This window comes from Pseudomonas sp. ICMP 8385 (genome assembly GCF_002699915.1).
GTDB lineage: Bacteria > Pseudomonadota > Gammaproteobacteria > Pseudomonadales > Pseudomonadaceae > Aquipseudomonas > Aquipseudomonas gessardii.
In genome coordinates this window covers 454749-510943 of record NZ_LKBY01000001.1, presented here as the reverse complement: position 1 = coordinate 510943, position 56195 = coordinate 454749, and the positions used below count along the sequence as shown (strand labels likewise).

Genomic DNA, 56195 nt, shown 5'->3' with positions numbered 1-56195 from the left:
CAAAGCCACGGTCAACCAGCTCAAGGCGTCCCTGGCCAAGAAACACATCGTCGCGCCGTTCAGCGGCACCATCGGCATCCGTCAGGTGGATGTGGGCGACTACCTGGCCAGCGGCACGGTGATCGCCACCTTGCAGGACCTGAGCAGCCTGTACGTGGACTTCTATGTGCCCGAGCAATCGGTGCCCAAGCTGGCCATCGGCCAGGAGGTACAGGTTCACGTCTCGGCCTACCCCAAACAGACCTTCCCCGGCACCCTTAGCGCCATCAACCCCAAAGTCGAGAGCAGCACCCGTAACGTGCTGGTGCGGGCCACCCTGGCCAACCCGGACACTAAACTGCTACCGGGCATGTTCAGCAGCCTGCAAGTGCTGTTGCCCGATCCGCAAGCCCAGGTGGTGATACCGGAAAGTGCGATTACCTACACCCTCTACGGCAATTCGGCCTATGTGGTGGCGCAGAAAAAGGCCGCGGACGGCAGCCTTGAAAAAGATGCCAGCGGCCAACCGATCCTGATCGCCGAACGGCGCTTTATCGAGACCGGCGAACGGCGCGACGGCCTGGTGCTGGTCACCCAGGGCCTGAGCCGTGGCGAGCAAGTGGTCAGCGCCGGGCAGATCAAGCTCGACACCGGTGCGCATATTGCCATCACTGCGGATAAAAACCTGCCGGCCCTCCCTGGCCTGCTTCTGCGCAACGACGGTTCAAGGAACTGAGCCATGGCGTTTACCGACACGTTTATCCGCCGCCCGGTGCTGGCCATGGTGGTCAGCCTGCTGATCGTGCTCCTGGGTTTGCAGGCCTACAGCAAACTGCCACTGCGCCAATACCCGTCCATGGAAAATGCCCTGATCACGGTGACCACCGCTTACCCCGGGGCCAATGCCGAGACGATCCAGGGCTACATCACACAGCCATTGCAGCAAAGCCTGGCGAGCGCCGAAGGCATCGACTACATGACCTCGGTCAGTCGCCAGAACTTCTCGGTGATTTCCATCTATGCACGGATCGGCGCCAACAGCGACCGCCTGTTCACCGAGCTGCTGGCCAAGGCCAACGAGGTCAAGAACAAGCTGCCCCTGGACGCCGAAGACCCGGTGTTGAGCAAGGAAGCCGCGGATGCCTCGGCGCTGATGTATATCAGCTTCTCCAGCCAGCAACTGAGCAACCCACAGATCACCGACTACCTGTCGCGGGTGATCCAGCCTAAGCTGGCGACCCTGCCCGGCATGGCCGAGGCCGAGATCCTCGGCAACCAGGTGTTTGCCATGCGCCTGTGGCTGGACCCGGTCAAGCTTGCGGGCTTTGGCCTGAGCGCCAGCGACGTGACCGATGCCGTACGCCACTACAACTTCCTCTCCGCCGCCGGCGAGGTGAAGGGCGAATATGTGGTCACCAGCATCAACGCCAATACCGATCTGAAGACCGTCGAAGCCTTCGCCGCTATCACGGTGAAGACCGATGGCGACAGCCGGGTGCTGCTCGGCGATGTGGCCCGGGTGGAAATGGGCGCGGAAAACTACAACGCCATCAGCTCCTTTGGCGGCACGCCCTCGGTGTATATCGGCATCAAGGCCACCCCCAGTGCCAACCCGCTGGACGTGATCAAGGAAGTGCGCAAGCTGATGCCGGAGCTGGAATCCCAGTTGCCTCCCACTCTCAAGGCCGAAATTGCCTACGACGCCACGTTGTTTATCCAGGCCTCGATCAACGAAGTGATCAAGACCCTGTTTGAAGCAGTGCTGATCGTGATCGTCGTGGTGTTCCTGTTTCTCGGGGCGCTGCGCTCGGTGGTGATCCCGGTGGTCACCATCCCGCTGTCGATGATTGGCGTGCTGTTTTTCATGCAACTGATGGGCTACTCCATCAACCTGTTGACGCTGCTGGCGATGGTGCTGGCCATCGGCCTGGTGGTCGACGATGCCATTGTGGTGGTGGAGAACATCCACCGCCATATCGAAGACGGCAAGACACCACTGGACGCTGCGCTGGAAGGTGCGCGGGAGATTGCCGTGCCGGTGGTGTCGATGACCATCACCCTGGCGGCGGTCTACGCGCCCATCGGCTTTCTTGAGGGGCTGACCGGGGCATTGTTCAAGGAGTTCGCCCTGACCCTGGCCGGGGCGGTGGTGATTTCCGGCATCGTTGCCCTGACCCTGTCCCCGATGATGTGTGCCCTGCTGTTGCGCCACGACGAAAACCCCACGGGCCTGGCCCATCGCCTGGACCTGATCTTCGAGGGCCTCAAGCGCCGCTACCAGAGCCTGCTGCACGGCACCCTGGACACCCGGCCGGTGGTGATTGTATTTGCCTTGATCGTGCTGTGCCTGATCCCGGTGTTCCTCAAGTTCACCCAGTCGCAACTGGCCCCGGACGAAGACCAGGGCATCATCTTCATGATGGCCAGCGCGCCGCAGCCGACCAACCTGGACTACCTGAACACCTACACCGATGAGTTCATCACGATCTTCAAGGACTTCCCGGAGTACTACTCCTCATTCCAGATCAATGGGTTCAACGGGGTGCAGTCGGGTATCGGCGGCTTCCTGCTCAAACCGTGGAACGAGCGCGACCGCACGCAGATGCAGATCCTGCCCGAGGTGCAGAAACGCCTGGAGCAGATTCCCGGCTTGCAGGTGTTCGGCTTCAACCTGCCGTCGCTGCCGGGCACCGGCGAAGGCCTGCCCTTCGGGTTTGTGATCAATACGCCGAATGACTATGAGTCATTGCTGCAAGTGGCCAGCCGGGTGAAGAAACGCGCCATGGAGTCGGGCAAGTTCGCCTTTGTGGATATCGACCTGGCGTTCGACAAGCCCGAGGTGGTGGTGGATATCGACCGCGCCAAGGCAGCGCAGATGGGGGTGTCGATGCAAGACCTGGGCAGCACCCTGGCGACCTTGCTGGCGGAGGCGCAGATCAACCGGTTCACCCTTGATGGGCGCAGCTACAAGGTAATCGCCCAGGTCGAACGGGCCTACCGCGACAACCCCGAGTGGCTGAACAATTACTACGTGAAAAACACCCGGGGCGAACTGTTGCCGCTGTCGACCCTGATCAGCGTCAGCGACCGCGCACGGCCGCGCCAGCTGAACCAGTTCCAGCAACTCAACTCGGCACTGATCTCGGGTTTCCCGATTGTCAGCATGGGCGAGGCCATCGACACCGTGCGCCAGATCGCCCTCGAAGAAACCCCGGCCGGCTACGCTTTCGACTACAGCGGCGCGTCGCGCCAGTTCATCCAGGAAGGCAGCGCGCTGTGGGTCACCTTTGGCCTGGCGCTGGCAATCATCTTCCTGGTGCTGGCGGCGCAGTTCGAGAGCTTCCGTGACCCGCTGGTGATCCTGGTGACGGTGCCGCTGTCGATCTGCGGGGCGTTGATCCCGTTGTTCCTCGGCTGGTCGAGCATGAATATCTACACCCAGGTGGGGTTGGTGACGTTGATCGGGCTGATCAGCAAGCATGGGATCCTGATCGTCGAATTTGCCAACCAGTTGCGCAAGGACAAAGGCCTGACGCCCCGTGAAGCGGTGGAAGAGGCGGCGGCGATTCGCCTGCGCCCGGTCTTGATGACCACGGCGGCGATGGTGTTTGGGATGGTGCCGTTGATCCTGGCTACGGGGGCGGGGGCGGTCAGTCGGTTTGATATCGGGATGGTGATTGCTACGGGGATGTCTGTGGGGACGTTGTTTACTTTGTTTGTGTTGCCGTGTGTTTATACGTTGTTGGCCAAGCGTGATCCCTTGGCTGATTGAGGACATATCCATTTCTGCGGTAATGGCGGCGATTGGCTGCGCCCTGACGGGGCGCACCCTCTGTGGGAGCTGGCTTGCCAGCTCCCACAGGGGAATGCAGCTTCGCGCTCCGCTTCTGCTGTTGCTCTGTTTTAGCCGCCACCCGGGCAAAGCACGCAGCAACACGCAAAAAACAAAAGGCCCCGCGCTGCGGGGCCTTTTACAGGGGCGTCAATCTATTCAACTCGCAGGCCTCATGCCCTGGGACATCCCAAACATAAACAGCAAAAGCTGATGATCAGGTTGTGTAACCCCAGCAGTCTTGGCGATACGCGGCAGCGGGCATTGCCCACCACTGTGCTCTGCGCTGAGGACTTCTGTGCGGGGCTGCTCCCAGGCAGCCAGGGCCAGGGAAGCGATGCCCAAGGCCCCCAACAGAAACAAACCTCGTGCTATTTCTAGCTTCATTAGGTTAAACCCTTGATAGCGCTGCCAAACGCCGTTTCGTAAAAGTAGCTGAGTTTTTGCCAGTCGGTGGCATTCCACGACGAATGGCGACGCAATTGCTGCATGTCATGGGCAGCGGCCCGGCGGGCGGTCAAACGTTGGCGGCACTTTTCAAGATCCAGCAGCGCCACGTCGACCGTCGCACCCTCACCCGCCCCGCTGACCCGCACGAAAATATGCTTGCTGTACAGGCAGCCATGCTGCCAGCGCCCCTTGTGCATCCGCGCCAGGGTTTGCGCCAATTCATCGAGCAGGCGCTCATGCGCCAGCTCCCCGCATTGCTCGCGGCCACCGGCGGCGTACCAGCTGTCGATGTCCGTAAAACCCTCCAATGCCGCCGTCACCAGCAAGGCCGTCCACTGCTGGTCCCGATCGCGACGGGCACCACAAAACACCAGCTCCGGGACGCCCACATCCAGCAAGCGCAGGCCCCTGAGCGCATCACGCTCGCGCAGCACCGTAGGCCGCCCAAAGGGATGCAGCCAACTGCGGTAGGTATGGCCGGTCTGGCGCTTGCTGTAGAGCAGGCGCCCCTGGGTACCGATCACTCGCTGTACGCCGCTTTCGCCACCCCGCCGTCGATTGGGTTCCTCGACCCATTCGCCCTGCTGTTGCCAGAAATAATCGAACCGCTCTTCGGGAGCTACGTGACTGCCTGCTACGCACTCAACTGCCATCCTGTTACCTCTTGCGCAATACATACACACGCCACATGGCGTACAGCGGTATGAAGTCCAAATACTCCTGGACGCGGAAACCAGCTTGCTCAAACTCAGCCTCAACAGTAGCAGCCGGTAACACAAATCGATTTCGGTAACTGTCCTGCTCACTTTTTTGGCGGCGCTGCTCTTCCAGGCGCTTGCGTTTCCAGGCCTTGAAATTGCCATCCACCCACAACGAGACAATCACGCTATCGCGGGTAACTCGTTGAAATTCCTTCAATATCGCCATGCGATGCGCAGGCTCGCCGATGTGGTGCAACAGGCGCATGCAGAAAATGCTGTCCACGGCGTTATCTGGCAAATCGATATCAAAGGCAGATGTCTGCAAGGGCCGTACCTGCTTGACCACCTCAGCCGGCTGCGCACCCATGGCGATGTTGAGCATGGACTCGGAATTGTCCGCACCGATAATGATCCGGTTGGGCTTTTCGGCCAGCAACGGCCAGAAACGCCCGGCCCCGCACGGCAGGTCCAATACCAGGCTAGGCTCACCGGCCATCGCCAGCGCACCACGGGCCAATTGTTCATCACGTTTGTGAGACAGACGGCGCGACAGGGTGTCCTGATGTTTAAGCAAATATTCCTGAGCGTGCTGGTCGTCGTACTTTGCGGAAAATTCAAGCTTGATTGGGGTAGCCATCAACAGCTCTCCTAGACTGATGCCGACAACCTTAAGCAGTCGTGCGTCATCCGCAGGTCAACCCTTTGTGAAAAAAACGTCCCGTCTAATCCTAAAGAATTACAAAGTTTTACAGGGAAAAAGCATGGCATAAAGCCATTTGCCCCCGAGAACAGGGGTAGGCAAGGGGTCAGGTTTTGATCGGGTTCAATTCAACCTGGAAGCGGCAACCACTGGGCTCCATGGTGCTGAGGCTGACCACCCAGCCCTGGCTCTCGCAGATGCGCTGGACCAGCGACAAACCCAGGCCCAGGCCGTCACCGCGCTTTTCGTTGCCGCGCACAAACGGCTCGAACATGGCCTCGCGCTTGTCTTCGGGAATCCCCACGCCACTGTCTTCCACCACAAAACCGGTGGGCTCCAGGGTCAGGCGAATAAACCCCTGCTCGGTGTAATGCAGGGCATTGCGCAACAGGTTGCCCATGACCGCATGCAGGAAGGTGGCGTTGTAGCGGGTGTCGAGTGGGTTGCCCGGTTGGAAGAACAACTCGATGCCCTTGCGCTCGATGGGTTCGCGCCAGATCCCCAGCAAGCCCTCCGCGACCTCGGCCAGGTTGACCTGGGGTGACATCGTGGTGTCATCATGCTGGGCACGGGCCAGCATCAGGAAGGTCTGCACCAGCTCGCGCATTTCCTCGCAGGCCCGAGCGATACGCTCGACCTGTTTGCGCCCCCGTGAATCGATCGCCGGGTTTTCCAGCAGCAGTTCGCAGGAACTGGCCAGCACCATCAAGGGGGTGCGCAGTTCATGGCTGACATCGCTGGTGAACAAGCGCTCACGGGTCAGGGCCTGGCGCAGGCGGCCAAGGGTGGCGTCGAAGGCCACTGCCAACTCGCCCACTTCGTCGGCCGCGTAGTCCGGGGCCAGCGGTGGGGCCAGGCCCAATAGCTGGTCGCGATGGCGCACCTGGCGCGCCAGGCGTACGACCGGTGCCATCACCTTGCGGGCCAGAACCCAGCCGAGGAATACCGCCAGCGCCAGGCTGAGGACAAACCCCACCAGCACCACCGCAAACAGTACGCGCTCGCGCTCTTCAAAATCACTCTGGTCTTGCAGCAGGACATACCGCCGGCCGTCGACGATTTCGACCATGGCATGGTAGGAAAGCGCATCGCGAAACACTTCATGAAAGCCGGCGTCCAGATGCCGCAAATCCTTGGGCAGTTGAAAATCCCCACGCCCGCCGCTGAAGTAGAACAACTGGTCCGGCTCAGGGCGGTGGCGCCAGTCCTCGACGCTGTCCATCAACAGCAGGCGTTGCAGGTCGCCGCCCAGGCCCGCTGAAATCAGTTTTTCTTCTACCAGGTGCACCGTGGCCACGATGCCCATGGCGAAGGCTCCCGCCACCAGCGCGCTCATCAGCGCAAAGGCGATGATGATCCGCTGGGCAAGGCTTTGCCTAAACTCCATCACGGCCCTCTGCCAGGCGGTAGCCCACACCATGCACGGTTTGCAGCAACGGTTTGGCGAAAGGCTTGTCGATCACCTGGCGCAATTGGTGGACATGGCTGCGCAGGCTGTCGCTGTCCGGGCAGTCATCGCCCCACAGGGCCTCTTCAAGCACTTCGCGGCGCAGGACATGCGGGCTTTTTTGCATCAACACCGCAAGCAGTTTCAGGCCGACCGGGTTGAGCTTGAGCAGACGTCCTTCGCGGGTCACTTCCAGGGTGTCGAGGTCGTAGGACAGGTCGCCGACCTGCAGCTCCCGCCGACCGCCACCCTGGGCACGACGCAGTACCGCTTCGATGCGCGCAGCCAGCTCCGACAGGGCAAACGGCTTGAGCAGGTAGTCGTCGGCACCCGATTTGAAGCCTTGCAGACGGTCGTCCAATTGATCGCGGGCGGTGAGCATGATCACCGGCGTATCGCGGCGCGCATCTTCACGCAGGCGTTTGCACAGGGTGTAGCCATCAATCCCGGGCAACATGATATCGAGCACGATCAGGTCGTAATGCTCGGTGGCGGCCAGGTGCAGGCCTGACAAGCCGTCCTGCGCACAGTCTACGGTGTAGCCCTTGAGCCCCAGGTAATCGGCCAGGTTGGCCAGAATATCGCGGTTGTCTTCAACCAATAAAATTCGCATGGGCAGTGTCTCCGTACGCGGTAGCGGCCGTGTTGGCTCGCGCAGCTTAAGGCCAAGCCGGGCTTACCGCTAGGCCTGACAGGCTAACCTATTACTCTTTTCAACTGATTGCCTGGCGTAACGAGTTTTTCACTATCGGTTCACAGCTTGACTACAGTATCCGAGTGAAAATCGCCCCCCATTGATATAAGGAAGTTAGATATGGGTTTTATCAAAACTGCGCCAATGCGCTATTTGCTGTTGGTGACCGGCACCTGGCTGGTCATTTTTCTGTTGACCCGCAGCGTCTTGCTCGTCACCCACCTGGATGAAGTCAGCGGTAACCTGCTGCCGGTGTTCGGTGTAGGCCTGCTCTACGACCTGGGCTTCCTGGCCTATGCCGCACTGCCCCTGGGCCTGTACCTGCTGCTGTGCCCGCCCGCGTTATGGCGGCGGCGTGGCCATCGCTGGTTCCTGCAAGCGGTACTGACCGTCAGCCTGTTCGCCATGCTGTTCACCTCAGTGGCCGAATGGTTGTTCTGGGATGAGTTCGGGGTGCGCTTCAACTTTATCGCCGTCGATTACCTGGTGTATTCCGACGAGGTACTGAACAACCTGCTGGAGTCCTACCCCATCGGCAAACTGTTGAGCCTGTTGGCGGTGCTGGCGATTGTCTTGAGCCTGGCCTTGCGCAAACTGTTCAACGCAGCCCTCGACTCGCCCCTGCCGGCCATGCGTGGGCGCTTGCTCAATGCCTTGGGACTGCTGGTGGTTGCCGGCCTGAGCCTGCAAGTGATCAGCCAGGACAGCCCGCGCACCCAGGGTGGCAACGCCTATAACAACGAGTTGGCCAGCAATGGCCCATACCAGTTCTTCGCGGCGTTCCGTAACAACGAACTGGACTACAGCCAGTTCTACAAAAGCCTGCCGAGCGATACCGTGGCCCGCCAGCTACGCGCGGAGCTGAGCGAGCCCAATGCCCGCTTCATCGGCAGCGACCCGCTGGATATCCGCCGCACCATCGATAACCCCGGCACCCTGCGCAAACCCAATATAGTGCTGGTGACCCTCGAAAGCTTCAGCGCCAAATACATGGGCAGCAATGGGGATGCACGCAACCTGACGCCCAACCTCGACGCACTGCGCAAGCAGAGCCTGTACTTCAACAACTTCTACGCCACCGGCACCCGTACCGACCGCGGTCTGGAAGCCATTACCCTGGCCATCCCGCCCACACCGGGGCGCTCCATCGTCAAGCGCATTGGCCGGGAAAGCGGCTTTGCCAGCCTGGGCCAGCAGCTCAAGGGCATCGGCTATGACAGCGTGTTTGTGTATGGCGGCCGCGGCTACTTCGACAATATGAATGCGTTTTTCAGCGGCAACGGTTACCGGGTGGTCGACCAGAGCAGTGTCGCCGAATCCGACATCAGTTTTAAGAACGCCTGGGGCATGGCCGATGAAGACCTGTACAACCAGACCCTGAAACTGGCGGATGCCGACTACGCCAAACAACAACCGTTCCTGCTGCAGCTGATGACCACGTCCAACCACCGCCCCTACACTTACCCGGATGGCAGGATCGATATCAAGTCCGGCAATGGTCGCGACGGTGCGGTGAAATACACCGACTACGCCATCGGCCAGTTCCTGCAGGCTGCGCGCCAAAAACCGTGGTTTGACAATACGATCTTCGTGTTTGTCGCCGACCACACCGCCGGCAGCGCGGGCAAGGAAGACTTGCCCATCGCCAACTACCAGATTCCGTTGTTTATCTATGCGCCGAAATTGATCGAGGCCCGGGAAAGCGCGCAACTGGCCAGCCAGATCGACCTCGCCCCGACACTTCTGGGCCTGCTGAACCTGAGCTATGAATCGACGTTTTTCGGGCGCAACCTGTTGCAGGACAACCCGCTGCCACCGCGCGTGGTGGTCGGCAACTATCAGCACCTGGGCCTGTTTGATGGCACCAACCTGGCAATCCTCAGCCCGCGCCAAGGCCTGCGTCGCCATGACCAGGCCTTGGGTGCAAGCCAAGAGTCCCGGGTTGACAGCAATGACCCGTTGATCCAGCGCGCGATCACTTACTACCAAACGGCCAGTTATGACTTCAAGCACCACCTGCTGAGCTGGAAAGCCCCGAAAGACCCGGCCCTCAACTGAGCCAACAGTGCCCCGATAAGCGCCCATGAAAAAGCCCCGCCTGATCACTCAGGCGGGGCTTTTATGTATCAGGGGTAAGGCTGGCTGTCGGGTAAGAAACGGCCATTACTGACCGTCCCTCCCCTAAGAACTGTACGTGCGAGTTTCCCCGCATACAGCTCAAGCCTTTGTAAGCCCTTTCTCAGTTGAAAGAGCCGGTGCCGCACTGTGTAACTGTCGATGACAGTTGGGATGCAACAACACCAGATTGCCCAGCTCGTCGCATCCGCCCTTGTGCCGCTCGATAACATGGTGAATGTTCCACCCGCTTTCGAACGTAATCAACTGCTTGCACATCGGGCAGCGCTTGCTCTGGCCAAGCCACAGCGTCAGCGTCTTCCGCTTCCCCTCGTCCGAGCTTCGCCACGCATATTCCAGCCGTTGCTCGAAGTACATCTCGTCCTCTGGGGCGTATGGGTTAGCCTCCGCCTTGATCTTGGTGTGCCGCTTGATCGGCGTATCGCTGGCGTACAACAAGTGGAGCAGTTTGCCGCTGGGGTGTAGCCCGGAGAATACCCAACTACGTGTTCCCACGCGCTTGAAGTATTTTTCCTTGATCCAACGTTTGCAGCGATTCAGATGTCGCCGCCTGCACCATCGCCATAGCAATTTCCAGATCCTGTAATCCACGTAGTTGAAGGTCTGCTTGGCGACAATCGGCCGATGATAATTGGCCCAACCCCGAATAACTGGATTGAGCTGCTTGATCAACAGGCTGGCCGGTGCCGCTTTGTTCGCTTCAACCAACGCCTTAACCTTGGCCAGAAATGCTTTCACGTTCTTGTGGGCTGGCTTTATCAGCAGCTTGTCACCGTACTTGCGAATATTCTGACCGAGGAAATCGAACCCATCCGATACATGCGTGAACAACGTTTTCTCCACCGCAAGGCTCAACCCCCGCTCGGCCATGAAGGCTTCGACGAGTGGCTTCACCTCGTTTTCCAGCAGCTCTTTCGAGATGCCGGTGATGACGAAATCATCTGCGTATCGCACATAGTTGACCTTGGTCTTGTAGCTGGCTTTGGTATTACGCTGCCCGAACCGAGATTCGAGCTCCTTTTCCAGTCCATCAAGGGCCAGGTTGGCCAATACGGGCGAGATGATCCCTCCTTGCGGAGTTCCCGCCCCTGTCGGATTCAATCGACCGGATTCCAAATATCCCGCTTTCAGCCATTTCCTTAGAACCACTTTGTCCATCGGGACGTTAGTGATCAGCCAGTCGTGACTGATGTTGTCGAAACATCCCTTTATATCGCCCTCCATGACCCACTGCGCAGAATGCTTGCGACCGAGATTGACGAACAATTGCTCGATTGCATCTGCCGTGGAACGGTGAGGGCGAAAGCCATAGGAATTTCGGTCGGCTGTGGTCTCAGACACCGGTTCAAGTGCCAGCAGGTATAACGCCTGCATCGCTCGATCCAGCATCGTCGGAATCCCCAGCGGTCTACGCTGGCCATTTGCTTTGGGAATGTAAATCCGCCGCAGTGGCCGGGGCTTGTAGCCCCTGCGCTCTAACCGAAAAACTGCCTTCCATTTGCTTTCAGGCGTGCTCCAGGTTTCCCCATCGACGCCGGGAGTCCTGCGACCCCGGTTTTCAGTGACCCGTTTAACCGCCAATACCTTGGCGGCAAACGAGCGAACCAGCATACGCTGCAAGGTTTTCACCTGCCGCCATTGCTGATTCTTGGCTGCCTTCGCGATCCGTACCTGTAGCCCTCGCACCTGTCGATGACCTGTTTCCCAGTCTATCGAATGCCAACTGATGGCCAGATGGGAGGACGCAGGTACTTCTATTTCAGACGCACTCATCTTGCTTTTCCTCCAGAGAAGATTTCCCCAGAGGGCAGTAGACGCACGTCGCCCTTGTGGGGGAGTGAGTACACTGCCCCGCAAGGGATTTCTATGAGTTAGACGCAGCCGGTCAAACCGACAAACGTCTGTTCTTGATGGCTTTACAGGCCTTCTCGCGATCAAAGACCAGTCGGAAGTCAGCACCGTTTCCAGTCAGGGCAGAGCCCTTATCCAACCCCATTACAGGGAGGCATTCGCTTTTTCCGACATCCTCTACCCGCATTTTCAACAGTCTTCCTCACGGTCGACCTGCCTTGCCATACAGGCCAATGGCGAAAATACGGGCTTACCGAGTTCCATAACCGTCACAAGGATGGGTTAGGCCCTGCCTATTCACCGATGACTCAATGTCAGCGTGCCCCCAGATGTAAAAGGGACAACCAGTCATGCACCATTTTGGTCAAAGCCTATCAGCAACTTTGGCTCCATGCGGTTGACGGTGTTTATCAGCAGTTCACTTACGTTGGCCATACCAACCAGCCTAGCGTCTCACCCGCGTGTTGCTCGCAGGGTCTGCATGGTGCCTCGCGGCGACCACACACCACAGAATCATGGGACTACATTGTCAGGAAGCTTCGCACCCCGCCGTTACCAGCGACGCACTATCCCTAGGCTACTTTTGGCTGAACAAAAGGTCTCGCGCCCCTCTACCTTGCGGTTTCCGGGTGAGACAATGACAGCTATGGCTTGCGCCCTATAGATAGGAGCAGGCCAGCTCTTTGGACACGATTTCCCATACCTCCCTCGCAGTGATTCAAAATCTGCAAGCTCAGTACGCATATCGTTCTGATGATTTCCAGAGAGAAAATCACGATATATAGGCGACATTACGCCGAATTCTAAGCACCTTGTGAGTGCCGGAAATCCGGGTTTTGACGCCCGGACTTCGGGTTTTTTAAGCTGTTTCTGCGGGAAAGTGATCACCGGTTCAACCGGTGATCACCTAAGATGTAGCCCGCTAGGTGCTTCTACCTATAGCGACTCTCGTCGCACTACATCATGCCGCCCATACCGCCCATGCCACCCATGCCGCCCATGTCTGACATACCGCCGCCAGCCGGGGCTTCTTTCTTCGCTTCAGCGATCGCAGCTTCAGTGGTCAGGACCAGACCGCCGATGGAGGATGCCGCTTGCAGCGCGGAACGAGTCACCTTGGTAGGGTCCAGGATGCCCATTTCAATCATGTCACCGTAGATGCCAGTCGCAGCGTTGTAACCGTAGTTACCTTTGCCGTTCTTGACTTCGTTGACTACAACGCTTGGCTCGTCGCCGGAGTTGGCAGCGATCTGGCGCAGCGGTGCTTCAACAGCACGACGCAGTACAGCAATACCCACGTTCTGGTCAGCGTTGTCGCCGGTCAGGTTAGTCAGCGCTTCCAGAGCACGGATCAGCGCAACGCCACCGCCAGGTACCACGCCTTCTTCAACGGCTGCGCGGGTTGCGTGCAGGGCGTCTTCAACGCGGGCTTTCTTCTCTTTCATTTCTACTTCGGAACCCGCGCCAACCTTGATCACTGCAACGCCGCCAGACAGCTTGGCCAGGCGCTCTTGCAGTTTTTCACGGTCGTAGTCGGACGAAGTTTCGGCAACCTGGGCACGGATCTGGGTGATGCGCGCCTGGATGTCCTGCTCTACGCCAGCACCGTCAACGATGATGGTGTTTTCCTTGGAGATGGTCACGCGCTTGGCGCTACCCAGGTTTTCCAGGGTGGCGCTTTCCAGGCTCAGGCCGATCTCTTCGGAGATAACGGTGCCGCCGGTCAGGACGGCGATGTCCTGCAGCATGGCCTTGCGACGGTCGCCGAAGCCCGGAGCCTTGACGGCTGCGACTTTAACGATGCCACGCATGTTGTTCACCACCAGAGTCGCCAGGGCTTCGCCTTCAACGTCTTCGGAAACGATCAGCAGTGGACGGCCGGCTTTGGCAACGGCTTCCAGTACTGGCAGCATTTCGCGGATGTTCGAGATCTTTTTGTCGACCAGCAGGATCAGCGGGCTGTCCAGCTCGGCAACCATGGTCTCTGGCTTGTTGACGAAGTACGGGGACAGGTAGCCACGGTCGAACTGCATGCCTTCTACAACCGACAATTCGTTTTCCAGGCCAGTGCCTTCTTCAACGGTGATCACGCCTTCTTTGCCGACTTTTTCCATGGCTTCGGCAATGATGTCGCCGATGGAGCTGTCGGAGTTGGCAGAGATGGTACCTACCTGAGCGATGGCCTTGGTGTCAGCGCAAGGCTTGGACAGGTTTTTCAGCTCGGCAACGATGGCGATGGTCGCCTTGTCGATGCCGCGCTTGAGGTCCATCGGGTTCATGCCGGCAGCGACGGCTTTGTAGCCTTCGTTGACGATGGCCTGAGCCAGAACGGTGGCGGTGGTGGTGCCGTCGCCTGCGTCATCGTTGGCACGGGAGGCAACGTCTTTGACCAGCTGCGCGCCCATGTTCTCGAAACGGTCTTCCAGTTCGATTTCTTTGGCGACGGAAACGCCGTCCTTGGTGATGGTCGGAGCGCCGAAGCTCTTCTCGATGATCACGTTACGGCCTTTCGGGCCCAGGGTCGCTTTTACTGCGTCAGCCAGGATGTTGACACCGGTGAGCATTTTTTTACGGGCGGAATCGCCGAATTTAACTTCTTTAGCAGCCATGATCGATATTCCTTAAATACTTTGTAGTAACGGGAAAATGGGCGGGAAATCAGTCTTCCAGAACGGCGAGAATCTCGTTCTCAGCCATCACCAGCAGATCTTCGCCGTCGACTTTCACAGTGTTGCTGCCGGAGTAAGGACCGAATACAACCTTGTCACCCACTTTCACCGCCAGCTCACGTACTTGACCGTTTTCCAGCGTCTTGCCTGGGCCAGCTGCGAGGATCACACCGTGGTTGGCTTTTTCAGCAGCCGAACCTGGCAGAACGATACCGCCAGCGGTTTTCTTTTCTTCTTCGCTGCGACGGATAACGACGCGGTCGTGCAGAGGACGAAGCTTGCTCATTGTCGATCTCTCCTAATTGTAAGTTTCATCGGCCGGTATCAGTACCGGCTGGTTGTATTCCGGCGGTGCCGGTCGCGCTTCGCCAAGCGAAACGCGGAAGTCTGTCTGGTGTCGCCACCAGAAACCTTGCGGTGACCGTTACATAAGGGCGTATATGCTTATTACAAGGGCCGCAGGTGAAATTTTTTGTGTCGGCCGGCACCCGAAGGTGCCGGGCCAGGGATGGCGTTACTTGGAGTCGCGGTGCTCGAACTCGCCTTCGATCACATCACCTTCACGCCCCAGCGGCTGGCGAGGTGCCGGGCCGCCACGGGGCTGCAGGTCATCGGCAAAGGCGCGCTGGCGGATCGCCGCTTCTTCGGCACGCTGGCGCATCTTGCCCGCCAGCAAGCGACGGGTGAAGGGCAGCAGCAGGATCAAGCCCAGCACATCGCTGACAAAACCCGGCAGGATCAGCAGGCCACCGGCCAAGGCCATCATCAGGCCTTCGAGCATGGTCTGGGCCGGCAATTCGCCACGGTTCAGGCTTTCACGGGCACGCAGTGCCGTGGCCAGGCCAGCGATGCGCAGCACAAACACGCCGAGCATCGAGCCGAGAATGATCAGCAGCAGCGCCGGGAAAAACCCGATAGCCCCGCTGACCTTGACGAATACGAACAGCTCCAGCACCGGAAACAGCAGAAAGAGCAATAAAAAAGGGCGCATCAAATGGTTCCTCAACGCAAGAATGCCTTGCTACTAGACCTTAGATGACGTCGCCCTTTCGTGAATTCAAGCGTGCATGCCGGCTTTTTTCGGCCAGGCGTCGGCGTGAGCCAGGAAAACCAGGGCCTCGCGCACTTGTGTCGGCGTGTTGCAAGTCTGCGCAAAAGGCAACCAGTGCAGGCCCTGGCCGATGCGCAAGTGCATGCCTTCGCTGTCGATACCGGCCAATTGCGCCGCCTCGAAGGTCGGCAGGCCGGCCAGTTCGACATAGTGGGCAATGGCCTTGGTGTGATCGCTGTTCATGTGCTCGATCATGCTCAGCTCGGCCTTGCCGGCGAACGGGTTGGCCAGGGTCAGTTGATCGACCCAGTGGATCGCCCCGAAACCGCCGATATAGCGATGGCGCACCGGCTTGAGGACCCAGAAGTCGAAGTCATGGGCCTTGTGGTAGTTCGCCGAATCCGGGAAGTACCGGTAGTAACGCTCGGCGGCAGCGGCAATGGCGGCCTCGTCGTCGAGCTTCTCGGCCTCGGCCAGGTAGGTCAGGCGCCCCACGGCCTGCACATCCTCGGCCTCGCGCTCGCCCACCAGCAACGAGCATTTAGGGTCTTTTTGCAGGTTGTGGGTGTGCTGGGCGATACGGCTGATCAGGATCAGCGGCCGGCCCTCGGCATCCAGGCAGTAAGGCACCACCGAACCAAAGGGGAAGCCGGGCATGGCCTTGGAGTGGGTGGCGAGCGCCCCACGGTATTCCTTGAGCAGTAGTTCTCGGGCATTCTGGGCTACGTGGACGCTCAACTTATGACTCCTTCGATAAATTCCGTCAAAAAACGGACTTGGGCAACCGCTTAAATCTGCTCACAGGACATGCGAATGCATCTCAACGACAAAGTAATCATTATCACCGGCGGTTGCCAGGGTCTGGGCCGTTCCATGGCCGAGTATTTTGCAAGCAAAGGTGCCCACCTGGCGCTGGTGGACCTCAACCAGGAAAAGCTCGATGGAGCAGTGGCGGCCTGCCAGTCCCATGGTGTTACCGCGCGCAGCTATCTCTGTAATGTGGCGGATGAAGAACAGGTGATCCATACCGTGGCCCGGATCGCCGATGATTTCGGCGCGATCCACGGTTTGATCAACAACGCCGGGATCCTGCGCGATGGCCTGCTGCTCAAGGTCAAGGACGGCGAAATGACCAGGATGAGCCTGGCCCAGTGGCAGGCGGTGATCGACGTCAACCTGACCGGCGTGTTCCTCTGCACCCGCGAAGTGGCGGCGAAGATGGTGGAACTGAACAACCACGGCGCCATTATCAACATTTCGTCAATCTCCCGGGCGGGTAATGTCGGCCAGACCAACTATTCGGCGGCCAAGGCCGGCGTGGCAGCGGCGACGGTGACCTGGGCCAAGGAACTGGCACGCTATGGCATCCGCGTGGCGGGCATTGCCCCAGGCTTTATCGAGACCGAGATGACCCTGGGCATGAAGCCCGAGGCGCTGGAGAAGATGACGGCGGGGATTCCCCTCAAGCGCATGGGCCGCCCGGAAGAGATCGCCCATTCGGCAGCGTATATCTTCGAGAACGACTATTACACCGGGCGCATTCTGGAGATGGATGGGGGGTTGCGCCTGTAACAACGCCGAAAAAAATGTGGGAGCGGGCTTGCTCGCGATAGCAGACTGTCAGTTAACGAATATGTCGACTGATACATCGCTATCGCGAGCAAGCCCGCTCCCACATTAAAAGTCCGCATTCGTACCGTAGCAGGCTTACCAGGTCACGCCAAAGCCCGCGGTATAACGGGTCTTGCTCAGGTCGCTGTCCGAGCTGCCGCTGATGATGTCGCGCTCGGCCTTGAGATTGAGCGAAGCCCATTCGGTGACCTTGTAGCGCAGGCCCATTTCGGCATCGAGGGAATAGTCGGCAGGGCCGGCCAGGGGCTTGCCCAGTTCGCCGTTGGTGAAGAACTCCACGGTCTTGCCGATCAGGTAGCGGTTGTAGTCCCACTTCATGGCCAGGGAATAGAAGTTGTCCTTGCCACCGTCCTGGTATTCATAGTCCGTACGGTTGAGCAACGAGCCCAGAGAGAACGCTCCCAGTTCATCATCCCAGAACTGATAACCCGGACCGGTACCGACGGTGCGCTGGCGGCGCAGGTCTTCGACCCTGTCGTGCTTGTAGGTCAGGCGCCCCTGCCAAAACCACTGGTCGGTAATAAAGCGATCCAGCGCGTACTCGGCGCTCCAGTTGTCGGTGGTGACCACATCGTTCTGGAATTCGCGGTTGTATTCGCCTTCGGCAATATGCCGCCACTTGCCGTGACGGGCGGTGGTCTTGAAGTCGATGTCATAGTCGTCGGTATCTTTTTCCGCACGCTTGTAGTCCAGCGCCACGTCGACATTGCCCTTCCATACCAGGTCCTCGATCACCGGTTTTGGCTTGATGATCTGCTGGATGCTGGCCAACTCCACCGTCTTGGGCGCCTCGCCGTTGGCCAGGATGACCTTGCCGTCCTCAGCCGGGTGCAGGGACTTGGCCTTCTCGCCGGTGTAGGCATCCTGCTTGACCAGCAGTTCCTGGTCGCTTTCCAGGGTTTTCACCTGTTTCCAGTCCACCGGGATCGCGCCAGCGTATTCGGTCTGGATCAGCAGCTTGCCGCCGTCGAAAACCTTGATCTTGCCGGTCAGGCGATCACCGTTTTTCAACCAGACCGTATCGGCCAGCACAGGGGTAGAAGCAGTAAAGACAGCGAGGCACAGCAAGGTTCTGGACAACATAAGCGGTTACGGGGCTCAAGTTTGGCGAAAAAAAGGGGCATTATCGGCGTAGCTGAAGTCTTAGCAAGGACTGACTCAAGGTTTTCTGTTGAGTTCAATTCTCAACAGCGCTTTTACAGATGTTTCTTACCTATTGACGACTCATTTCAACCGAGCTGCCTGAACCGTGAACGAGCCCGCCGACACTCCGCAAACCCCGGCCGAAATGCGCCGCACCGCGCTGTACCTGACCCTGGCCCAAGTACCCGCAGGCTGCGTGGTGAGTTACGGCGAACTGGCGCACCTGGCCGGGCTGGGGCGCGCCGCACGCTTCGTGGGCCGTACGCTGAGCCAGCTTCCCGAAGGTTCGACGTTGCCCTGGCACCGGGTGGTCGCCGCCGGCGGTCGGATAAGTCTGCCCGTGGGTAGCGCTTCGGGCGATGAACAACGTGCGCGTTTGCGCAGCGAAGGTGTCAGTATCCTGAACAATCGCGTTGATATTCAGCGTCATGGCTGGCGCCCGGTAGAGCACAGCGGTTAGAGTGCGCGCTTTGTTTCCGTAAATCTGAGGCAGACTCCAGCCCATGCCCCGTAAAACCTGGCGCGCCGCGCTCGCTGCCTATGCCAGCCCCTCGACGTTAGTGCTGTTACTGCTCGGCTTCGCCGCCGGTCTGCCTTACATGTTGGTGTTCTCGACGCTCTCGGTCTGGTTGCGTGAAGCCGGTGTGGCACGCGAGACCATTGGCTATGCGAGCCTGATCGGCCTGGCGTATGCGTTCAAGTGGGTCTGGTCGCCACTGCTGGACCAATGGCGCCTGCCGCTGTTGGGCAAGCTGGGGCGGCGTCGTTCCTGGCTGGTGCTGTCCCAATCCCTGGTGATTCTCGGCTTGATCGGCATGGGCTTCTGCGACCCGCAGAAGCACCTGTCCTGGCTGATCGCCATTGCCGTGATCGTGGCGTTTGCCTCGGCAACCCAGGATATCGCGGTGGATGCCTATCGTCTGGAAATCGCCGAAGACAGCCGCCAGGCCGCCCTGGCCGCCAGTTATATGTCTGGCTACCGTATCGCCGCCCTGCTGGCCACCGCCGGCGCGCTGTTTTTTGCCGAAGGCTTTGGCTCCACCGGGTTCAACTATAAGCACTCGGCATGGACCGGCACCTACGTGCTGTTCGGTGTGCTGATGATCCCCGCCCTGCTCACCAGCTTTTTCATGCGTGAACCCGATGTGCCATTGCGCACCCAGTTGCAGGCCGGGCGCTACACGTTTGCCCACCAACTGATGTCGGTATTCGTGCTGATCATCCTGCTGGTGTCGGTCCCGGCGATGTTCACCCAGCTGTACAACACCGACTTTGCCAGTGTGCTGTTCGAGGGTGTGAGCCTGCTCGACTTGCTGCTGGAAGACCGCGCGTTTCTGCGCGCCATCCTCTATATCACCCTCACCGCCCTGTGCCTCTCGGCCATGGGTCGTCGGGGCCTGGCGCCGGTGCTCACGCCGGTCAACGACTTTATCCTGCGCTACCGCTGGCAGGCCCTGTTGCTGCTGGGGCTGATTGCCACCTACCGTATGTCGGACACGGTGATGGGCGTGATGGCCAACGTGTTCTATATCGACCAGGGGTTCACCAAGGACCAGATCGCCAGTGTCAGCAAGATCTTCGGCCTGATCATGACCCTGGTCGGCGCCGGCATGGGTGGCCTGCTGATCGTGCGGTTCGGCATCCTGCCGATCCTGTTTATCGGTGGCATCACCTCGGCCGGCACCAACCTGCTGTTCCTGATGCTCGCCGACATGGGCGCCGACCTGCAGATGCTGATCTTTACCATCTCCCTGGATAACTTCAGCTCGGGCCTGGCGACCTCGGCGTTCGTCGCCTATCTGTCGAGCCTGACCAACCTGAAGTTCTCCGCCACCCAGTACGCCCTGCTCAGCTCGATCATGTTGCTGTTGCCACGGCTGATCGGCGGTTACTCGGGGGTCATGGTGGAAAAGTTCGGCTATCACAACTTCTTCCTGATCACCGCGCTGCTCGGCGTGCCGACGTTGCTGCTGATTGCCTTGCATTGGTATCAGGAAAGCCGGCGGATCCGTTTGAATCCCCCCGAAGAAGGCTGACACCTGCAGGGCCGGGCTTGTGTGGGAGCGGGCTTGCCCGCGATAGCATCACTGCGGTTTGCCTGACACACCGAGGCGCCAGCATCGCGGGCAAGCCCGCTCCCACACAAGCCAGCTCCCCACAGAAATCCAGTCAGCACCTGATGCCTGTACTCTGGCGGCGACCGCCCGTACAATCCCAGGTCACTTCAAGTCCAAGCAACCGACAACGGCCTACCATGCGCACCAGTCAATATTTGCTCGCCACACAGAAAGAAACGCCTTCCGACGCGGTCGTGATCAGCCACCAGCTGATGCTGCGCGCCGGCATGATCCGCAAACTGGCCTCTGGCCTGTACACCTGGCTGCCCATGGGCTTGAAGGTGATGCGCAAGGTCGAAGCGATCGTTCGTGAAGAAATGAACGCCGCCGGCTCTCTGGAAGTATTGATGCCGAGCACTCAGCCGGCTGAACTGTGGCAAGAATCCGGGCGCTGGGAAGAGTACGGCCCCGAATTGCTGCGCTTCAAGGATCGTCATGGCCGCGACTTCTGCGCAGGCCCGACCCATGAAGAAGTGATCACCGACCTGATGCGCAACGAGTTGAGCAGCTACAAACAGCTGCCCCTCAACCTGTTTCAGATCCAGACCAAATTCCGTGACGAAATCCGCCCGCGCTTCGGCTTGATGCGTGGCCGCGAATTCATCATGAAGGACGCCTATTCGTTCCACGCCGACCAGCCTTCGCTGCAGGTCACCTATGACCGCATGCACCAGGCCTATTGCAACGTGTTCACCCGCCTGGGCCTGAAGTTCCGCCCGGTTGAGGCGGACAACGGCTCCATCGGCGGCGCGGGATCCCATGAGTTCCATGTGCTGGCCGAATCCGGCGAAGACGACATTGTCTTCAGCAACGGCTCCGACTACGCGGCCAACATCGAGAAGGCCGAAGCCGTGCCACGGGAAACGTCCCGTGCGGCGCCGGCTGAAGAGCTGCGCCTGGTCGACACCCCAGACACCAAGACCATCGCGGCCCTGGTCGAGAAATTCAATCTGCCGATTGAAAAGACCATCAAGACCCTGATCGTGCATGCCGAGGAAGAAGGCAAGTTGATCGCCCTGGTTATCCGTGGCGACCACGAACTCAACGAAATCAAGGCAGCCCAGCAACCTGGCGTGGCCAGCCCGCTGGTCATGGCCTCGGACGCCGAACTGCGTGACGCCATTGGCGCCGGCGCCGGCTCCCTGGGCCCGCTGAACCTGCCATTGCCGATCATCATCGACCGTTCGGTCGAGCTGATGAGCGACTTCGGCATCGGTGCCAATATCGACGACAAGCACTACTTTGGCGTCAACTGGGAGCGTGACCTGCCGGTGCCAACCGTGGCCGACCTGCGCAACGTGGTGGCCGGTGATCCAAGCCCGGATGGCAAAGGCACCCTGGAAATCAAGCGCGGCATCGAAGTGGGGCACATCTTCCAGCTGGGCAACAAGTACAGCCAGGCGATGAAGTGCGAAGTGCTGGGCGAAAACGGCAAGCCGGTGACCCTGGAAATGGGCTGCTATGGCATTGGCGTTTCCCGCGTGGTGGCAGCTGCCATCGAGCAGAACCACGACGACAAAGGCATTATCTGGAGCGACACCCTGGCGCCGTTCCAGATCGCCCTGGTGCCGCTGCGCTACGAAACCGAGCAGGTTCGCGAAGCCACCGACAAACTGTATGCCGAACTGACGGCCGCCGGTTTTGAAGTGCTGCTCGATGATCGTGACAAGAAGACCAGCCCAGGCATCAAGTTTGCCGACATGGAACTGATTGGCATCCCCCACCGGATCGTGGTCAGTGACCGCGGCCTGGCCGATGGCAATCTGGAATACAAGAGCCGGACCGAAGCGCAGGCCCAACCGTTGCCGGTGGCTGACGTGCTGCCCTTCCTTCAGGCGCGTATTCGTCGCTGAAAACCAGATCAAGAGAAGTCATGTTCAAGCGAAACACCAAAGCCCTGGGGGGCGTCGCCTTGTGCGGCGCCCTACTGGTCAGCGGCTGCGCCAATCACATGTCGCAGCGTAGCGAGCACGAGGAACGGATCGAGCGCAAATTGCTCGACCACAGCCTGCAGATCGATGTCGGCGAACCCAAAGTGCTTGAGCTGCCGCAACGCCGTGTGCGTATTCATGAACAGCGGACTTTTGAAGTCACTGAGTTTGAAGTCACGCGCCGCTATGATCGCTACACGCCCTACCAACCCTGGCGCGAACTCTATGAGATCCCGCTGGGCGCCGTGGCTGTCGTGGCGGGCGCCGGGGCCAACGTGGCCAACATCTTTGCCCTGGGCAACCTGCCCGACAGCATGACCCATGACTGGATCAGTTACGGCGTGGCCGGGCTCAACCCGTTCATGAACGTGCAGTCCCATGGCCGGGCGCAACAGAACCTGGCAGGCATTGATGAAATCCAGCGCGACCGCCGCCTGGAATACACCAGCCTGCCGTGGAGCGAGCGACCGGTGCAGGTAAAGGCCGGCAAGCAGACCCACGAGATGACCACCGACCGCAACGGCGTCCTGCGCCTGAACCTGTTGGACAGCCCGTTTGCCGAGCAGGACCTGAGCCAGGTGCGTACGTTGCGAATCAGCATTGAAGATGCCCAGGACGATGTGCATTCGGACTCATCCCTGGCCATCAGCAGCACCCTGCGCGGCAAGCTGCTGGAAGCCCATGCCTTGATCTACGACGACCTGGAGGATGACGAAGTCAGCCAATGGGTGCATCGGGTCAAGCGCTTGTCGGAGCTGGGCCTGGAAGAAGAAGCCAGCGAACTGGAACAGAGCCTGATTGAACTGACCCGCAACGACCCCGAGTTGCAGCAGGAATTTCTCAAGGCGCTGACCCAGGATGGCGGCCGGCTGGTGGCGGATCCCGGTACCCGCTGAGCTCTGGCAAATATCAAAATATGAGAGCGGGCTTGTGTGGGAGCGGGCTTGCCCGCGATTGCAGACTGTCAGTCGATGTATTTGTCGCTGCCCCACCGCCATCGCGGGCAAGCCCTAATGCCAGTCAGTTAAGCCTTTTTGTAGGAGCGAGCTTGCTCGCGAAGAACTTGAGAGCGCCGCGTTTACCTAGCAAACACGCGTTATCGTTGACGTCCTTCGCGAGCAAGCTCGCTCCTACAGAAAGCAGAATCCGCTTAACTGACTGGCATTAGGGCAAGCCCGCTCCCACACAAGCCTGCTCCCACATAAAGCCCACCTCCAGCCGTCTACCAGGGCAGCTCCAGCTGTTCATTCCCCCCGCTCAAATCGAGCAAGCGCACACCAATCCCCAGCAACCGCACCGGTTTGCCCCCCCGATTGAACGCCTGGGTCAACAACTGCTGGTAACTCTCCAGGTCCCGCCCCGCCCCCGCCTGTTCCAGGGTAGTCTGGGTAAAGTCATGAAACTTCACTTTGACAAAGGGTTTGCCCGGCCGATAACTGCTGTCGATACGCTGCATGCGCCCGGCCAGGGTTTCCATCAGTTCCGGGAGTTTTGCCAGGCAACTGGGCAGGTCCGGCAAATCGACATCGTAGGTGTTCTCTACACTGATCGATTGCCGGCGGCTGTCGTTGTGCACCGCACGTTCATCAATCCCACGCGCCAAACTCCATAACCGCTCGCCGAAACTGCCGAATTCCCGTACCAGCGCCAGCTTGTTCCACTCGCGCAATTGCAGGCAGTCCTCGATCCCCAGCCGTGCCAGCTTGTCGGCGGTAACCTTGCCGACGCCATGCAACTTGCTCACCGGCAGCTGCGATACGAAGTCTTCCACCTGGTCCGGGGTGACCACAAACAGCCCATTGGGCTTTTTCCAGTCGCTGGCGATCTTGGCCAAAAACTTGTTGGGCGCCACCCCCGCCGAAACGGTGATGTGTAACTGGTTGGAGACCCGCCGGCGGATATCCTGGGCAATGCGCGTGGCACTGCCGCCGAAATGTGCGCAATCAGAAACATCCAAATAGGCTTCATCCAGCGACAGTGGCTCGATCAGGTCGGTGTAGTCACGGAAAATCGTCTGGATTTCCTTCGACGCTTCTTTATAGGCATCCATGCGCGGCTTGACGATGGTCAGGTCGGGACACAGCTTCAATGCATGGCGCGAAGACATGGCCGAACGCACACCGTAGGCCCGCGCCTCGTAGTTGCAGGTGGCGATCACCCCGCGCCGGTCCGCCGAGCCGCCTACCGCCAGGGGCTTTTGCGCCAGGCTCGGGTTATCCCGCATTTCGATGGCAGCGTAGAAGCAATCACAGTCAACATGGATGATTTTGCGCTGCGTCATATAAAGAGAGGCGTGATCAGGACATAAAGTGGACAGATCGCCAGTATCGCACTCACACCTGTATATAGCACCAGTACTTTGAATCATCTGACAAAGCGGTAGGAAAAACCCTGGATGAATTCATTTTTTCAATCGAAGACTACGTCCCAATAGAGCTGGAGGCCACGGCCAGACTGGCCCCAACCCCTTTCAGCCACCGACTTGGAGAGCTAAGCGATTGAAGCAAAAGCGCTTTTCTTGAAATCAGCGGTTGACACCCCGGCATTCCTCTGTAGAATGCCGACACACAGACGCGGGATGGAGCAGTCTGGTAGCTCGTCGGGCTCATAACCCGAAGGTCGTCGGTTCAAATCCGGCTCCCGCAACCAAACATCAAGAAAGGCTACTCGAAAGAGTGGCCTTTTTTGTGCGCGCAGGTTTTTGCCCTGCGGCCCCTGGCGATGTGCCGGTGGAGTGAAAAGTCGTTTTCAATCGAGCACTTAGGTTAATTGGCAGTTATTTTGCCCTTTATGTCATTAACGGTTGACACCTCGTCGTTGCACTGTAGAATGCCGCCCACAGACGCGGGATGGAGCAGTCTGGTAGCTCGTCGGGCTCATAACCCGAAGGTCGTCGGTTCAAATCCGGCTCCCGCAACCAAACATCAAAAAAGGCTACTCGAAAGAGTGGCCTTTTTTGTGCCTGAAGAAAAAGTTCTTTTGAAACAATGGCATGGCATCTTTCATGAAACCGCTCATGGGTTTCGGAGTCCATCCGTTTGCAGGCTATGCTCAAGTGTCGAGCCCATCTTTGCGCGACCAATAGATGCTGTCGCCGACCCTGGCGATCCGCGTTACTATTTGTAATTATTTTGTACATAGGGATTGGTAACTTGGCTGGATACCCCCATCCTGTCGCGCACAATCCACGAGGTGATTGATGCGCGCCAATTCGTCTGAACCACAAGACACCGTCACAGTCACTCAACCGATCGCCCCCACCCGCCTGCGCTGGCTGGATCTGTTGAGCAAGTATCGCCAACCCATTGGGCTGGCGGTCACCCTGCTGCTGTTTGCCATTGCCTTGATCGCCTGCCGCCACTTGCTGCTTGAGCTTGATCTGTACGCCCTCCACGACTCGATCCTGGAAGTGCCGAAGCCCTCCCTGCTGGGCGCCTTTGCCGCCGCGATCGCCGGCTTCATCATTCTATTGGGCTACGAATTTTCCGGCGCACGCTACGCCGGGGTAAAACTGCCGGCCAAGACCCTGGCCTACGGCGGCTTTACCGCGTTCGCCATTGGCAATGCGATTGGCCTGTCGATGCTGTCCGGCGGCTCGGTGCGCTACCGTCTCTATGCACGGCATGGCATCGGGGCCTCGGAAGTGGCCCATATGACCGTGTTTGCCAGCCTGGCCCTGGGTTGCGCCCTGCCGCCGCTCGCCGCCCTGGCGACCTTGAGCAACCTGCCGGCCGCCTCCAACGCCCTGCATCTGCCCGCCGCGCTGCTCGGTGGGATCGCGGGGGCGGTGCTGCTGCTCTCGACCGTGCTGTGCATCGGGATTTATCGCCGCCGCCTGCCAGAACAGCCCTACCCCGACAACCTGCTGGTCAGGGTCGGCCGCCGCACCTTGCGCCTGCCCGGGCGCCGCCTGACCTTCCTGCAACTGATCATCACCGCGCTGGACGTCGCCGCCGCTGCTACCGTTCTCTATCTGTTGCTGCCGGAAGCCCCGCCGTTTGGCCCGTTCCTGCTGGTGTACCTGCTGGCGCTCGCGGCGGGTGTGCTCAGCCATGTGCCTGGCGGGGTCGGTGTGTTCGAGGCGATCCTGCTGGCCGCGTTTGCCGACAAGCTCGGCGCCGCGCCGCTGGCCGCCGCCTTGCTGCTGTACCGCATGATTTACGTGGTGTTGCCGCTGTTGATCGCGTGCATCTTCCTGCTGATCAGCGAAGCCCAGCGTCTGTTCCAGACCCAACAGAGCCTGCGGGTGGCATCCGGCCTCGCGGCACCGGTGTTGGCCGTGCTGGTTTTTTTGTCCGGGGTGGTGCTGCTGTTCTCCGGCGCCACCCCGGAAATCGACTCGCGCCTGGAAAACATCGGCTTCCTGATTCCCCACCGCCTGATTGACGCCTCGCACTTTGGCGCCAGCCTGATCGGCGTGCTGTGCCTGCTACTGGCCCAGGGCCTGCGTCGGCGCCTGTCGGCAGCCTGGATGCTGACCATGGTGCTATTGCTGGTAGGCGCCCTGCTTTCACTGCTCAAAGGCTTCGACTGGGAAGAAGCCAGCCTGATGACCACAACCGCCGTGCTGCTGGCGATCTTCCGGCGCTCGTTCTACCGCGCCAGCCGCCTGACCGAACTGCCCTTCTCGCCGCTGTACCTGGTCGCCAGCGTCTGCGTGCTCGGCGCGTCGATCTGGCTGCTGCTGTTTGCCTATCAGGACGTGCCTTATAGCCATCAACTGTGGTGGCAGTTCACCCTCGACGCCAATGCCCCGCGTGGCCTGCGCTCGCTGCTGGGCGCCGCCATCCTGCTGGTGATTGTGTCGCTGACCTGGCTGTTGCGCACCGCTCGCCCGGTGATCCACCTGCCGACCGCCGATGAGCTGGAGCGCGCCACCAAGATCCTGATGGCTTCGTCGCAGCCCGATGGCGGCCTGGCCCTGACCGGCGACAAGGCCCTGCTGTTCCACCCCAACGACGAAGCCTTCCTGATGTACGCCCGGCGCGGCCGCAGCCTGGTGGCGCTGTACGACCCGATCGGCCCGACCCAGCCACGGGCCGAAATGATCTGGCAGTTCCGCGACCTGTGCGACATTCATCACGCCCGCCCGGTGTTCTACCAGGTGCGCGCCGAGAACCTGCCCTTCTATATGGACATCGGCCTGACCGCGATCAAGCTGGGCGAAGAAGCCCGGGTCGATCTCAAGCGCTTTGACCTGGAAGCCAAGGGCAAAGAGATGAAGGATTTGCGCTACACCTGGAACCGCGGGACCCGGGACGGCCTGTCCCTGGAAATCTTCGAGCCGGGCCAGGCGCCGATGGCGGCATTGAAAGTCATTTCCGATGCCTGGCTGACCGGCAAGAACGTGCGGGAAAAGGGCTTCTCCCTGGGGCGTTTCAGCGACGAGTACCTCAAGCATTTTCGCATTGCGGTGATTCGCTTTGAGGGGCAGCCGGTGGCCTTCGCCAACCTGCTGGAGACCTACAGCCATGACCTGGCCAGCCTCGACCTGATGCGCGCGCACCCCGAGGCGCCAAAGCTGACCATGGAGTTCATGATGATCGGCTTGATCCAGCACTATAAGAGCCACAACTATGCACGCTTTAGCCTCGGCATGGTGCCGTTGTCGGGCCTGCAGCCACGCCGTGGCGCACCGCTGACCCAGCGCCTGGGCTCGATGGTGTTCCGCCGTGGCGAGCAACTGTATAACTTCCAAGGTTTGCGCCGCTTCAAAGACAAGTTCCAGCCTGACTGGGAACCTCGTTACATGGCCGTGCCCGCAGGACTTGATCCGCTGGTGGCACTGGCCGATACCGCCGCCCTGATCGCGGGCGGCTTGACTGGATTGGTGAAACGCTGATGATTCGACGCTCCTGGCGATATGTATTGGTAAGTCTGGTGGCGCTGGCCCTGATCCTGGGTGGCGGCTACTGGTACTGGAACCGCCCCGCTCCCCTGCCGACCCTGGAGCAACTGCCCCAGGCCGACGGTTCGACCCTGACCCGGGTGACCCCTGGCACCACGATCAAGGCCCGCGTAGCGGTCGCCGTGCTGGCCGACGCCAGCCTTACCGACAACCAGCTGATTGCCTTGAGCCGGGGCGGTAGTGCCCAGATCGTGCAAGTGATCCTACCCAAGGAAGACTGCAAACTGCAGGAACAAGCCCTGCAAGCGGCCCTAGGCCAGCTCAAGGGCCCGGCCACCCTGGTCAGCGGCATCGGCCCTGGCGCGGCACTGGCCTGGCGCTGGCTGGCAACGCAGAACGACGACAAGGCCAACGCCATCTCCGTAGGCTTTGCCCTGGTCCAGGAAGGCTGCAAGGACCCGCTGCCCAAGACCGCTGCGCACGGCAACTGGCTGGTGGCCTGGAACGATAACCCTGACGACGAAAGCGCCAGCTTCGTACGCGACACCCCGCGCGCCACCACCAGCATCAGCGACTACGACATCAACTACCCACAGGTGCTGAACAACGAACTGCGCAAGCAGCTGGTGGGTTCGGACAATGGCGGCCTGGCGATCCCGGTGGTCGAAGTGCCGGCCGGCCAGGCCAAGGACACCGTGACCCTGTTCCTCTCCGGCGACGGCGGCTGGCGCGACCTGGACCGCGACGTGGCCGGCGAGATGGCGAAGATCGGCTACCCGGTGGTAGGCATCGATACCCTGCGCTACTACTGGCAGCACAAAAGCCCGGAACAGAGCGCCAAGGACCTGACCGAGCTGATGCAGCACTATCGGCAGAAATGGGGCTCCAAGCGTTTTGTGCTGACCGGGTATTCGTTCGGCGCCGATGTATTGCCAGCCATCTATAACCGCCTGCCGGAAGCCGAGCAGCAGCGGGTAGACGCCATAATCCTGCTGGCCTTTGCCCGCACCGGCAGCTTCGAGATCGAAGTGGAAGGCTGGCTGGGCAATGCCGGCAAGGAAGCCGCCACCGGCCCGGAAATGGCCCGGCTGCCTGCCGCCAAGGTGGTGTGCATCTATGGCGAGGAAGAGGTGGACGAGAGCGGCTGTACCGACAAGAGCGCTGTGGGCCAAGCCATGAAGCTTCCGGGTGGCCATCACTTCGACGAGAACTATCCGGCGCTGGCCAAGCGCCTGGTGGAGATCATCGAGAAGCGCCAGGCCAAGGCTGAGTAACGCCTGATGTAATCGGTCACCCATAAAAAAGCCCCCGCTGCCACCGGCAACGGGGGCTTTTTTGCAGGCCTCAGCGCACCGCTGCCGACGGCCCGGCAAGATCCCACACATCATCCTGCGCGTGACTGGCCTCCCAGGCTCGCACCTTGCGCCGCGCCTCATCAAACAGGCGCACATAGTTGCCATGGCTGATTTTTTCCGCGACCTGCGGCGGCAGTCGACTGAACAGTGGCCGAATCAGCTCGGGAAGCGCCAGGTACTGTTCGACCGTGAGGCGCTGGCCAGGCACCACCTTATCCGGCAGTTCCAGTGTGTTTTTGCTGAACATCACCGTATCGGAGCCCCATAACACCCGACTGCTGTATTGATTGAAAAAACCGATCCACTCATTGACCGGCGGCATGCCAGGCCCCGGGTGGATGATGCTCTCCTGGACCAGATCCCAGGAAATATCCACCACCCATGCCGGGCAGCTGTCCAGGATGCGGGCAACGGTCTTCAAGTGGCTGGACGTCGGCTTTACATAACGGCCCAGCCCGGTGTGCGCCCAGATCACCGAGGCCTGGGGCGCGGTGCTGCACAAATGCTTGAGAGCCGCCTCGTAGGTCCTGTCAGGGTAAATCGCTTCCACAGTGCCGTCGTAGTTGACTTCGGTCTGGTACAAGTCGTTGTGCAGCGTCACCACCAGGCCGGTCTCTTCGGCCACCTTCAGCAGGTCGGCCAGGGACTGCGCATACAGCGACATCGTGCCTTTCTTATCGAGGTCGGGGGGCAGCGGCACGGTGGCTGTGCTGCGGATGGTCTCGCCGGCGATCTTGCGTGACACCAGCTCCTTATGCACCGTGAACTCCCCAATACCGGCAAACGCCCCCGGGAAGGTCAGCAGCACCCGCTTGATGTGCTGGGCCCCATAGCGATCCATGGGGTTGAAGCCGGTAATCATAAGGTCCAGCCGACCCTGCTCCGCCGGGGACAGCTGCAGGTACTCCCTGGCATACATCGCGTCCGCGAAGGCGTAGTAGTACAAGTCCGCCCTGGGACCGATGTAGTAATTGGCGCCATACAAACGGCCGGAAGGGTCCGTCACCTGATAATTTTCAAAACTGTCCCAGCGCTGCTGCAACGGCAGCGGCATCACCACCGAACGGACCACGCTGGCCGATAAATAATCCGACAACAATGACTTCAGTGAAATGCCCTGATAGGCGTAGTTGGAAGGATGGAAGTGTGAGTCGGCGAACTGCAGTGCCTGGGGGACGACAGGCGGTGTCTCCATGGTGCTGGACGAACAACCTACGACTAAAAGCGTGATGCCTGACAGCAATCCTGAGAGTGCGCGTTTCATCTTTGGTTTTCCCTAACAGTGGATCCTCATGGGCCAGACGACAAACTTGGATAAAAAGACGTTAGCACACCCCCGGGCTTTAAAAGGCAATGAGTCCGCCACAGATCGGCAGGCCAAAAAAAACCGCGATGGCATACAGCCCATCGCGGTTTTATGTTTAACAGGGCCTACATTTCTACCTGGGTCCCCAGCTCAATCACCCGGTTCACCGGCAGCTTGAAGAAACGCAGGTTGCCGTTGGCATTCTTGAGCATGAAAGCAAACAGCCCTTCGCGCCAGCGCGCCATGCCTTCGAGCTTGGAGGCGATGACCGTCTCGCGGCTGAGGAAGTAGGTGGTGCGCATGGGGCTGAAGTCCAGGTCGTCCAAATGGCACAGCTTCAGCGCCTCGGGCACGTCTGGCTCATCGGTAAAGCCGAAGTGCAGGATCACCCGGAAGAAGCCGTCGCCATAGGAGTCCACCTCGAAGCGGCGCTGGGCCGGCACGCGCGGGATGTCTTCATAGACCACCGTCAGCAGCACCACCTGCTCGTGCAGCACCTGGTTATGCAACAGGTTATGCAGCAAGGCGTGGGGCACCGCATCCGGGCGGGCAGTCAGGAACACCGCCGTGCCCTGCACGCGATGGGGCGGCTGCACGCGGATGCTGCCGATAAAGATCGGCAGCGGCAACCCGCCCTCGTCCAGGCGCTCGACCAGCAATTGCTTGCCACGCTTCCAGGTGGTCATCAGCACAAACAGCACGATCCCCGCCAATACCGGGAACGCACCGCCCTGCACCACCTTCGGCACGTTGGCCGCAAAGAACAGGCCATCCACCAGTAAAAAGCCCAGCAACACCGGCACAGCCAGGACCGGCGGCCATTTCCACAGCAACAGCATCACGGCGGAGACAAGGATGGTGGTCATCAGCATGGTCCCGGTCACCGCCACCCCGTAAGCCGAGGCCAGGGCGCCCGAGGACTCGAAGCCCAGCACCAGCAGGATCACGCCGACCATCAGCGACCAGTTCACCGCGCCAATATAGATCTGGCCCTGCTCGGCGCTGGAGGTGTGCTGGATATGCATGCGCGGGATGTAGCCGAGCTGGATCGCCTGGCGCGTCAACGAGAACGCACCGGAAATCACCGCCTGGGAAGCAATCACCGTGGCCAGGGTGGACAAGCCCACCAGGGGCAGCAGCGCCCAGCTTGGCGCCAGCAGATAGAACGGGTTGCGCGCGGCCTCGGGGTCGCCCAGCAGTATCGCACCCTGGCCGAAATAGTTGAGCACCAGGGCCGGCAGCACCAGGATAAACCAGGCGCGGGCAATGGGTTTGCGGCCGAAATGCCCCATGTCGGCATACAACGCCTCGGCCCCGGTCAAGGCCAGCACCACGGCGCCGAGGATCGCCACGCCGATGCCCGGATGGACCATGAAGAAGCGCACGCCCCACACCGGGTTCATCGCATTAAGCACTTCGGGGTGCTGGACGATGCCATAGATACCCAGGCCGCCCAGCACTAAAAACCAGGTGACCATCACCGGCCCGAACAGCTTGCCGATGCGATCGGTGCCATGCTTCTGGATCAGGAACAAAGCCACCAGCACCACCAGCGACACAGGCACAACCCAATGCTCCAGGCCGTCGAACGCCAACTCCAGGCCCTCGATGGCCGACAACACGGAAATCGCCGGGGTGATCATGCTGTCGCCATAGAACAGCGCCGCGCCACACAGCCCGCACACCACCAGGAAACTGCGCAGCCGCGGGTGATTGCCTGCCGCCCGTCGGGCCAGCGCCGTCAGGGCCATGATGCCGCCCTCGCCCTGGTTGTCGGCGCGCAGCACAAACAGCATGTACTTGATGGACACCACCCAGATCAGCGACCAGAAAATCAGCGCCAGAATCCCCAGCACCCCGTCATGATTGACCTGCACCCCGTAGCTGCCGGAAAACACCTCTTTAAGGGTGTAGAGCGGGCTGGTGCCGATATCGCCGTAGACCACCCCGACTGCCGCCACCAACATGCCGATTGGCTTTGCGCTGGAATGCCCTGCACTTGCCGCCTGACTATTTGCCTGACCCATCAACCACTCCTGCCCTTTTGACCTGAGGTCTTATATAAACCGCACAGCTATACACTTAAGCCCGACGCTAAGCTATACACAGCATGTGCCGCTGTACTTTTAGTAACAGATTATTTGTTGACTGCTGACTTAGCCCCAGTGCAACTGGCGCGAAGCATAGCGCAGCACTCGTCGTATTTCCCTGCATAAAGCTGGTCAAGCGCGTTTCCCGTCGCTAGAATTGCGCACTTTTTGATCAGAGGCATATCAAGTGCCCATCCGCTGCCCTGTCGTGCCCGACTGGCGGCGTCATTCAATACCGAGGTTAGACATGTCCACCACCATCGCAAAAGCCAACCCCAAGGTTGGCTTTGTTTCCCTGGGTTGCCCGAAGGCTCTGGTCGACTCCGAGCGCATCCTCACGCAACTGCGCATGGAAGGCTACGACGTCGTGTCCACCTACCAGGACGCCGACGTGGTGGTGGTCAACACCTGCGGCTTTATTGACTCGGCCAAGGCAGAGTCCCTGGAAGTGATCGGCGAAGCCATCAAGGAAAACGGCAAGGTCATCGTCACCGGCTGCATGGGTGTGGAAGAAGGCAATATCCGCAACGTGCACCCCAGCGTGCTGGCCGTGACCGGTCCGCAGCAGTACGAGCAGGTAGTCAACGCCGTGCACGACGTGGTGCCGCCGCGCCAGGACCACAACCCGCTGATCGACCTGGTGCCACCCCAGGGCATCAAGCTGACCCCGCGCCACTATGCGTACCTGAAGATTTCCGAAGGCTGCAACCACAGCTGCAGCTTCTGCATCATCCCGTCGATGCGCGGCAAGCTGGTCAGCCGCCCGGTGGGCGATGTACTGGACGAGGCCCAGCGCCTGGTCAAGTCCGGCGTCAAAGAGCTGCTGGTGATCTCCCAGGACACCAGCGCCTACGGTGTCGACGTGAAATACCGCACCGGCTTCTGGAACGGCGCGCCGGTGAAAACCCGCATGACCGAACTGTGCGAAGCCTTGAGCAGCCTGGGGGTGTGGGTGCGCCTGCACTACGTGTACCCGTACCCGCACGTTGACGAGCTGATCCCCTTGATGGCCGCCGGCAAGATCCTGCCGTACCTGGACATCCCGTTCCAACACGCCAGCCCCAAAGTGCTCAAGGCCATGAAACGCCCAGCCTTTGAAGACAAGACCCTGGCACGCATCAAGAACTGGCGCCAGATCTGCCCCGAGCTGATCATCCGCTCGACCTTTATCGTCGGCTTCCCCGGCGAAACCGAAGAAGACTTCCAGTACCTGCTGGACTGGCTGACCGAAGCCCAGCTGGACCGCGTCGGCTGCTTCCAGTACTCGCCGGTGGAAGGTGCCCCGGCCAACCTGCTGGACCTGGCAGTGGTGCCGGATGACGTCAAGCAGGACCGTTGGGAGCGCTTCATGGCCCATCAACAGGCCATCAGCTCGGCCCGCCTGCAACTGCGCATCGGCAAGGAAATCGAAGTGCTGATCGACGAAGTGGACGAGCAAGGCGCGGTCGGCCGCTGCTTCTTCGACGCACCGGAAATCGACGGTAATGTATTTATCGACGATGCCAGCGGGCTCAAGCCTGGCGACAAGGTCTGGTGCACGGTCACCGACGCCGACGAGTACGACCTCTGGGCGCAAAAACGCGACTAAGCTGTAAAAAATTGAAAAAGCCCTGCTTCTGGACAAGATGCGGGGCTTTTTTAGGTCTATCGTTTGCCCCATCACCGCCAACAAGCAGCAAGGAGCAGCGGGCATGGGCCAGCACTCGGTTATCCACACCCCGAAAACCAGCGACTACCCGGAGCTGGCCCGGATCTGGGAGGCATCGGTGCGGGCCACCCATGACTTCTTGCCGGAAAGTTACATCCAGCGCCTGGGACACCTGGTGCTGACGCGCTACCTCGACGCGGTGATGCTGATCTGTACCAAGGACGCGCGCCAACGGATCACCGGGTTTGCCGGCGTCGCGGCAGGCAAGGTAGAGATGCTGTTCATCGACCCGCAACACCGGGGCCAGGGCCTGGGGCGGCAATTGCTGCACTATGCGGTTGCGTCGATGAATGCCGATGAACTGGACGTCAACGAACAAAACCCCCAGGCCCTGGGCTTCTACCTCAAGCAGGGTTTTGAAGTGATCGGGCGTACCGAGCATGACGGTATGGGGCAGCCCTACCCTTTGCTGCATATGCGTTTGCGCCAGGTCCAGCAAACACGCAGCGGCTGACCCTGTAGACGCTGGCTTGCCTGCGATACTGGCAACTTGGCGCATCAGCTATGCCGAGGTGATGCCATCGCAGGCAAGCCTGCTCCCACAAAAAGCCCCGGCACTGAAATGGGGCCGGGATTAACCGGCTCCAGGCAGGTACAATAGCGGCCCCCTTTTGTTACGGCCCTTGTCATGACTGACCCCATACGCCTCTCCAAACGCCTTATCGAACTGGTCGGTTGCTCCCGTCGGGAGGCCGAGCTGTTCATCGAAGGCGGCTGGGTCTCGGTGGATGGCGAAGTGATCGATGAGCCGCAGTTCAAGGTCACGACACAAAAAGTCGAACTTGATCCCGAGGCCAAGGCCACGGCTCCAGAGCCTGTGACTATCCTGTTTCATGCGCCGGCCGGCGTGGATGTCGACAGCGCGATGCAGTCCCTGAGCGCCGAGACCCTGTCCGAAGAACACCGCTTCAGCAAGCGCCCGCTCAAAGGCCACTTCCTGCGCCTGACCGCCAGCGCCGACCTGCAAGCCAAGGCCAGCGGCCTGTTGGTGTTTACCCAGGACTGGAAGATCCTGCGCAAGCTGACGGCCGACGCCGCCAAGATCGAGCAGGAATATGTGGTTGAAGTCGCAGGCGACGTGGCAGAGCACGGCCTGAACCGTCTCGCCCACGGTCTGATGTACAAAGGCAAGGAATTGCCTGCGGTCAAAGCCAGCTGGCAGAACGAGAACCGTCTGCGCTTTGCCCTGAAAAACCCGCAGCCCGGCGTCATCGCCCTGTTCTGCGAAGCCATTGGCTTGAAAGTTGTCGCCATTCGTCGCATCCGCATTGGCGGCGTGTCCATCGGCAAGGTGCCGGTCGGCCAATGGCGCTATATGTCCGGCAAAGAAAAGTTCTAAGCCGCCCTATCTCTCGACATCGCCCGCCCGGGCGATGTCTACAGTCGAAGACCAGGATTGCCCACCATGATTCACAACGACGTACTGCGCAGCGTGCGCTACATGCTCGACATCAGCGACAACAAGATGGTCGAGATCACCAAGCTCGGCGGCATGGACGTGACCAAGGAAGACCTGCTGACGTACCTCAAGAAAGATGAGGAAGAAGGCTTTGTGTTCTGCCCGGACGAGGTCATGGCGCATTTCCTCGATGGCCTGGTGATCTTCAAGCGCGGCAAGGACGAAAGCCGTCCACCGCAGCCGATCGAAACCCCGGTGACCAACAACATCATCCTCAAGAAGCTGCGCGTGGCCTTCGAGCTCAAGGAAGACGACATGCACGCCATCCTCAAGGCCGCCGAGTTCCCGGTATCCAAGCCTGAGTTGAGCGCGCTGTTCCGCAAGTTCGGCCACACCAACTACCGCACATGTGGCGACCAGTTGCTGCGCAATTTTCTCAAGGGCCTGACGCTGCGGGTTCGCGCGTAAGCCATGAGTTACAACGTCGCGCCCGTGGGCTTCGTACGCTCCTGCTTCAAGGAGAAGTTCGCCATCCCACGCCAGCCGCAACTGGCACCTGCCGCCCGGGGTGTGCTGGAACTGGTGGCGCCGTTCGACCAGGGTGAGGCCGTGCAGGGCCTGGAGCAGGTCAGCCATATATGGCTGCTGTTCCTGTTTCATCAGGCCCTGGAAGACAAGCCACGCCTGAAAGTGCGCCCGCCGCGCCTGGGCGGCAATACGTCCATGGGCGTATTCGCCACCCGCGCGACCCATCGCCCCAATGGCATTGGCCAGTCAGTGGTAAAGCTGGACAAGGTAGAACCGGGCCGGCTGTGGATTTCCGGGATCGATCTGCTCGATGGCACGCCGGTCTTGGATATCAAACCGTATGTGCCTTATGCCGATATCATCGACACGGCCACCAACAGCATCGCAAGCAGCGCGCCGCCGCTGATTCCCGTGCAATGGCTCAAGACCGCCCTGCACCAGGCCCACACCCACGCCCAGCGCCTGGGCGAGCCGCTGGTGGAGCTGATTGAGCAATGCCTGGCGCAGGATCCACGGCCGGCGTATCAGACGCCTGGGCCGGAGCGCGAATATGGTGTGCGGTTCTGGGATGTGGATGTGCGTTGGCACTATCCCGAGGCTGGGGTGATTTGTGTGCTTGAAGTGGTTGCGGCTGGCTAAACCGGAAACCAAATGTGGGAGGGGGCTTGTGTGGGAGCTGGCTTGCCTACGATGGCATCACCGTGATGTAGCTGATACACCGCGGTGCCTGTATCGCAGGCAAGCCAGCTCCCACACAAGCAGGCCCCCACATTTTTAGAGTCGTGCTTACTTCTCGACGAAGGCACGCTCGATCAGATAATCACCCGGCTCACGCATGCGTGGCGAAACCTTCAGGCCGAAGCTGTTCAGCACTTCGCTGGTCTCGTCGAGCATGCTTGGGCTGCCACACAGCATGGCGCGGTCGTCTTCAGGATTGATCGGCGGCAGGCCGATATCGCTGAACAGTTTGCCACTGCGCATCAGGTCGGTGAGGCGGCCTTCGTTTTCAAACGGCTCGCGGGTCACGGTTGGGTAGTAGATCAACTTTTCACGCAGCGCCTCGCCGAAAAACTCGTTCTGCGGCAGGTGCTCGGTGATGAACTCGCGATACGCGACTTCGTTGACGTAACGCACGCCGTGGCACAGGATCACTTTTTCAAAGCGCTCGTAGGTTTCCGGGTCCTGGATCACGCTCATGAAGGGGGCGAGGCCAGTGCCCGTGCTAAGCAGGTACAGGTGCTTGCCTGGCTTCAAATCGTCGAGCACCAGGGTGCCCGTCGGTTTTTTGCTGATGATGATCTCGTCGCCTTCCTTCAAATGCTGCAATTGGGAAGTCAGCGGGCCATCCGGGACCTTGATGCTGAAGAACTCCAGATGCTCTTCCCAGTTCGGGCTGGCAATGGAGTAAGCGCGCATGAGCGGGCGGCCGTTGGGCTGTTGCAGGCCGATCATCACGAACTGACCGTTCTCGAAGCGCAGGCCCGGGTCGCGGGTGCACTTGAAGCTGAACAGAGTGTCGTTCCAGTGATGAACACTGAGGACACGCTCGTGGTTCATGTTGCTCATGTACGGGGAACTCCTGGAAATGGGTCTACGCCAAAATGATAGGTGCGCAATTGCACAGTATTCTAATGGCGGCGACAATATCTGTTAACTGGATTATTAAGATAAGGGTTATCGGTTATATCGATATGCGATTTACTCTCCGTCAACTGCAAGTCTTCGTCGCCGTCGCCCAGCAGGAAAGTGTGTCACGCGCTGCTGGCCTTCTGGCCTTATCTCAATCCGCCGCCAGCACCTCGATCACCGAGCTGGAGCGCCAATCCAGCTGCCAATTGTTCGACCGCGCCGGTAAACGCCTGAGCCTCAACGCCCTCGGTCATCAGTTGCTGCCCCAGGCGGTGGCGCTGCTGGACCAGGCCAAGGAAATCGAAGACCTGCTCAACGGCAAGTCCGGCTTCGGTTCCCTGGCAGTCGGCGCGACCCTGACCATCGGCAATTACCTGGCCACGCTGCTGATCGGCAGTTTCATGCAGCAGCATCCCGAGAGCCAGGTGAAGCTGCATGTACAGAACACTGCGCATATCGTGCATCAGGTTGCGCATTACGAAATTGATCTGGGTCTAATCGAAGGTGACTGCAGCCACCCAGATATCGAAGTACAAACCTGGGTTGAGGACGAATTGGTGGTGTTCTGCGCGCCGCAGCACCCCCTGGCCCAGCGCGGCCAGGCGACCATGGAGCAGTTGACCCATGAAGCCTGGATCTTGCGGGAACAGGGCTCGGGAACGCGTCTGACCTTTGACCAGGCCATGCGCCATCATCGCAGTGCGTTGAACATCCGCCTGGAGCTGGAGCACACCGAGGCCATCAAGCGCGCAGTGGAGTCGGGGTTGGGGATTGGTTGTATTTCGCGCCTGGCGCTGCGGGATGCGTTCCGACGCGGCAGCCTGGTGCCGGTAGAGACCCCGGACCTGGACCTGGCCCGGCAGTTCTACTTTATCTGGCATAAACAGAAGTACCAGACCTCGGCCATGCGCGAGTTCCTCGAACTGTGCCGCGCCTTTACCGCCGGGGTGCAGCACAGCGACGAGATCGTGTTGCCGAATATCGCCTAGATCAGGATCACGGCCCACACCGCGGTAATCATGGTCAATGCCACGAATTGCGCGGCGCTGCCCATGTCCTTGGCGTTTTTCGACAAGGGGTGGCGGTCCAGGGAAATCCGGTCGATCGCCGCTTCCACGGCCGAGTTGAGCAACTCGACAATCAACGCCAGCAGGCAGACGGCAATCAGCAGTGCGCGCTCTACGCGGCTGACGTTGAGGACGAAGCTCAACGGAATCAGGATCGCGTTGAGCAACACCAACTGGCGAAAAGCCGCCTCGCCGGTGAAAGCCGCCCGCAGGCCATCGAGGGAATAGCCCCCTGCGTTGAAGATACGTTTGATACCGGTTTGACCCTTGAACGGCGACATAGGTAGGCAACTGAGCAAAAAAGATGGGAGGAAGCTAGAACACGCCAAGTCAAAAAAGCGTGAATCGAGCCGACCTATGGGTGGGAAATTGACTCAAGTTGTTGCAAGAGCAGCGCCGCCTGGGTACGGGTGCGCACGCCCAGCTTACGGAAAATCGCGGTAACGTGGGCCTTGATGGTCGCCTCGGACACACTCAACTCATAGGCGATCTGCTTGTTCAGCAAGCCTTCGCAGACCATGGTCAACACGCGAAACTGCTGGGGCGTCAGGCTGGCAAGCCCTGCCTGGGCAGCCTTGGCTTCGGCGGACACGTTGATCTCTTCAAATGCCTGGGGCGGCCATGAGACATCACCGTCCAGCACCGTCCGCACCGCCGCTTGAATCTGCTCCATGGAGCTGGACTTGGGGATAAAGCCACTGGCCCCGAACTCGCGGGAGCGCACCACCACGTCTGCTTCTTCCTGGGCCGACACCATCACCACCGGGATCTGCGGATATTGCCCGCGCAACAGCACCAGGCCGGAAAACCCATAGGCGCCGGGCATATTCAGGTCCAGCAGCACCAGGTCCCAATCGGTCTTGTCCGTCAGGCGGGTTTCCAGTTCAGCGATGCTGCCCACTTCCACCAGGCGTACATCCGGGCCCAGGCCCAGTGTGACCGCCTGGTGCAGTGCGCTGCGGAAAAGCGGGTGGTCATCGGCAATCAGGATTTCGTATGTGGCCATTGGTTAAATGATCCTGTTTTTTATGGGAGCGCCGATGGGTTCGGTGCTCACCAACGTACAAGGTGCCAGCCAGTGGCTGTCACGAACAGTTACGCTTGATGGCATTTTAGCCGGCTCAGGCGTTGCAGTGCCATCATGCAAAGGGCATCTGGCCTCGAACGCCTACAGATAAGGTGCAAGGCGCATATGGACGCTGTCCGTCGGGTCCAGCGCCAACTGGAACTTGGCCGCCAGGTAATGGGTACTGAACACATCCAGGTAGGCATCCAGCACTTCGCTGGCCTGCTGGTCCTCGGCCAGCTCCAGGCACAAGGCGGCCACTTCGGCGGTGCAGAAGTGATCATCGCGCTTGGAGCGGCGCAATTTGTAGCGCGAGAGCTGCTCCGGTTCCAGGCTCAGTACCGGCAGGTGTTCCAGGTAAGGACTCTTGCGGAACATCTTGCGTGCCTCGCTCCAGGTGCCGTCCAGCAGGATAAACAACGGGCGCTTGCCATCCGCCACCTTGACCTCGTTGACCACCCGCTGCGGCGCCACAAACTCGCCAGTGAAGACGATATAGGGCTGCCATTGCGGGTCGGCCAGCAGCGCCAGCAGCTCAGGCTCGACGGCCGTGCGCGCCCAGGGGAAGGCACTGGTGTCGTCGATGACATCGGCTATCAGCCAACCGGTATTGCTCGGTTTCATCGGCTCCACGTCATGCATCAACAGGCACATGGCCGACCTGGCCGCAACTTTTGGGCGCCAGGCACATAGGCAGTATTCGGGGATGACCCGGCACCTGGGGCAACGTTCGGCACGCGAGCCCCGCGCAACAAAGGGGCTGACGGCACGGGCCAGGCGCTGGGTACGCAGGCGGAACACCGCGTGGCTCATAGCGGGTGCCGCTGTGAAGCGATGAAAATCGACACGGACAAAACTCGGGGGCAGGCAAAAGTGCCGGCAGTTTACCAGAGCCGCCCAGCCAATACGCCTGGCCGTCGCGACTACAGGTCACCTATAATCCCGCGCCACTGAACGCACAGCGCAGTGACAGGTCTATGGACCAGTAACCGAATCAGGAGAGTTTCATGCTGCGTCTTATGTTGCGTCTTGCCGCCCCGACCATCGCCCTGGCGCTGGTATTGCCCCTGGGTGCCCAGGCAGCCTCCCTGGTGGAGCTGCAAATGAACAAGAAGCTGCAAAGCGTCGCGGCGGAAAGCAACAAGGACCTGCCCAGGGAGATTGATGAAAAAACCCTGGAAGTGGCCTACACCGTCGAAGGCATGCAACTGATTGACCACCTGAGCGTGATGCCCGACCGTGCCGAGCAAATGCGCGCCAACCCCAAGGCCGTGTATTTCCAGCTGGGACAAAGCGTTTGCCTGAACAAAGGCTATCGCGAATTGATGGCCAAGGGTGCCGTGATGCGCTACGAAATCACCGAAAACAAGACCAACCGCCCAGTGGCGTCGGTCAAGTTTGTCGAGGCTGATTGCCCGGCCCCGGCCAAGAAGAAAAAGTAAGGCCCCTCTCCACGCGCCGTTCGTCAACGGCGCGACAGCCCCCTTCTGCAAAACCTTCATCAACGCCTATTAAGTTATTGCCAGACAAGACTTTAGGGGCTCATGATCGAGCGATCCGGTAACATTTACAGGGCAAAAAAGGTTGCCCTCGCGTGACTTGCAGTGCAAAGGTTTTTAATCACAAGGAACAGACAGAGCCTGTTTCGTCGCCGTCAGCAGCCTGCAATAAGACGCCGGGGCTCTGTAACGAAGGAGAAGCTGAATGCCTGATCAACCGAACGACCTGCCGGTCCGTCCCGACCTCACACAGCAGGTCGAAGCGCAACTCAACCTGATTGCCCCCAGCAGCCCGAATATTGCGCTGTATCGCGACATGATCCTCACCGTGCTGCGCATGGCCCAGGACGACCGCGACCGCTGGAACGCCAAGATCACCTTGAAGGCGATAAATGAGCTGGACCATGCGTTTCGCGTGCTCGAACAGTTCAAGGGCCGGCGCAAGGTCACCGTCTTCGGCTCGGCCCGCACCCCAGTCGAAAGCCCGCTGTATGCCTTGGCCCGGGAAGTGGGCGCGGCCCTGGCCCGCTCAGACCTGATGGTCATCACCGGCGGCGGTGGCGGTATCATGGCCGCCGCCCACGAAGGCGCCGGCCTGGCGCACAGCCTGGGGTTCAATATCACCCTGCCTTTTGAACAGCATGCCAACCCGACCATTGATGGCACGGACAACCTGCTGTCGTTCCACTTCTTCTTTACCCGCAAACTGTTTTTCGTCAAGGAAGCCGATGGGCTGGTGCTGTGCCCAGGCGGCTTCGGCACCCTGGATGAAGCACTGGAAGTCTTGACCCTGATCCAGACCGGCAAGAGCCCGCTGGTGCCAGTGGTGCTGCTGGACGAGCCCGGCGGTGGTTTCTGGCAAGGGGCCCTGGACTTTATCCGCAACCAGCTGGAGGCCAACCGCTACATCTTGCCCACCGACCTCAAGCTCGTGCGCCTGGTACACAGTGCCGAAGAGGCGGTGCATGAAATCAACCAGTTCTATGCCAACTTCCACTCCACCCGCTGGCTGAAGCGTCAGTTTGTGGTACGCATGAACCACCCGCTCAGCGAGCATGCCTTGGCACATATGCAGACGGCGTTCGCTGACCTGCGCCTGAGTGAGGACTTCCAGCAACTGGCCTATGGGGGTGAAGAGCACGATGAAGCACGCTTCAGCCACCTGACGCGACTGGTGTTCAACTTCACCGGGCGCAACCAGGGGCGGCTGCGGGAGCTGGTGGACTACATCAACCTGCCGGAGAACTGGGCCCAAGCCCAGGGTAAAGCACAGCAACGGGTGGCGCCGGAACTGGCGTGATGCCGTAAAACGCAAAAAAGGCCCGCTATTTTCATAGCGGGCCTTTTGTTTTTGGGCTGTTTTTTGTGGGAGTTGTCGAGCCCAGCGGGGCCACGATCGTAGCCTCACAGCGAATACTGTATTGCCAGACCCGCCGCCATCGCAGCCTCGCTGGGGCTCGACAGCCCCCACTTTTGATCGTCATTGGCCTAAGAATCAGTCATCCAATTCTCGACCGCTCAACAAGCGGCTGATCATCTCCATTGAAAACCCGCGATAGCTCAAAAAGCGCCCTTGCTTGGCACGCTCACGGGCATCAATCGGCAGATGGCCGGCAAACTTGCGGCGCCAGGTGTCTTCCAGTTGCGTTTGCCAACTGATACCACACTCACGCAACGCCAGATCAATATCGGCACGTTGCAAGCCTCGCTGGCTCAGCTCCTCACGAATCCGTGCAGGGCCATAGCCCGAGCGCGCTCGATAGGAAACAAAACTTTCGAGATAACGGGCTTCGCAAAGTAGCCCCTCTTCCATCAGGCGGTCGAGGGCTGTTTCGATCATTTCGGGAGGGGCGCCACGCTGACGCAGTTTACGCGTCAGCTCGACACGACCATGCTCGCGTCGTGCGAGCAGGTCCATTGCCGTACGCCGTACGGCAACCAGAGTATCGAGTACAACTGTCATCGTTGGACTCAGATATCGGCGTCGGCTTCTGCCAGGTCATCAACAGGTTCACGGTTGGCCGCAGCCTTGACGTCTGGCGCCGGGGTCAGCAGCTTGTCGCGGATCTGCTTCTCAAGGGTCGCCGCGATATCCGGGTTGTCCTGCAGGAACTTGGCCGAATTGGCCTTGCCCTGACCGATCTTGCTGCCGTTGTAGGCATACCAGGCACCGGACTTCTCGACAAAACCGTGCAGCACGCCCAGGTCGATCATCTCGCCGTTCAGGTAGATACCCTTGCCGTAGAGAATCTGGAACTCGGCTTGACGGAATGGCGGGGCCACTTTGTTCTTCACAACCTTGACGCGGGTTTCGCTACCGACAACCTCGTCACCTTCCTTCACCGCGCCAGTACGACGGATGTCCAGACGGACCGAAGCGTAGAATTTCAGCGCGTTACCACCGGTGGTGGTTTCCGGGCTGCCGAACATCACGCCGATCTTCATGCGGATCTGGTTGATGAAGATCACCAGGCAGTTGGCGTTCTTGATGTTACCGGTGATTTTACGCAGGGCCTGGGACATCAGGCGGGCTTGCAGGCCGACGTGCATGTCGCCCATTTCGCCTTCGATCTCAGCCTTGGGCACCAGGGCTGCCACGGAGTCGACCACGATCACGTCGATGGCGTTGGAGCGCACCAGCATGTCGGTGATTTCCAGCGCCTGCTCGCCGGTGTCCGGCTGCGAAACCAGCAGGTCGTCGACATTGACGCCCAGCTTGCCAGCATATTCAGGATCCAGGGCGTGCTCGGCATCGACGAACGCACAGGTGGCGCCCATTTTTTGTGCCTGGGCAATCACCGACAGGGTCAGGGTGGTTTTACCAGAAGACTCCGGACCGTAGATTTCAACGATACGGCCTTTTGGCAGGCCGCCAATGCCGAGCGCGATGTCCAGACCCAGAGAGCCCGTGGAAATAGCCGGGATCGCCTGACGGTCGTGATCGCCCATACGCATTACGGCACCCTTGCCGAATTGACGTTCGATCTGACCCAGGGCCGCAGCCAAGGCTTTCTTCTTGTTGTCGTCCATTAAAGTCCTCACGTAATCAATAAGGCCTGACGGCCAACACCTGTATAAGTAGACAGTATTGTTCCATAAAGATCGGGGATCGCCTACCCCTGATTTTCTATTTCTGCTGCAGCTCGTCGTAATAGCCCCTCTAGCGCGGCCTTTACCGTTTGTCGGCGGACCTCGTCGCGGTTGCCGGGGAAATGCTGGCGCTCGGCCGTAATGTCATCACCCACGCCCCAGGCCAGCCATACGGTGCCCACCGGTTTGTCTGGCGAGCCGCCATCGGGGCCTGCCACGCCGCTGACCGCCACGGCAAACCGCGCCAGGCTTTGTTCCTGGGCGCCCCGGGCCATGGCCTCGACCACTTCACGGCTCACCGCGCCGACTTTGGGGAACAAGTCTTGCGGCACATTGAGCTGGCGGGTCTTCTGCCGATTGGAATAGGTCACATACCCGGCCTCGAACCAGGCCGAACTCCCGGGAATCCGTGTAATGGCTTCGGCGATGCCGCCACCGGTGCAGGATTCGGCGGTAGTGACGTGGGCATTGAGCGCCTGCAAGCGTCGGCCAAGTTCGGCGGCGAGCTGGGTAATTTCCTTCACGATCGTCTCCAGGAAAGTGCGGGGGTTTGCCTACCCTACAGGAGCCCATCGACCACGCAAGTGACAGAGGGCTTCAACAGATTACCGGGTGATGGCCCGAACATAGGCCTGGCAGGCCCGCAACGCGATCAATCCATGATCGCCGGCATCGGTGATGCCGATAATTCGTTGAGCATGCGCCGGGTCAAGTCGGCCTCGCGGGGCTCCATGAACCACGCTGCCGGTGGCGGCGGATGGCATTGCGTGGCCATTGGCGGGGTCGGCGGTGTCGAGAAGGACTGACAAGCGCACATCAGCAGTGGCCAGCCGGTCGCGCAGAGAAACCTGGTAACGCTGTGCATCGCTCAACTCCCGTGTATGTTGTTGATCGCTGGCGTGAAGCTGTTGCTCCAACGCCCGGCGCCTGTCCTGTTCGGCCCGGTATTGGCCCAGTGCTTCCTGGCTTTGCCGGTTGAGCAGTGCTGAATGCCGTGCGGCCTGGCGTTCAAAGGCCAGGCCATGACGCCAGGCCTGGACCTGCCAGCTGGCTGCCGCCGAGATAGCCATCAGCAGGGCAACCGCCAACAGGCGCCCGCTCAACGGCACAACACCGCCCTCGCCTTTTCCCACAACTGTTGGCGGTGCTCCAGCCCGTTGAGGCCACCATTGATACGGCGGGTGATGGTGGTGAATTGGTCCTGGTCCGCCAACTCATTCAAGCCATTGCTGTGCCAGAACCAGGCGGCGGATTCAGCCGCCCATTGCGGCTGCTCCAGCAGTTCGGGGAAATGCAGCAGGCGCTCATCGCCAAACAGCGCCCGGCTACAGGCCAGGTAATTGCGCCGCCCGGTAATCTGGATCAGGCCACGGCCACGATACTTCTGGCCGTCACCGTCGGCTGCGGGGGTGTTGCCCAGGCGTGCGGCCAGGGTGCCGGTGTCGTATTTGCCCAGGTAGCGCTCACCGCCCAGTTCACGCACGTAACGCAGTTCACCAGACTCGTGACCGACCTGGGCGATAAAGGCCGCCATGCGTTTGGGGGTGGTGATGTTGCGGTGGAGCATGGCGGCGTTCAGCGCCGAAATAAAAACGCCCGCTTGGGCGCGGGCGTTGGGCAGGATCTGTTGCAGTTGCGTAAGTGTCATCATCCTTGATCTCCAACCGTCTAAGACGCCAATCCACTGGCTATGATCGAGCTGCGATACCCGGTCGTCGTGTCGCCTGCGTGGGTCACCTTGTCAATCGACCAGCGCCCCTGCATATAGCCCGGCCAGGTTTCATCCAGCAACAACAGGCCTTCGGCAGACAGCAACGGGTTACCAGGGCAGTCGATGGCGATGCTCAGCCCTTCCCGCCCCACCCGGCGCAACTCGCCCTCGGCCACCGAGCGCGCTTCGGTTTCACTCTGGCAGCGCTGGCGCAAGGTCTTGAACGGCGCAATCCCCACCTCGACCACCCGCTGGCGAGAGGCCGCGGCATCCCACCAACTGACTCGGCAGCCCTGGTATTTGGCCCGTGCGCTGTCATCAACCCGGGCGCTGATAAAGGCCTGCTCGCCGGGGCGGTTGTCATGGGTCACCGACAACCGCACATCCGGCAGTTGCTGGCCCGAGAGCGATTTGACCTGGCCGCTTTGCGCCAGCACATACAGCTCGTTGACCGGCTTGGTCACCGCGTTGTAGCGCCCGGCCAGGCGGGTGATAAAGCCCATGTCGGTCTCGTTGGACTGGTCGATATGCTCAATCGCAATCCCATCCAGTGCCGGCGCCACCCGGGGGGAAAACCCATGCCGCGTGGCCAGTTGACGAAACAGCGCGCCAAGGGTCGTAGGGCCATGGCTGGCGGAGCGGCGCTGGCGGTAGCCGCTCTGGTCGGCCACGCTGAACGGTGCCGCCGTGGCCACAAGCGCCAGGCGCATGGGGAACAGGTATGGCGTGCGCTGGGTAATCACAAACTCGCCTTTTTCCACCAGCCCCGACTCGCGATAACCCACACGCAAACCGATCTTCGCGCCCAGGCTCGGCAGGCCTTCCAGGCCCTCGATATTGATGGTCAGTTCCAGGCGGTCAGACTCGATCCCCGCCGCATCGGTGTGTTTCCACTGCATCAGCCGTGGGTTGATCAGGGCCGCGTTGGCGCCATAGATCTCCACGACCGGGGTAAATCCCATTACCATGCTGCCTCCTTAATCCCAGGCCGAAACCGGCGTTGCAACACCCGGTTGCGCGTCCATCTCGGGCACGATCACCCCTACGCCCGCCGGCAACACCGGGCCATGTTCGGCAAGCCCGGGGTTCAAGCGCCACAGGGTTTCTTCGGCCGCATCATCGCAACGCCCCAGCTCGCGGTAGAGCAGCAGGTTGACCGAATCGCCGGCAATACTTCGTACTCTACGCATTGACGAATTCCTCCAGCACCAGCGACCACTTGATCACCATGGCGGTGCCGTCATCGATCACATTGGCCTGGTTTTCCGTGACTGCCGTAATGCGCCACAGGCCCCAGTTGCGGCCGATACCATCGACCAGCGGTAGCGGCGCCCGGGCATCCTGCAGGGCGCGCAATTGGTCCAGGCGCTGCATGCCAACGGCCGCCGTGGCGGTACCGGCGAAGGTCAGTTTTTCCAGCTTCTGGCCGTTCTGCCGCGACTGGGGCTTGCTGGCCATAATCTCCAGGTCGCCCCAGCCACCATCACTGCTGCGCTGGAGCGTGGAATAGGCGAACCCTCGGGACAGCCCGAAAATAAAGGCGCCCAGTACCATCTGCTGTCGCATTAATCACCTCCGTCGGTCAGTGCCGCGTTGCGCCGAACCGCCAAAGAGTCGGTGAGCATCGGCACGCATTGGTTTTGCAGGGTTTGCAGGACCCGGTCGACCACCTGCTGGGCGTCTGCGGGGTTGACGCCGGTGATCTGGATGCTCGGGGCCAGGGTGACCTGGACGTTGTCCGAGCGGGCACTGTTGAGGTCTTTGCTCAGGGCCTCGGGCGCTGGCAGGCGATTGCTGGAAGGGAAGAGTTTTTCACCCAACCAGGTGCCCGCCTCGCCACCCAACAGGCCGCCGATAACGCCACCGACGGCAGTGCCAACGCCTGGCAAAACCAGGGTGCCGAGGGCCGCGCCGGCAGTGGCGCCGGCCCACGCACCGCCGGCAGTGCCGAGGCTGCTGCCGACCGCTTGCAGGTCGCCGTTGCGCACACCCTGGACGAGGTTGATGGCGGTGTCGGCGTAGCGCAGCGGCGCAAGGGATCGAGTACCTACGGACTCCAGCTTACTCATCGTTGAAACCAGGCTGGAGGGGATAGCCTTGGGCAAAGCGGGCGCTGGAGTGCTGAGCAACACTGGCCCACGAACGGGTGAAACAAGCGCCTCGGATGAACGTTCGCCCAGGCGCGGAGCGGGCCGATCAGCTTGAAGCGGCGCGCCCTGAAAACCCATTTTGGGCCCGTCAAACGCCTGGCCGGCCCGCCCCAAAACACCCTGCAGCGTTGCCATGGATCCGACAAGGCGGCTACCGCTGCGGGTGGTTTTTTTCGACGACGACCGCTTCGTGGGTCTCTGGCGCAGCGTTTTTTTCGGCAGAAAACGCGCACGCCCCTGCAAGGTTTCGGTGGCCCCTGGGCAGCAGCAGTCCTTGCTATCGTCGCGGAACAGTTTGCCCACGCCGGGCAATTTGCCAAGCGTCACATCGACAGCCTTGCCAGTTAACCGGCCCCTGGCCGTATCAAGATAGCCCTCCCCCAACCACTTGGCCCCCTTGATGTACCAGGGATCCGCTGCCGGTTCCTTGTCTTTGGCGGCCTCTTGAGCCACAGGCGCGGGGCTTGCAGCGACGCTACCGAGCGGGGAGCCACCGGCGATAAACAGGGTGCTGTTGAGGGTTTCCAGACTCTCGCGCAACCGCACCTGTTCCTCGGTCAACGCGCGGATGTGCAGGCTGGCGTTGGCCAGTGCCAGGCCCAGTTCGGACGGTGGCGCTGTCGCCACATCCACACTGGATGGGCCAACCAGGCGTTCATCTTGCGCGTCTAGCAGGCCCGACAACTGCGAGGCACCGCTTTCGGCGAGCCCGGGAAAGCTCATCCAGCGTTTGTCTTCGTCCGCGAGCTTGAGCGTATATCGAGCGTCTTGCATCTCGCTCTCCTCCTATTTGACGCCAAGGCGAGTGATCGCGATGTCGTAGCGGCGCAATGCTTTTGCGGCATTCCATTCGAGAATTTCCGCTTCGTTTACCGAATAAACCAGCGGTACAACGTCGAGGATTACTTCGATGTCGCGCTGCGAAAGAAGTCCGCCGGTTTGTTTAAAAAATCGTCGATACGCTCCTGCAATTCCGTCCAGTCGGGCACGGTCAGGCCATCCAGGTCGGGGATCATCAGGCCGGTGCAGTGCGAGGTGATGAACTCGGCGCGCTCTTTGTTGGTGGCGAGTTTTTTCATCACTTTGGTGGCGCGCAGGGCGGGCATTTCCAGGGTGACGCTGGTCAACACACGGCCGGCCACTTCCAGCGGCAGCAGCAGTTGCACCTGCTCGCTGGGCTCAGTGGAGTCGCCCAGGAAGAACGAGGTCGGGCGCGTCGACATGTCGTGTACGTGTTGGGCAATGCTCACGTAGTCCGGGCGCTTGAGTTGGTCGAGTTCCTTTTCCGAAAGGCCGGTGGCCAGTTTGGCCAGCTCGAAGAACTGGTCGTCCTCGTCGTCGCCGGCACGGGCCAGGGCCTGTTTTTGTGAGGCATAAAACAAAGGCTTGAGTTGGATCTGCTCGATCGTCGCACCGCTGTCGGCGGTGATGGGCGCCAGCAGGAGATGCAGGGGTGGCTTCCAGGCCATGGGCGAAATTCCTTGATGAACAATGTTGAACATGTGAACACGGTCAATGTGGGAGCTGGCTTGCCTGCGATCGCGCAGTGTCAGCAGCCTCATTTGTCACTGCTAGACCGCTATCGCAGGCAAGCCAGCTCCCACACTGACCGTGCCTATTTCCGATCCGTGGAAAGGCTTACGGCATCAGCACCGCACGCCGGGCATCGCCGAGGATGTCGACGCCGTTGAGCACGAACTTCTGGGTACGCACGTCGATGTCGATCACCGGCACGCCGTTGTCCAGGCGATGGTAGGTGCGGCAGGACAGTTCCAGGGTGGTGATGGCCTTGTCGCCCATCTTCAGCTTGGCTTCCTCCAGGGATTTGAGCTTGCCGCCGACGGTGTGGTAGGTGAAGTAGGTCTTGCCGTCCTGGTCCTGGCCCGCTTCGCGCACGTTGAGCAGGATGTCTTCGCCCAGGCGCACACCCAGGGCCAGCATGATTTCGGGACCTGCGCCTTGCAGCACCAGCTTGGCGCTGAGCACCTTGGCGCTCTTGGCCATTTCCTCGGCGATAAAGCGCCCGCCGGACATAGCTTCCATGTCGAACTCGATCTTCGGCGGGGTGAACTCCTCGACGGTCGCCGACAGCGGCAGGCCCTGGAGGGTGGCCGCAATGGCCTGTCTGACTCGGTTGGTAAACATTAGAGAACGTCCTCCAGGAACTGCTCGATGATTTCATCGCGGGCATTGAGTTGATAAACCATGTGTTCGTTCGGCGCGTAGCGGCCATAGTCGATCACGATGAACCAGGTGCCGTTCTTGTACTTCTCGACACTGTTGAGTTCCGGGTGCAGGTACACACTGCCGCCCGGGATGGTTTCGTCGGCCACCAGGGTTTGCAGCCAGTCGTTGATGCGCTTGACCTCCTGGTCCATGAACGACTTGGTCAGGTTGTGCGCCATGGCTTTCTGCCCGGCCTTGACCAGCTTGCGGCTGATGGCATCTTCCAGGCCGATATAGCTGATGAATTTGCCGGTGACAGAGCGGTTACCCAGCAGCGAGAAACCGCCGAGGATGGTGCGCGCGTAGTAGCTCACGCCGTAGCGGTTGAGCAGGTCGCCTTCGGTGGAGGTGTCGAGGATGTTGTACTCGACCACGCGGGACACGTCTTCGGCAAAGGTCACCTGGTTGCCCGGGCTTTCCCATTGCTTGACCTTGGCCAATGCGGCGATGGCCAGGGACGACGGCGCAAGGAACACGTTTTTCTTCGCGGCCTTGGAGTACACCGACGGCATGTTGTGCACCAGCAGGCAGCGGTCGAAACCCAGGTCGGCGCCACCCAGCTCGCCGCTGTAGGTCACTTGGTCGGCGACGCTGGCGTCTTTGCCGTCCAGCACTACACGGGCCTTGATGCGCTTGCCGAACGCGGCAAACTCACCGGCCACCGCCTTGGTCCCGGTAAAGCCCGGGGCGCCAATGATGGTCAGGTCTTCGGGGACGCTGCCAAGCGCCGCGAGACCCAGCTTGCGACCGGTCACCGGCTCATTGCCGCCGATCACGTTGTTGAGGGTATCGGCCGGGGTCGCGCCCTCTTCGACGATCACCACATACACCGGCACCTTGACCACTTTGAGGATCTGGTACACCGCATGAAACAGCGTGCCCGACTCGGCGCCGGTGGGGTCCAGCAGCGCCTGGGCGGTGAAGCTATTGATACGGAACGGGGCGTTTTTCGGGATCGACAGGTGCGCATTGGGCGCGGTGCCCACCAGGCCGATCACGTTGTCACCCAGGCCACCCATGGCCTCGGGGGATTCGCTGGCATTGACGGTGATGCCGTTATGCTCGAAGTTCAAAACCTCAGCCATGATTATTCAGCCTTCTTGGTGACGGCCTTCTTGGCCGGTGGGGTGTCTTGGGCGGCAGCCAGCACGCTGGTCAGCTCCAGGCGGCCGGCAGTGCGCAGGGCGGTTGCTTCGACGTCCAGCAGCTCCAGTTCCTGGCCGACGGTGGACCAGTGGCCACCTCCGGTGGGGAATGGGATGAGGACGGTGTAGGTTTGGCGGTTGGCCATGGGGGACTCCAGAAACGCGAAAGCCCCAGCGATGGGGCTTTCTTGGATGCGAAAAAAAACCGCTTTCGCGGTGTTTATGATTGCTGCCGGTTTACTCACCCGGCAGTGGGTAACGAACCTTGATTTCGGCGACTTTAGCCCGCCATGCTTTCTCCTTGGCCTCGGTTTGATCGTACTGCCACTCCATATAGAGCGGGTCCGCATCTGCTCGGTAGGCCAGGCGACGATTGAAAGCCACATCAGCGGCCTGTTCGATCTGCAAAGCAGTGTCGACTTCGGCTTTAGAAAACCCCATCTCAAGCAACTGTTCTACAGTCACATTGTAGAAAGTCTGATCTTTATTTTTGAATTCTTTAATCATCATCAAACTCCAACAGCCACGACGTTACCGACATTACTCAGCAAATTGGACAAACTCCCTCCGGCATCTTTAACCACACCGCCAACAAGGTGCGCCCAAGTTTTATTTTGAGTAACTGCCGAAGCAAACACAGACAAAACCATTGTAGCGCCGACCAAATCCGCGAACTTCGTCGAGACCTCAGCATCTACAACAGAGTGCGTAAATTCCACCCTATAGTTCGCAGAATACCCTGACTGAAAAATATTGATCGCTCCCAGAGTCACCTTATTCCCTGAAAAGGTAACTGACCCCTGCACTGAAGCGGCAGAGCCATGCGCACGATGAAACAGAGATGAACCGAAGGAATACCATTCAGAGGTTCCTGGCTTCAATGCAGTAGGCATAACAACATCAACAACTCGAAAGTAAACGCTGCCTCCCTCAAGCGACAAAAAATGAATATTTGAACTACCGGCCATATATTCACCAACCTTGGGTGAAAAAACCGGATTACTCCCTGTACCGTACTTCATAAAAACCAGCTTATTCGCGATTGACCAATAAGGAGTTTGTTCAGTTGGCGCTGCGTACTCATGTGTCTGAGCAGCCTTCAGGTAAATTGTCACGTAAGGGGTAGTATTTGATCGCCCCATTGCTTCTTTAATTGTTTTAAGCGGTGCCTCCATTGTACCCAACGCCAGGTCGCTACCACCTACCGCATCAACATAAAACGACCTAGACATTTCAGGAATTGCACGAACCGCAGCCAACACAGAAGCATCTATCTCAGCCACTTTCCCATTTATCGCACTGGTTAATTTATTTGCAGCCGCGACCAAACTAGTGATCGTAGTTTCCATACTCATATTCAACTCCCTATATTGCTTATCTTATGAATCAGCTCGTCACTTGGCTTCCAGAGCCATGACTCTAAATAGAACACCGACATGCCGAGCCATATTGTCAACGCTGGCCGTAGCAAGCTCTGCAATCTCCTCGGTCAACAACACATTCAAGCTCTCACTCCCCACCACAATCGTCACGCTATCCACCGGCAACGGCGAAATATCCAACGTAAACTTCTGCAGCACCCGCGCAGCCGCCGCCTTATACGTCAGCAACTGCCCCGCCACCGAATACACGGCCAACAACGTGCCACTGGCGAGATAAAACCCAAACTCGCCAATCTCGTACTCGCCATCGCCATCAAACAGCGCGGCCATGCGCAGTTGGTGCTGGCCCAGGTCTTCGTAATCCACAATTGCCACGCGCTGGCGCTCATCGCGCAGGGCGGTTTCGTTGCCGGTGGGGTGGTAGCGGCCGGTGCCGGCGGCGATGTGGGTGATTTCGCCTTTCAAGCCTTGGTTCTTTGCCTGCAGCACTTCATCCAAACCCTTGGAGGTGAAGCGCACCAGGCGCGTAATGTCATCGGTCATGGCTGCGCCCTGAGGTCGTAGTCGTTAATGGTGTAGTGCTGGGCCAGGCCCGCACTGTTAAGCCTTGAACTCAACGCGAGTTCCGGCAAGGCGCCCCACAGCGACAGCTCGCCGTCGTTCAGCGCACGGTGGGCGGCGCCGGTCATCGGCAGCCCACCGAACACTTCGTGCACCAGGGTGATGGTGGCCAGGTCGCGCTCGCTCTTGGCCGCGTTGATGCGGCGGATCAGGCGGTTGTGGTCGCCACTGGACCAACTGCGGCCGATGATCGCCTGCACGTCAAAGGTGTAGGGCTGGGCCGGCGGGCGCTGTTGGTACCAGGCCAGGATATTGGGGGTGAACCCCAGGGACTCGACCGCGTGGCTCAAGGCCTTGGGCGTCCCGGCCTGGCGCTGGATCTGCCAGGACAGTGCCACCGTCAGGCGTTTTTCGGTTTCGCCGGCAGAGGCATCCCATTCGCTGACGCCACGGTCGGCGGCCAGGTAAGGCAGGAATGGCGCTGGCGTTTGCAGCGGGTTCATCAGCGCCGGGAATGGCGGGACGACCCGTTCGAGCAGGCGGCCAAAGCCCAGGTCCAGCGCCTTCTCCAGCGGTGAGCTGTTGGCGGGCAACAGGCTGGGTGATTGTTCATTCATAAGCTGCGCACCTGTACCTCGACACCCGTGCAATACGGCGCCTGGAACGCCGTGGTGATAATCGGCGCCAGCGGTTCGAGAATCTCCAGTTGCGCGGCCCCGGCGGTGTGGATGGTGTAGTCGATCCAGCTCGGGTCCACGCGCCCTTCCAGGCAGTGACAGGACTCAGCATAGGTCTGCAGTAACTGCTGGGCCGCCACTTGCGTCAGCCCCGAGTCGGGGCCGGCGTTGATCTTGGCCACTACGCGGATCTTGTACGGCACGATCTGCGCGCCCTGCACCGTCACCCAATCGGTTTCCGGGCGGACATCGGGCCGGGCGAAATGGCGCCGCACCCCGTCAAGCAAATCTGCCGACGGTGTGCCATTGCCGGCACGGGACAGCACGGTGACCATCACCTCTCCTGGCGCGGTGCGCCGGGCGTTGCCATCCTTGACCTGGGCGGCATAACCATCCGGGTCGAAGGTGTAGCTGACCGTGACCACGCCCGCAGCGGTACTGTGGACTTTGACCGCCGGCCGCTCGCCGAGGGTAAACACCTCGCGCCGATACTGCATGCGTGAACCGGCGGCCGGCGCGTGGGGTGCCAGGTAGTAACGCAGCCGGGCATCATCATCGCTTTCGAGGGTCGGCGGCACGGGCGGGAATGCCGCCGGGTCGCCGGGGTCGAGCACCTGGCGCTCCAGGCCCATATCGGCCAGGCGCGCGTCCAGGTTGCTGCCGGTGGCCCACCACGCCAGCATCTGCTGGATCCGCGCGTTGTACTTGCGCTCATGGGTTTGCAGGCGCACACAAAACGCCTCCAGGGCCAGGGTCAGCAACTCGCTTTCGTTGTCCAGGCTGACCTTGAGCTTGGCCGCGCTTTGCGGGGCGCGGGCGGCCACATAGTCGACGACAAACGCCTTGAACTGCGCCAGCAGCGGCTCGAATTCGTCGACGGCAATCAGGTCGGGCGGTGCCAATTGGTTCTGCCCGGGGATCAACATGCTCATGTCACCACCTCGAAGGATTGCTTGCGGTTTTTCCAAGTGCCGGCAAACCGCAGCAACAGGCCTGCGCCCTGGCGATTGGCGACGATGACTTGCGGCACAAAATCGCCGATGCCGTTCTGCGGGTTGTAAAAAGCCTGGGCGGCGTGGCTTTGGGCGAGGATCAGCAGATCGTCGCCCAGGTTCTGCCCCAGCAGTTGCGGGATCAGCGAACCGTATAGCGGGCGTTTCTGCCGTGTGCCCAACGGCGTGGTCAGGGCCCGGGTGGCGCGCTGGACAAATTGCGGCCAGTCGTCCACCACGGCCCCGGTGTTTCTCTCAATTCCGATCATGGCAAATCCTTATGCCGTGCTGATAACTCGGCCCTGGTGATCCACCACCGGGCCACTCAAGTGAACGCCGGACGCATCCAGCAGCATGCCGACTGCACCGACCTGCACACTGATGGCGGCGGCGGTCATGACCAAACGGGCGGCGCCCAGGCTTATTTCCACCT

At 60.3% G+C, this 56195-nt stretch carries 56 protein-coding genes and 2 tRNA genes (2 of these 58 cut by a window edge); 20 read left to right on the top strand and 38 right to left on the bottom strand.

Features of this window, described 5'->3' with window-relative positions; all coding sequences use genetic code 11:
• On the top strand, window positions 1-715 hold the 3' portion of the coding sequence (locus AO268_RS02490; RefSeq protein WP_099167815.1) for an efflux RND transporter periplasmic adaptor subunit. 449 nt of this gene lie to the left of the window's left edge; only the last 715 of its 1164 coding nucleotides appear in the window; its start codon lies beyond the left edge, outside the window; the stop codon is at window positions 713-715.
• Window positions 716-718: 3 nt separating this feature from the next.
• A complete protein-coding gene (locus tag AO268_RS02485; protein WP_099167814.1) occupies window positions 719-3751 on the top strand; it encodes a multidrug efflux RND transporter permease subunit in 3033 nt (1010 codons plus the stop codon).
• Between the two features lie 219 nt (window positions 3752-3970).
• Here the strand turns inward: AO268_RS02485 and AO268_RS33000 are convergent, their stop codons facing one another.
• The 5 genes from AO268_RS33000 to colR form a co-directional block, all read right to left on the bottom strand.
• Window positions 3971-4198 (bottom strand): hypothetical protein, encoded by a 228-nt coding sequence (locus AO268_RS33000; RefSeq protein ID WP_076961850.1) that lies wholly within the window; start codon window positions 4196-4198, stop codon window positions 3971-3973.
• The gene (locus tag AO268_RS02475) at window positions 4198-4914 is read right to left on the bottom strand and encodes a lipopolysaccharide kinase InaA family protein (protein WP_076961849.1); all 717 of its coding nucleotides are present in this window, start codon (window positions 4912-4914) and stop codon (window positions 4198-4200) included. The genes AO268_RS33000 and AO268_RS02475 overlap by 1 nt, the downstream gene beginning before the upstream one ends.
• A gap of 4 nt (window positions 4915-4918) precedes the next feature.
• Window positions 4919-5599, bottom strand: coding sequence for a class I SAM-dependent methyltransferase (locus AO268_RS02470; RefSeq protein WP_099167813.1), 681 nt, complete (start codon window positions 5597-5599; stop codon window positions 4919-4921).
• Between the two features lie 169 nt (window positions 5600-5768).
• The gene (locus AO268_RS02465; RefSeq protein ID WP_099167812.1) at window positions 5769-7049 is read right to left on the bottom strand and encodes a sensor histidine kinase; all 1281 of its coding nucleotides are present in this window, start codon (window positions 7047-7049) and stop codon (window positions 5769-5771) included.
• Complete coding sequence (colR, locus tag AO268_RS02460; protein ID WP_029295378.1) at window positions 7039-7722, bottom strand: two-component system response regulator ColR; 684 nt, start codon at window positions 7720-7722, stop codon at window positions 7039-7041. Before colR ends, AO268_RS02465 begins: the two co-directional genes overlap by 11 nt.
• A 201-nt stretch (window positions 7723-7923) precedes the next feature.
• Here colR and AO268_RS02455 point away from each other — a divergent pair, with 201 nt between their 5' ends.
• Window positions 7924-9861: an LTA synthase family protein gene (locus AO268_RS02455; protein WP_099167811.1), complete on the top strand. Its 1938-nt coding sequence runs from the start codon at window positions 7924-7926 to the stop codon at window positions 9859-9861.
• 159 nt (window positions 9862-10020) lie between these two features.
• Here AO268_RS02455 and ltrA read toward each other — a convergent pair whose 3' ends face one another.
• The 5 genes from ltrA to AO268_RS02425 form a co-directional block, all read right to left on the bottom strand.
• Window positions 10021-11712, bottom strand: coding sequence for a group II intron reverse transcriptase/maturase (gene ltrA, locus AO268_RS02450; RefSeq protein WP_071534438.1), 1692 nt, complete (start codon window positions 11710-11712; stop codon window positions 10021-10023).
• A 1034-nt stretch (window positions 11713-12746) separates the two neighbouring features.
• Entirely contained in the window at window positions 12747-14399 is a 1653-nt protein-coding gene (gene groL / locus AO268_RS02440; RefSeq protein WP_076961845.1) for a chaperonin GroEL, read from the bottom strand.
• Between the two features lie 49 nt (window positions 14400-14448).
• Complete coding sequence (locus tag AO268_RS02435) at window positions 14449-14745, bottom strand: co-chaperone GroES (RefSeq protein WP_017139748.1); 297 nt, start codon at window positions 14743-14745, stop codon at window positions 14449-14451.
• A 228-nt stretch (window positions 14746-14973) separates the two neighbouring features.
• Window positions 14974-15450 (bottom strand): FxsA family protein, encoded by a 477-nt coding sequence (locus AO268_RS02430; protein ID WP_076961844.1) that lies wholly within the window; start codon window positions 15448-15450, stop codon window positions 14974-14976.
• 66 nt (window positions 15451-15516) lie between these two features.
• The gene (locus AO268_RS02425) at window positions 15517-16248 is read right to left on the bottom strand and encodes a HugZ family pyridoxamine 5'-phosphate oxidase (protein ID WP_099167810.1); all 732 of its coding nucleotides are present in this window, start codon (window positions 16246-16248) and stop codon (window positions 15517-15519) included.
• Window positions 16249-16323: 75 nt separating this feature from the next.
• Here AO268_RS02425 and AO268_RS02420 point away from each other — a divergent pair, with 75 nt between their 5' ends.
• Window positions 16324-17082 carry an SDR family oxidoreductase gene (locus AO268_RS02420; protein ID WP_099167809.1) on the top strand — a complete coding sequence of 253 codons (759 nt, stop codon included), beginning with the start codon at window positions 16324-16326 and terminating at the stop codon, window positions 17080-17082.
• A 135-nt stretch (window positions 17083-17217) separates the two neighbouring features.
• On the opposite strand, the gene AO268_RS02415 is transcribed toward AO268_RS02420, so the two are convergent.
• Window positions 17218-18225 (bottom strand): DUF481 domain-containing protein, encoded by a 1008-nt coding sequence (locus AO268_RS02415; protein ID WP_076961841.1) that lies wholly within the window; start codon window positions 18223-18225, stop codon window positions 17218-17220.
• Between the two features lie 166 nt (window positions 18226-18391).
• Between AO268_RS02415 and AO268_RS02410 the strand changes: the two genes are divergently transcribed.
• From AO268_RS02410 to AO268_RS02390, 4 genes are all read left to right on the top strand, one after another.
• Entirely contained in the window at window positions 18392-18745 is a 354-nt protein-coding gene (locus tag AO268_RS02410) for an MGMT family protein (RefSeq protein ID WP_076961840.1), read from the top strand.
• 43 nt (window positions 18746-18788) lie between these two features.
• Window positions 18789-20321, top strand: coding sequence for an AmpG family muropeptide MFS transporter (locus AO268_RS02405; RefSeq protein WP_099167808.1), 1533 nt, complete (start codon window positions 18789-18791; stop codon window positions 20319-20321).
• 218 nt (window positions 20322-20539) lie between these two features.
• Window positions 20540-22255: a proline--tRNA ligase gene (locus AO268_RS02395; protein ID WP_076961838.1), complete on the top strand. Its 1716-nt coding sequence runs from the start codon at window positions 20540-20542 to the stop codon at window positions 22253-22255.
• Window positions 22256-22275: 20 nt separating this feature from the next.
• Window positions 22276-23229: a hypothetical protein gene (locus AO268_RS02390; RefSeq protein ID WP_076961837.1), complete on the top strand. Its 954-nt coding sequence runs from the start codon at window positions 22276-22278 to the stop codon at window positions 23227-23229.
• A 326-nt stretch (window positions 23230-23555) separates the two neighbouring features.
• Here the strand turns inward: AO268_RS02390 and dinB are convergent, their stop codons facing one another.
• Window positions 23556-24614 (bottom strand): DNA polymerase IV, encoded by a 1059-nt coding sequence (gene dinB, locus AO268_RS02385; protein ID WP_099167806.1) that lies wholly within the window; start codon window positions 24612-24614, stop codon window positions 23556-23558.
• A gap of 291 nt (window positions 24615-24905) precedes the next feature.
• On the opposite strand from dinB, the gene AO268_RS02380 reads away from it, so the two are divergent.
• The 4 genes from AO268_RS02380 to AO268_RS02365 all read left to right on the top strand — a co-directional run bounded on the left by AO268_RS02380 (window position 24906) and on the right by AO268_RS02365 (window position 29455).
• A tRNA-Met gene (locus tag AO268_RS02380) sits at window positions 24906-24982 on the top strand.
• Window positions 24983-25176: 194 nt separating this feature from the next.
• Window positions 25177-25253, top strand: a tRNA-Met gene (locus AO268_RS02375).
• 279 nt (window positions 25254-25532) lie between these two features.
• Window positions 25533-28175 (top strand): bifunctional lysylphosphatidylglycerol flippase/synthetase MprF, encoded by a 2643-nt coding sequence (gene mprF, locus AO268_RS02370; RefSeq protein ID WP_099167805.1) that lies wholly within the window; start codon window positions 25533-25535, stop codon window positions 28173-28175.
• On the top strand, window positions 28175-29455 hold the full coding sequence (locus tag AO268_RS02365; protein ID WP_099167804.1) for a virulence factor family protein: 1281 nt from the start codon (window positions 28175-28177) through the stop codon (window positions 29453-29455). Before mprF ends, AO268_RS02365 begins: the two co-directional genes overlap by 1 nt.
• Before the next feature lie 70 nt (window positions 29456-29525).
• On the opposite strand, the gene AO268_RS02360 is transcribed toward AO268_RS02365, so the two are convergent.
• Complete coding sequence (locus tag AO268_RS02360) at window positions 29526-30800, bottom strand: hypothetical protein (RefSeq protein ID WP_141562769.1); 1275 nt, start codon at window positions 30798-30800, stop codon at window positions 29526-29528.
• Between the two features lie 167 nt (window positions 30801-30967).
• Complete coding sequence (locus AO268_RS02355) at window positions 30968-32869, bottom strand: potassium transporter Kup (protein ID WP_076961832.1); 1902 nt, start codon at window positions 32867-32869, stop codon at window positions 30968-30970.
• Window positions 32870-33179: 310 nt separating this feature from the next.
• On the opposite strand from AO268_RS02355, the gene rimO reads away from it, so the two are divergent.
• The 5 genes from rimO (at window position 33180) to tsaA (ending at window position 37206) form a co-directional block, all read left to right on the top strand.
• Window positions 33180-34520 (top strand): 30S ribosomal protein S12 methylthiotransferase RimO, encoded by a 1341-nt coding sequence (gene rimO, locus AO268_RS02345; RefSeq protein ID WP_076961824.1) that lies wholly within the window; start codon window positions 33180-33182, stop codon window positions 34518-34520.
• Window positions 34521-34623: 103 nt separating this feature from the next.
• Window positions 34624-35094, top strand: a complete 471-nt coding sequence (locus tag AO268_RS02340; protein ID WP_099167801.1) for a GNAT family N-acetyltransferase — start codon at window positions 34624-34626, stop codon at window positions 35092-35094.
• Between the two features lie 174 nt (window positions 35095-35268).
• Complete coding sequence (locus tag AO268_RS02335) at window positions 35269-35979, top strand: rRNA pseudouridine synthase (protein ID WP_076961822.1); 711 nt, start codon at window positions 35269-35271, stop codon at window positions 35977-35979.
• A gap of 66 nt (window positions 35980-36045) precedes the next feature.
• A complete protein-coding gene (locus AO268_RS02330) occupies window positions 36046-36507 on the top strand; it encodes a DUF1456 family protein (protein WP_076961821.1) in 462 nt (153 codons plus the stop codon).
• 3 nt (window positions 36508-36510) lie between these two features.
• Complete coding sequence (tsaA, locus tag AO268_RS02325; protein WP_099167800.1) at window positions 36511-37206, top strand: tRNA (N6-threonylcarbamoyladenosine(37)-N6)-methyltransferase TrmO; 696 nt, start codon at window positions 36511-36513, stop codon at window positions 37204-37206.
• Between the two features lie 147 nt (window positions 37207-37353).
• Here tsaA and fpr read toward each other — a convergent pair whose 3' ends face one another.
• Complete coding sequence (gene fpr / locus AO268_RS02320; RefSeq protein WP_003172178.1) at window positions 37354-38133, bottom strand: ferredoxin-NADP reductase; 780 nt, start codon at window positions 38131-38133, stop codon at window positions 37354-37356.
• A 125-nt stretch (window positions 38134-38258) separates the two neighbouring features.
• Between fpr and AO268_RS02315 the strand changes: the two genes are divergently transcribed.
• Window positions 38259-39185, top strand: coding sequence for a LysR family transcriptional regulator (locus tag AO268_RS02315; RefSeq protein ID WP_176561329.1), 927 nt, complete (start codon window positions 38259-38261; stop codon window positions 39183-39185).
• Here AO268_RS02315 and AO268_RS02310 read toward each other — a convergent pair.
• From AO268_RS02310 to AO268_RS02300, 3 genes are all read right to left on the bottom strand, one after another.
• Window positions 39182-39544, bottom strand: a complete 363-nt coding sequence (locus AO268_RS02310; RefSeq protein ID WP_099167798.1) for a diacylglycerol kinase — start codon at window positions 39542-39544, stop codon at window positions 39182-39184. The two genes, AO268_RS02315 and AO268_RS02310, sit on opposite strands and share 4 nt — an antisense overlap.
• Window positions 39545-39618: 74 nt before the next feature.
• Entirely contained in the window at window positions 39619-40269 is a 651-nt protein-coding gene (gene erdR / locus AO268_RS02305; RefSeq protein WP_076961819.1) for a response regulator transcription factor ErdR, read from the bottom strand.
• 162 nt (window positions 40270-40431) lie between these two features.
• Entirely contained in the window at window positions 40432-41142 is a 711-nt protein-coding gene (locus tag AO268_RS02300) for a tRNA-uridine aminocarboxypropyltransferase (protein WP_099167797.1), read from the bottom strand.
• 194 nt (window positions 41143-41336) lie between these two features.
• Here AO268_RS02300 and AO268_RS02295 point away from each other — a divergent pair, with 194 nt between their 5' ends.
• Window positions 41337-41771 (top strand): PA3611 family quorum-sensing-regulated virulence factor, encoded by a 435-nt coding sequence (locus AO268_RS02295; protein WP_076961817.1) that lies wholly within the window; start codon window positions 41337-41339, stop codon window positions 41769-41771.
• A gap of 262 nt (window positions 41772-42033) precedes the next feature.
• Window positions 42034-43128: a TIGR00730 family Rossman fold protein gene (locus tag AO268_RS02290; protein ID WP_099167796.1), complete on the top strand. Its 1095-nt coding sequence runs from the start codon at window positions 42034-42036 to the stop codon at window positions 43126-43128.
• A 195-nt stretch (window positions 43129-43323) separates the two neighbouring features.
• On the opposite strand, the gene recX is transcribed toward AO268_RS02290, so the two are convergent.
• The 20 genes from recX to AO268_RS02190 all read right to left on the bottom strand — a co-directional run.
• Window positions 43324-43791 (bottom strand): recombination regulator RecX, encoded by a 468-nt coding sequence (gene recX, locus AO268_RS02285; protein WP_099167795.1) that lies wholly within the window; start codon window positions 43789-43791, stop codon window positions 43324-43326.
• 8 nt (window positions 43792-43799) lie between these two features.
• Entirely contained in the window at window positions 43800-44858 is a 1059-nt protein-coding gene (recA, locus tag AO268_RS02280; RefSeq protein ID WP_076961814.1) for a recombinase RecA, read from the bottom strand.
• Between the two features lie 83 nt (window positions 44859-44941).
• Window positions 44942-45442, bottom strand: a complete 501-nt coding sequence (locus tag AO268_RS02275; RefSeq protein WP_099167794.1) for a CinA family protein — start codon at window positions 45440-45442, stop codon at window positions 44942-44944.
• Between the two features lie 81 nt (window positions 45443-45523).
• Window positions 45524-45988, bottom strand: coding sequence for a lysis system i-spanin subunit Rz (locus tag AO268_RS02270; protein WP_099167849.1), 465 nt, complete (start codon window positions 45986-45988; stop codon window positions 45524-45526).
• A 29-nt stretch (window positions 45989-46017) separates the two neighbouring features.
• Window positions 46018-46566: a glycoside hydrolase family 19 protein gene (locus AO268_RS02265; RefSeq protein ID WP_099167850.1), complete on the bottom strand. Its 549-nt coding sequence runs from the start codon at window positions 46564-46566 to the stop codon at window positions 46018-46020.
• 20 nt (window positions 46567-46586) lie between these two features.
• Window positions 46587-47597, bottom strand: a complete 1011-nt coding sequence (locus AO268_RS02260) for a contractile injection system protein, VgrG/Pvc8 family (RefSeq protein WP_076961811.1) — start codon at window positions 47595-47597, stop codon at window positions 46587-46589.
• 9 nt (window positions 47598-47606) lie between these two features.
• Complete coding sequence (locus AO268_RS02255; protein WP_076961810.1) at window positions 47607-47819, bottom strand: tail protein X; 213 nt, start codon at window positions 47817-47819, stop codon at window positions 47607-47609.
• Complete coding sequence (locus tag AO268_RS02250; protein ID WP_076961809.1) at window positions 47812-48195, bottom strand: phage tail protein; 384 nt, start codon at window positions 48193-48195, stop codon at window positions 47812-47814. Before AO268_RS02250 ends, AO268_RS02255 begins: the two co-directional genes overlap by 8 nt.
• On the bottom strand, window positions 48195-49553 hold the full coding sequence (locus AO268_RS02245; protein ID WP_099167793.1) for a tail tape measure protein: 1359 nt from the start codon (window positions 49551-49553) through the stop codon (window positions 48195-48197). Before AO268_RS02245 ends, AO268_RS02250 begins: the two co-directional genes overlap by 1 nt.
• 128 nt (window positions 49554-49681) lie before the next feature.
• Window positions 49682-50248 carry a phage tail assembly protein gene (locus tag AO268_RS02240; RefSeq protein WP_099167792.1) on the bottom strand — a complete coding sequence of 189 codons (567 nt, stop codon included), beginning with the start codon at window positions 50246-50248 and terminating at the stop codon, window positions 49682-49684.
• Between the two features lie 169 nt (window positions 50249-50417).
• Window positions 50418-50924, bottom strand: coding sequence for a phage major tail tube protein (locus AO268_RS02235; RefSeq protein WP_076961807.1), 507 nt, complete (start codon window positions 50922-50924; stop codon window positions 50418-50420).
• Window positions 50924-52090, bottom strand: a complete 1167-nt coding sequence (locus AO268_RS02230) for a phage tail protein (protein WP_099167791.1) — start codon at window positions 52088-52090, stop codon at window positions 50924-50926. Before AO268_RS02230 ends, AO268_RS02235 begins: the two co-directional genes overlap by 1 nt.
• A 2-nt stretch (window positions 52091-52092) precedes the next feature.
• Complete coding sequence (locus AO268_RS02225; protein WP_099167790.1) at window positions 52093-52296, bottom strand: hypothetical protein; 204 nt, start codon at window positions 52294-52296, stop codon at window positions 52093-52095.
• Between the two features lie 91 nt (window positions 52297-52387).
• Window positions 52388-52657 carry a hypothetical protein gene (locus tag AO268_RS02220; protein ID WP_232243737.1) on the bottom strand — a complete coding sequence of 90 codons (270 nt, stop codon included), beginning with the start codon at window positions 52655-52657 and terminating at the stop codon, window positions 52388-52390.
• Between the two features lie 2 nt (window positions 52658-52659).
• Window positions 52660-53505: a hypothetical protein gene (locus AO268_RS02215; protein ID WP_099167788.1), complete on the bottom strand. Its 846-nt coding sequence runs from the start codon at window positions 53503-53505 to the stop codon at window positions 52660-52662.
• A 39-nt stretch (window positions 53506-53544) separates the two neighbouring features.
• Window positions 53545-54075 carry a phage tail-collar fiber domain-containing protein gene (locus AO268_RS02210; protein WP_099167787.1) on the bottom strand — a complete coding sequence of 177 codons (531 nt, stop codon included), beginning with the start codon at window positions 54073-54075 and terminating at the stop codon, window positions 53545-53547.
• Entirely contained in the window at window positions 54072-54710 is a 639-nt protein-coding gene (locus AO268_RS02205; RefSeq protein WP_099167786.1) for a phage tail protein I, read from the bottom strand. Before AO268_RS02205 ends, AO268_RS02210 begins: the two co-directional genes overlap by 4 nt.
• Complete coding sequence (locus tag AO268_RS02200) at window positions 54707-55702, bottom strand: baseplate J/gp47 family protein (protein WP_076961800.1); 996 nt, start codon at window positions 55700-55702, stop codon at window positions 54707-54709. The genes AO268_RS02205 and AO268_RS02200 overlap by 4 nt, the downstream gene beginning before the upstream one ends.
• Complete coding sequence (locus AO268_RS02195; RefSeq protein WP_029295280.1) at window positions 55699-56031, bottom strand: phage baseplate protein; 333 nt, start codon at window positions 56029-56031, stop codon at window positions 55699-55701. Before AO268_RS02195 ends, AO268_RS02200 begins: the two co-directional genes overlap by 4 nt.
• 9 nt (window positions 56032-56040) lie before the next feature.
• On the bottom strand, window positions 56041-56195 hold the 3' end of the coding sequence (locus tag AO268_RS02190) for a phage baseplate assembly protein V (RefSeq protein ID WP_076961799.1). It continues 457 nt past the right edge of the window; the window shows 155 of its 612 coding nt (coding positions 458-612); its start codon lies beyond the right edge, outside the window; its stop codon occupies window positions 56041-56043.

Excerpts from the sequence above, each read along its gene's own strand:
- AO268_RS02485 (WP_099167814.1), top strand. The coding sequence starts at position 719 with ATGGCGTTTACCGACACGTTTATCCGCCGCCCGGTGCTGGCCATGGTG.
- AO268_RS33000 (WP_076961850.1), bottom strand. The coding sequence starts at position 4,198 with ATGAAGCTAGAAATAGCACGAGGTTTGTTTCTGTTGGGGGCCTTGGGC.
- AO268_RS02475 (WP_076961849.1), bottom strand. The coding sequence starts at position 4,914 with ATGGCAGTTGAGTGCGTAGCAGGCAGTCACGTAGCTCCCGAAGAGCGG.
- AO268_RS02470 (WP_099167813.1), bottom strand. The coding sequence starts at position 5,599 with ATGGCTACCCCAATCAAGCTTGAATTTTCCGCAAAGTACGACGACCAG.
- AO268_RS02465 (WP_099167812.1), bottom strand. The coding sequence starts at position 7,049 with ATGGAGTTTAGGCAAAGCCTTGCCCAGCGGATCATCATCGCCTTTGCG.
- colR (WP_029295378.1), bottom strand. The coding sequence starts at position 7,722 with ATGCGAATTTTATTGGTTGAAGACAACCGCGATATTCTGGCCAACCTG.
- AO268_RS02455 (WP_099167811.1), top strand. The coding sequence starts at position 7,924 with ATGGGTTTTATCAAAACTGCGCCAATGCGCTATTTGCTGTTGGTGACC.
- ltrA (WP_071534438.1), bottom strand. The coding sequence starts at position 11,712 with ATGAGTGCGTCTGAAATAGAAGTACCTGCGTCCTCCCATCTGGCCATC.
- groL (WP_076961845.1), bottom strand. The coding sequence starts at position 14,399 with ATGGCTGCTAAAGAAGTTAAATTCGGCGATTCCGCCCGTAAAAAAATG.
- AO268_RS02435 (WP_017139748.1), bottom strand. The coding sequence starts at position 14,745 with ATGAGCAAGCTTCGTCCTCTGCACGACCGCGTCGTTATCCGTCGCAGC.
- AO268_RS02430 (WP_076961844.1), bottom strand. The coding sequence starts at position 15,450 with ATGCGCCCTTTTTTATTGCTCTTTCTGCTGTTTCCGGTGCTGGAGCTG.
- AO268_RS02420 (WP_099167809.1), top strand. The coding sequence starts at position 16,324 with ATGCATCTCAACGACAAAGTAATCATTATCACCGGCGGTTGCCAGGGT.
- AO268_RS02415 (WP_076961841.1), bottom strand. The coding sequence starts at position 18,225 with ATGTTGTCCAGAACCTTGCTGTGCCTCGCTGTCTTTACTGCTTCTACC.
- AO268_RS02405 (WP_099167808.1), top strand. The coding sequence starts at position 18,789 with ATGCCCCGTAAAACCTGGCGCGCCGCGCTCGCTGCCTATGCCAGCCCC.
- AO268_RS02395 (WP_076961838.1), top strand. The coding sequence starts at position 20,540 with ATGCGCACCAGTCAATATTTGCTCGCCACACAGAAAGAAACGCCTTCC.
- AO268_RS02390 (WP_076961837.1), top strand. The coding sequence starts at position 22,276 with ATGTTCAAGCGAAACACCAAAGCCCTGGGGGGCGTCGCCTTGTGCGGC.
- dinB (WP_099167806.1), bottom strand. The coding sequence starts at position 24,614 with ATGACGCAGCGCAAAATCATCCATGTTGACTGTGATTGCTTCTACGCT.
- mprF (WP_099167805.1), top strand. The coding sequence starts at position 25,533 with ATGCGCGCCAATTCGTCTGAACCACAAGACACCGTCACAGTCACTCAA.
- AO268_RS02365 (WP_099167804.1), top strand. The coding sequence starts at position 28,175 with ATGATTCGACGCTCCTGGCGATATGTATTGGTAAGTCTGGTGGCGCTG.
- AO268_RS02360 (WP_141562769.1), bottom strand. The coding sequence starts at position 30,800 with ATGAAACGCGCACTCTCAGGATTGCTGTCAGGCATCACGCTTTTAGTC.
- AO268_RS02355 (WP_076961832.1), bottom strand. The coding sequence starts at position 32,869 with ATGGGTCAGGCAAATAGTCAGGCGGCAAGTGCAGGGCATTCCAGCGCA.
- rimO (WP_076961824.1), top strand. The coding sequence starts at position 33,180 with ATGTCCACCACCATCGCAAAAGCCAACCCCAAGGTTGGCTTTGTTTCC.
- AO268_RS02340 (WP_099167801.1), top strand. The coding sequence starts at position 34,624 with ATGGGCCAGCACTCGGTTATCCACACCCCGAAAACCAGCGACTACCCG.
- AO268_RS02335 (WP_076961822.1), top strand. The coding sequence starts at position 35,269 with ATGACTGACCCCATACGCCTCTCCAAACGCCTTATCGAACTGGTCGGT.
- AO268_RS02330 (WP_076961821.1), top strand. The coding sequence starts at position 36,046 with ATGATTCACAACGACGTACTGCGCAGCGTGCGCTACATGCTCGACATC.
- tsaA (WP_099167800.1), top strand. The coding sequence starts at position 36,511 with ATGAGTTACAACGTCGCGCCCGTGGGCTTCGTACGCTCCTGCTTCAAG.
- fpr (WP_003172178.1), bottom strand. The coding sequence starts at position 38,133 with ATGAGCAACATGAACCACGAGCGTGTCCTCAGTGTTCATCACTGGAAC.
- AO268_RS02315 (WP_176561329.1), top strand. The coding sequence starts at position 38,259 with ATGCGATTTACTCTCCGTCAACTGCAAGTCTTCGTCGCCGTCGCCCAG.
- AO268_RS02310 (WP_099167798.1), bottom strand. The coding sequence starts at position 39,544 with ATGTCGCCGTTCAAGGGTCAAACCGGTATCAAACGTATCTTCAACGCA.
- erdR (WP_076961819.1), bottom strand. The coding sequence starts at position 40,269 with ATGGCCACATACGAAATCCTGATTGCCGATGACCACCCGCTTTTCCGC.
- AO268_RS02300 (WP_099167797.1), bottom strand. The coding sequence starts at position 41,142 with ATGAGCCACGCGGTGTTCCGCCTGCGTACCCAGCGCCTGGCCCGTGCC.
- AO268_RS02295 (WP_076961817.1), top strand. The coding sequence starts at position 41,337 with ATGCTGCGTCTTATGTTGCGTCTTGCCGCCCCGACCATCGCCCTGGCG.
- AO268_RS02290 (WP_099167796.1), top strand. The coding sequence starts at position 42,034 with ATGCCTGATCAACCGAACGACCTGCCGGTCCGTCCCGACCTCACACAG.
- recX (WP_099167795.1), bottom strand. The coding sequence starts at position 43,791 with ATGACAGTTGTACTCGATACTCTGGTTGCCGTACGGCGTACGGCAATG.
- recA (WP_076961814.1), bottom strand. The coding sequence starts at position 44,858 with ATGGACGACAACAAGAAGAAAGCCTTGGCTGCGGCCCTGGGTCAGATC.
- AO268_RS02270 (WP_099167849.1), bottom strand. The coding sequence starts at position 45,988 with ATGGCTATCTCGGCGGCAGCCAGCTGGCAGGTCCAGGCCTGGCGTCAT.
- AO268_RS02265 (WP_099167850.1), bottom strand. The coding sequence starts at position 46,566 with ATGACACTTACGCAACTGCAACAGATCCTGCCCAACGCCCGCGCCCAA.
- AO268_RS02260 (WP_076961811.1), bottom strand. The coding sequence starts at position 47,597 with ATGGTAATGGGATTTACCCCGGTCGTGGAGATCTATGGCGCCAACGCG.
- AO268_RS02255 (WP_076961810.1), bottom strand. The coding sequence starts at position 47,819 with ATGCGTAGAGTACGAAGTATTGCCGGCGATTCGGTCAACCTGCTGCTC.
- AO268_RS02250 (WP_076961809.1), bottom strand. The coding sequence starts at position 48,195 with ATGCGACAGCAGATGGTACTGGGCGCCTTTATTTTCGGGCTGTCCCGA.
- AO268_RS02245 (WP_099167793.1), bottom strand. The coding sequence starts at position 49,553 with ATGCAAGACGCTCGATATACGCTCAAGCTCGCGGACGAAGACAAACGC.
- AO268_RS02240 (WP_099167792.1), bottom strand. The coding sequence starts at position 50,248 with ATGGCCTGGAAGCCACCCCTGCATCTCCTGCTGGCGCCCATCACCGCC.
- AO268_RS02235 (WP_076961807.1), bottom strand. The coding sequence starts at position 50,924 with ATGTTTACCAACCGAGTCAGACAGGCCATTGCGGCCACCCTCCAGGGC.
- AO268_RS02230 (WP_099167791.1), bottom strand. The coding sequence starts at position 52,090 with ATGGCTGAGGTTTTGAACTTCGAGCATAACGGCATCACCGTCAATGCC.
- AO268_RS02225 (WP_099167790.1), bottom strand. The coding sequence starts at position 52,296 with ATGGCCAACCGCCAAACCTACACCGTCCTCATCCCATTCCCCACCGGA.
- AO268_RS02220 (WP_232243737.1), bottom strand. The coding sequence starts at position 52,657 with ATGATTAAAGAATTCAAAAATAAAGATCAGACTTTCTACAATGTGACT.
- AO268_RS02215 (WP_099167788.1), bottom strand. The coding sequence starts at position 53,505 with ATGAGTATGGAAACTACGATCACTAGTTTGGTCGCGGCTGCAAATAAA.
- AO268_RS02210 (WP_099167787.1), bottom strand. The coding sequence starts at position 54,075 with ATGACCGATGACATTACGCGCCTGGTGCGCTTCACCTCCAAGGGTTTG.
- AO268_RS02205 (WP_099167786.1), bottom strand. The coding sequence starts at position 54,710 with ATGAATGAACAATCACCCAGCCTGTTGCCCGCCAACAGCTCACCGCTG.
- AO268_RS02200 (WP_076961800.1), bottom strand. The coding sequence starts at position 55,702 with ATGAGCATGTTGATCCCCGGGCAGAACCAATTGGCACCGCCCGACCTG.
- AO268_RS02195 (WP_029295280.1), bottom strand. The coding sequence starts at position 56,031 with ATGATCGGAATTGAGAGAAACACCGGGGCCGTGGTGGACGACTGGCCG.